Below are 56,153 nucleotides of genomic sequence, written 5' to 3' on the forward strand. Positions count from 1 at the left end.
TCCGGCGCGAGGCGCATCTGGTTGCGGTCAGTAATGATCCCCTCGCGAAAGGCGACGGAGGAGATATGCCCCTCGCCCACCGCGCGCATCGACATGAGGATGCGCAGGCTGCCCGGCGGCATGCCCGACTGGTCGAAATGCGGAACCGCGCTGGGATTCATCAGCGCCGCGGCGGCATAGCTGTACTCGTGGCAGAAATAGGCGCCGATCAGCTGTCGCTTCTCGTCGCCGATCGCCGCGCCGTCGAGCTGGAGCAGGTCCTCGATCTCGTCATAGCGCGTCATGAACACGCGGCGCGTCTGCCAGTGGCGTGCCTCGAAATCCTTGAGCACGATCTCCAGCTCTTCGCGCGCCTGGGCCGGCGTCATCGCCAGCACCTCCGACACCAGCCGCTCGGTGCGACTGGGCGGTGCGCCCGGACCGCCGAACGCGATATGGAAGGGACGCACCACCACGCGCGACGGATCGGCGTGCAAACGCAACTCGTGATTGAACAAATTCATGCTGGCCCCGGCCCCGCGCAATGGTCGTTCCGCCCGACGCGACAAATCACGCGACGGCGCGACCGCCTCCTGCCACGGACCCCATATCCTGCGAAAGCCCTGAAATGGTGCAGCTCGCCAGTTGGAGCGCGAGGATCGACTCCGCGCCCTGGTTGCGGTTGAGCCCGGTCGGCATCAATCCGTCGAAGCAACCGCCATCCTCGACGCTGGCAAGCGGCAGGCCCAGGTCGTTCAGCCCCATGAACCAGCCATAGGCCCGCTCAGCCTCCGCCACCCAGCGCGGGTCGCCGGTCGCGGCATGCGCCGCCTGGCAGGCCTCGACCGTCGCCTGCGCTTCCAGCGGCTGCTGGTCGAACTGGAGCGGATCGGCATAGGGACGATGGAAGCTTTCCGTACCCACCGCGCGGAACCGTCCCTCGGGCGAGGTCTGCTTGGAGACGATCCACTCGAGCGTCGACAGTCCGCATTGCACCAGATCGTCGCGGTCCAGCGCCATGCCGGCGCGGATCAGCGCCTCGGGCAGGCGGGCATTGTCATAGGCGAGCACGATCTCGAACCACTGCCATTCTGGCCGGCGCGTCTCAGCAAGCAGGTCGAGATGCACGTCGGGGAAGCGCTGCAGGATGGTGCGGGCCAGTTCATGGCCGGGCTTGGCCTCCAGCATCGCCGCCGCGCCGAGCATCGCGAAGGATTGCGCACGCAGCGAGCCCAGGTCGAGCGCCAAGCTGGCGGTCGAATCGAACATCACCGCCGCCCAGTCGCGATGCTTCTGCTCGGCCGCGTCGCGCGCGGTGACGCCCAGCGCCCAGAGCGTGCGGCCGTTCGAATCCTCCGAACCCTCTTCCTCGCACCAGGTGCGGTCGAAGCGCATGAAGTTGCGGAAGCGCCGCCGGTCGGGATTCCAGGCATATTGCAGGAAGGAGGCGTAGATCGTCATCCACTTGTCGCGCTGGACCGGATCGAGATCGGGGATGGCGCTGACCAGCATCAGCGCGCGCGCATTGTCGTCGATGCAATAGCCATGGCGGCGATCGGGAATCGAATAGATCGAATGCTGCAACATGCCGGTCGAGTCGCTCATCCGCTCGACCGCGGCGAAATCGGGCTTGAGGGGGCGGACGGCGAGCGGCTTAGCGAGTCGCCTAGGACGTGCCGCGATCGCGGCCTCGGTCGCCGCCAGCATCGCTTCCGCCAGGCGCGGCCAGATCATGGTGCGGCCACGCGAATAGGCGCGCTGCGAGAGGCGATGGCGATCGCGATCATTCGACAGCAGCCGGTCGATCTCGCGCGCGAAGGCGGCACTGTCGCGGAAATCGACCAGCACGCCGTGCCCGTCCGCCAGGATCTCGGTAGCATGGACATAGGGCGTGGAGATCACCGCCTTTCCGACACCCACCGCATAGGACAGCGTGCCCGAGGTGATCTGGGCCGGGTTGAGATAGGGCGTGGCGTAGATGTCCGCCGCCTGGAGATAATCGATCAGGGCGTCATGCTCGACAAAGCCATCGACCAAGGCGAGGTTGTCGCTGACCCCCTTTTCCGCCGCCAGCGCCTTCAGGCTGTCGCGATAGCGTTCGCCCTCATGCGCGACCAGGTTCGGATGGGTCGCGCCCAGCACGACGTAGAGCAGGTTCGGATGCCGTTCGACCACAGTAGGCAGCGCCTCGATGATCGTCTCGATCCCCTTATTGGGGGCGAGCAGGCCGAAGGTCAGCACCACCGGACGGTCCTTCCAGCCGAACCGCTCCTTGAGCGTCGCCGGATCGACCAGTTCCCGATCGGGCACGCCATGCGCGATCATCGCGATCTGGCGCGGATTGGCGGCATAGACGCGCTGCAGGATCTCGCGCCCGCGCTCCGCCATCACCACCACGCGCGCGGCGCGGCGCAGCAGGCCCTCGAGAACGCGGCGTTCGTCGGCGCTCGGCTTCTCCAGCACCGTATGAAGGGTCACCACCACCGGCAGCGTGGTACGGTCGAGCAGCGCGAGCAGATGCTCGCCCGCCGGGCCGCCAAAAATGCCATATTCATGCTGCACCCAGATCGCCTGCGCGCCGCTCGCCTCGATGGTGCGAGCGGTATCGACATAGGCGGACAGCTCGTTCTGCGGAATCGCGCCGGTCACCGCGTCCGGATAAGCATAGCGGCCGGGATGATCGTCCATCGCATAGACGTCCACGCGGATGTCCGGGAAACGGTCGCGCATCGCCTGGTGCACGTCGGTCGTAAAGGTGGCGATCCCGCACTGACGCGGCAGATAATTGCCGATCATCGCCAGGTGGTTGATCGTCATCTCGCTGGACTCTTGCACCATTATCGATCCTCGGGATTGCGTCCACACCACGGAGCGGTGCTATGCGCCATCAAATCAAACCGTTCATCCTTATGAAAGGTTCCATTTTTCCGGTTGCACCGCAACATGAAGCGGCCCGAGGATCAGCCGCGACCGCGATAGGAGGCCACGCCCTGGTCGGGCAGCCAAAGATCGGCGGGCGGCGCGCCCGACTGCCAGAACACGTCGATCGGGATACCGCCGCGCGGATACCAATAGCCGCCGATGCGCAGCCATACCGGCTTCATCTCCTCGACCAGACGCTCGCCGATGCCGACCGTGCAATCCTCGTGGAACGCCGCATGGTTGCGGAACGAGCCGAGGAACAGCTTGAGCGACTTGGATTCGACGATCGTCTCGCCCGGCACATAGTCGATCACCAGATGCGCGAAGTCCGGCTGACCGGTCACCGGGCAGAGCGAGGTGAATTCCGGCGCGGCGAAGCGTACCAGATAGGTGCGGCCGATCCGCGGATTCGGAACGTAATCGAGCACCGCCGCTTCGGGAGAGTCGGGAAGCGCAGCGGTCTGGCCAAGGAATTTCGGTGTCATGCCGCCCATGTAGGATGACGACGCGGCAATGAAAACGCTGATACCGGTGCTGGGCGACCAACTGTCCCTGTCATTGTCCGCCCTGCGCGACCAAGACCGGGACGCCTGTGTGGTGCTGATGATGGAGGTGGTCGAGGAAACGGGCTATGTCCGCCATCACCAGCAGAAGATCGCCTATATCCTGTCGGCGATGCGCCATCATGCCGACGCCTTGCGCGCCGCCGGCTGGACGGTGGACTATCAGCGGCTGGACGATGCCGACGCCGCCGACAGCTTCACCGGCGCGGTCGCCGCCGGGATCGGGCGCCATGCCCCCGACCGGATCGTCGTGACCGAGGCGGGCGAGTGGCGGGTCCGCGCGATGGTGGAAAGCTGGGAGACGCTGTTCGGCCTGCCCGTCGAGATTCGCGCCGACGACCGATTCGTCGCCGATCACCGCGATTTCGAGCAATGGGCCAAGGGGCGGCGCGAGCTGACCATGGAATATTTCTACCGCGACATGCGCCGCCGCACCGGCCTGTTGATGGACGGCGACAAGCCTGAGGGCGGCCGGTGGAATTTCGACAAGGAGAATCGCAAGCCCGCGGAGCGCGACCTGCTGATGCCGCGCCCCCTGGCCTTCGCGCCCGACGCGATCACCGACGAGGTGCTGGCGCTGGTGCGGCAGCGCTTCGCCAACCATCCCGGCCGGCTCGACGGCTTCGACTGGGCGGTGACCGCCGCCGATGCCGAGCGCCAGGCCGAGGCCTTCTTCGCCAACGCCCTGCCGCGCTTCGGCGATTACGAGGATGCGATGCTGACCGGCGAGCGGCATCTCTGGCACTCGATCCTCAGCCCCTATATCAATTCCGGGCTGCTCGACCCGCTCGACCTGTGCCGCCGGGCGGAGGCGGAATATCGCGCCGGCCGCGCCCCGCTCAACAGCGTCGAGGGCTATGTCCGCCAGATCATCGGCTGGCGCGAATATATGCGCGGCATCTACTGGCGCGAGGGGCCGGGCTATGTCGAGCGCAACCATCTCGACCATCACCGGCCGCTGCCCGGCTGGTACTGGACGGGCGAGACCGACCTGCACTGCCTGCGCGAAGCGATCGGCCAGACGCTCGACACCGCGCACGCGCATCATATCCAGCGACTGATGGTGACCGGCAATTTCGCCCTGCTGATCGGCGCGGACCCCGCCGCCGTGCACCGCTGGTATCTGGAGGTCTATGTCGACGCCTATGAATGGGTGGAGCTGCCCAACACGCTGGGGATGAGCCAGTTCGGCGATGGCGGGCTGGTCGGGTCCAAGCCCTATGTCTCCTCCGGCGCCTATATCGACCGGATGTCGGATTACTGCCGCCATTGCCGGTACGATGTGAAGCAGCGGATCGGGCCGGACGCCTGCCCGTTCAACGCGCTCTACTGGGACTTCATCGCCCGGCACGAGGACAAGCTCGCCGGCAACCACCGCATGGCGATGCCCTATCGCACCTGGGCCAAACAATCGGCGGAGGCTCGGGACGCGACGCGGGCGCAGGCGGCCGCCTTCCTCGACAGTCTCGACGGCGGCGGCGGCGCGGATTACTGAACCCCGGCTCGCCCCCGCCCGCGCTTGTCGACGGGCCGCCCGGCCCACGGGGAACGAGTAGAGGTCGCGACAGGCTGGCCCGACCGGAGGCCGTCTTGGACCCGCTCGTCACCACCGAATGGCTCGCCGCCGAACTGGGCGCGCGCGACCTGCGCATCGCCGACGCGACGCTGCTCGACCCCGCGCTGGGCCGCGACGCGCCCGCCGAGTTCGAGGCGGGCCATATCCCGGGCGCGGTGTTCCTCGACCTGGCCGAGCTGCGCGACACCGACTCCCCCCTGCCCAACATGCTGCCGCCCATCGCCAAGGTCGCCAGCCGGCTGGGGCGGCTGGGCCTGGGCGACGGCACCCGTATCGTCCTCTACGACGACAGCCCGTGGAAGAGCGCGGCGCGCGCCTGGTGGCTTATCCGCAACCACAATATCGGCGCGGTCGCGATCCTCGACGGCGGTCTCGCCAAATGGCGGGCCGAGGGCCGGCCGCTGGAGACGGGACAGGCCACGCCCCGCTCGCGCCATGCCACGCCGCGCTTCGAGCCGACGCACCTGCGCACGCTCCACCAGATGCGTGCCAATCTGGACAGCGGGGCCGAGCAGGTGATCGACGCCCGCTCGCCCGGCCGCTTCACCGGCGCGGAGGGCGATCCGCACGGCGCCGCCCCCGGTCATATCCCGGGCTCGCACAACCTCCATTATGCGCGCCTCTTCCACCCGGACGGCACCTATAAGCGGGGCGCGGCGCTGGCGGAGGCATTCGCCGGGGTCGACCTCGACCGGCCGATCGTCACCACCTGCGGATCGGGCGTCACCGCTGCGACGCTCGCCTTCGCGCTCCACCTGATGGGTCGCGACGCCGCCCTGTATGACGGCAGCTGGAGCGAATGGGGCGGCCGGGCCGACACCCCCAAGGCACTAGGAGCAACGGCATGAGCGGCGACATCACCGACAAGCGCGAGGGCACGCGCGTCGTCCAGGCCGGACGGCGGCCCGAATGGACGGCGGGCATCGTCAACCCGCCGGTCTGGCGCGCCTCGACCATCCTGTACGATTCGGTCGCGCATCTGCGCGAATCGGGCGGGCGCGACACGCATCACCGGCTGTTCTACGGCCGGCGCGGCACGCCGACGCAATGGTCGCTCGCCGATGCGCTGACCAGCCTGGAGCCGGGCGCGGAGGGCACCTTCCTCTATCCGTCCGGCGTCGCCGCCATCTCGACCGCGCTGCTCGCGATCCTGTCGCCGGGCGATGAGCTGCTGCTGGTCGACAGCGCCTATGACCCGACGCGCAACCTGGCGGGTGGCTTGCTCAAGCGGATGGGGATCACCACCCGCTTCTACGACCCGATGATCGGGGCGGGCATCGCCGATCTGATCGGCGAGCGCACCCGCGCCATCTTCATGGAGAGCCCCGGCAGCCTGACCTTCGAGGTGCAGGACGTGCCCGCGATCGTCGCGGCCGCGCGGGCCCGCGGCGTGACGACCCTCATCGACAATACCTGGGCGACGCCCCTGCTGTTCCCGGTGATCGAGCTGGGCGTCGACTATACCATCCTGGCTTGCACCAAGTATATCGTCGGCCATTCGGACGTGATGCTGGGATCGGTCACCGCCGGCCCGGGCCAGTTCGCGCGGCTGCGCGACGCCAGCCTGCAACTGGGCCAGGTGACCAGCCCCGACGATGCCTGGCTCGGCAGCCGGGGCCTGCGCACCATGGCGGTGCGGCTGCGCCATCACGAGGCCGCCGCGCTCCGCATCGCGCGCTGGCTGGCGGAGCGGCCGGAGGTGGCGGCGGTGCTCCACCCGGCCCTGCCCGGCTGCCCCGGCCACGACCTGTTCCTGCGCGACTTCAAGGGATCGAGCGGCCTGTTCGCCTTCACCCTGGCCGGCGGCAGCGATGCCGCCCGCGCCGCGCTGATCGACACGCTCGACCTGTTCGGCATCGGCTATAGCTGGGGCGGATATGAGAGCCTGGCGATCCCGATCGATCCGCAACGCCATCGCAGCGTCACCGCGCGCGACGATGCCGGGCCGATGGTCCGCCTCCAGATCGGCCTGGAGGACCCGGAGGACCTGATCGCCGACCTGGAACGCGGCCTGGCCGCCTGGCGCGCCACGGCGGCGTGAACCCGCTCCTCGCCTGGTGGCGGACGACCGGCTTCGCCACGCCGGGACGCGGCGACCTGGCGCAGGTCGGGGTGGCGGGCGGACTGGTGCTGCTCTGCTTGCTGGCGGGGGTGCTGGCCGGCCGCCGGCTCGGCCCGCCGGTCGGCCTGTGGTGGAAGCAGCACGCCTCCGGCCATGGCGAGGGGATATGGACGCGCACCACCGCAATCCTCCGGCATCTCAGCGCCGCCCTGCTGCTGGCGATCGTGCTGACCGTCTGGCCCTGGCCGCCGCTCGCCGCGCTGCCGCTGGGCTTCGCGGCCGGGCTGGCGACGGCACGCGCCGCGCATCAGGTGCTGCGCGGCCTGGGCCTGCCGCGCTGGTCGGCCTGGCTGGTCGCGATCGTGCTGTTCGTCGCCCTGTTCAGCCGCGCGGTCGGCGGGCCGGAGCCGATCACCCAGGTGCTGGAGCGGATCGGCTTTCCCTTCGGGCAGCGCCGCCTGTCGCTGCTGACGCTGATCAGCATGACCGTGACGCTGGTCGCGCTGTTCGCGGGCGTGCGGCTGGTCAACCGCGTCGCCGGCCATTCGATCGGCCATGCCAGCGGCCTGGACCCGACGCAGAAGCTGCTGGCGCAGAAGCTGGTCGGGGTCGGCGTGGTCATCCTCGCCTTCTTCTTCGGCATCGACCTGCTCGGGCTGGACCTGACCAGCTTCGCGATCTTCTCCGGCGCCTTCGGCCTGGCGGTCGGCTTCGGCCTGCAGAAGACGATCGGCAACCTGATCGCCGGGATCATCCTGTTGATGGACCGTTCGATCAAGCCCGGCGACGTGATCGTCGTCGGCGAGGAGGCCGGCCGGGTCAACAAGATCGGGGTGCGCGCCGTCTCCGTCATCACCCGCGACGGCAAGGAGCATCTGATCCCCAACGAGAATCTGATGACGCAGGAGGTGGAGAACTGGTCCTTCTCCGACCGCAACGTGCGGGTGCGAATCGCGGTGCGGGTGGGTTACGACTGCGATCTGAAGCTGGCGCAGGCGCTGATGCTGCGCGCGGCGGCGGAAAGCCCGCGCGTGCTGAAGAGCCCCAGGCCCAATGTCTGGCTGACCGCCTACGGCGAATATGCGGTCGAGCATGAGATCCTGGCCTGGATCAGCGATCCCGAGGGGGGCGTCGGCAATGTCCGCTCCGATGTGCTCAACCGCTTGTGGTGGTTGCTGAAAGAGCACGACATCCGCATCCCGGTGCCGCAGCGCGAGATCCGATTGCGGCCGTCGCGGGACGATTGATCGCGAACTTCGCCTGTGGCTTGGGCGCAACATGCTGATGTCCGGTGGCGATCGGGGGCACGAAAACATCTTGTGCGCTGCGGCACCGGCTGTCATGTCGCTGTCACCGACGGACGGACCGCACGGGGGCTTCGGCCCTGACAGAGGCAGTCCCCTTCGGGAATGCAGGCGGGGACATCGGCTTCATCCCTCAGGGAGACACCTGATGCGCTTCTCGCACTTCCTGGTCGCCGGGCTCTCGCTCGCGGCCGCTACCCCTGCCCTGGCGCAGGACACTGCGCCGCCCTCGCCCATCACGGTCAGTGGCAGCGCGTCGATTTTGACCGACTATCGTCTGCGCGGCATCTCGCAGACCAACAAGAACGCGGCCGTCCAGGCGGCGCTGACGATCGCGCATGAAAGCGGCTTCTATATCGGCACCTTCGCGTCCAACCTGGCGGGTTGGGGCACGTTCGGCGGCGCCAATATGGAGTTGGACGCGATCGGCGGCTACAAGCACAGCTTCGGCAGCGCGACGATCGACACCGGCGTCACCTGGTACACCTATCCGGGCGGCTTCTCCGAGTCCGACGTGGTCGAGTTCTTCGGCCGACTGTCCGGCGCGGCCGGTCCGGCGACGCTGACGGCGGGCGCCTATTATGCGCCCAAGCAGACCTCGCTCGGCAATTTCTCCAACACGCCGTACAGCCGCGGCCAGCGCCAGGACAATGTCTACCTGACCGGCGACGCGGCGGTCGCGGTGCCCAGCACGCCGATCACCGCCAAGGCGCATATCGGCTATTCGCACGGCAATCCGGGCCTGGGCCCCAACGGCACCAGCCTGGCGCCGACCGGCGAATATTGGGACTGGTCGCTGGGCGCCGACGTCGCGGCCTATAAGAACCTGGTGCTCAACGTGTCCTATATCGACACCGACATCAGCAAGTCCGAGTCCGCCTATCTCCAGCCCAATTTCTCCAAGGGCCAGGTGCCCGGCGGCGCGTCGATCGCCGGCGGTACGGTGGTGTTCTCGCTGACCGCGGCCTTCTGATTTCACCCACGACGGTAGGTGGCGGCTTCGGGGGAAGCCACCGCCCGCCCGAACGACGAAGGGCCGGCGCTCCACAGGGGGAGCGCCGGCCCTTTTCGTAACGGGTTGCAAAGCAAGGGCTGCTGCAAAGGCAGGCGCCAAGCGGAACAACGCCTTATGACCTGTGGGGCCCTGGGCTCCTGCGTTCGCAGGAGCACGAAGGGGGTGGGCCTAGGCCTGCCCGCCCCCTTCGACCCTCGCCGGTCAGTTCGCGGTGGCGCGCGCGTCCTGGCCGTCGCCGGCCGGGGCGGCGACGATGCTGCGGGTCGTCTCGCCCTTGTCGATCACATTGGTCTGCGGATCGCCGGCCGAGGAACGGATGCCGGGCGCGGCGGCGTCCGCCCCGGCCTGGTCCAGCGCCGCCCGCTCCGACGCGCTGCGCGGCGCGTTGCCGAACAGGGCCTCGACCGTGTCCTGCTGGCTGGAATTGTCCTGCGGCCGCGCGGTGCCCGGCTGCGGCGGGACCAGCGCGTAATCGGGCGGGATCACCAGCGGTGGCTGGCGCGCGACGGCGAATTCGTCGGGCCGCGCCCGATCGAGCGAACGGCCGGCGCCGCAACCGGCAAGGAGCGCCGCCGCTCCGACGATGGCCACGAAGTTACGCATGGGGACTCTCCACAGAAGGCGCGGCCTTGTCGCGCGACAGAAAGGCACGGAGCAGCAGCACCAGAACACCGATGGTAATCGCCGCATCGGCGACATTGAAGACCAAAAAGGGCCGCCAGTCACCGAAGTGCAGGTCGGCGAAATCGACCACATAGCCGAAGCGCACCCGGTCGAGGATGTTGCCGAGCGCGCCGCCCAGCACCAGCCCCAGCGCGACCTGGTCGGTCGGATGCTTCTCGCGCGTCATCCAGATCGCGACGCCGATCGCGATCGCCCCGGTCATCGCCACCAGCGCCCAGCGCGTGGCATTGCCATCGGCGGGCAACAGACCCAGCGACACGCCGACATTGGGCACGAAGCGGAGCGAGAAGATCGGCGCGACATAGCGTTCCGCGCCCAGATGATCGAGGCCGAGCGGCCCGACCACCGCCCATTTGACCAGCTGGTCGAGCGCGAACAGCACCAGCGCCGCGAGCAGGCCGCGCTTGGGCAGGGTCATGCCACCACCCCGTCGCAGCGGTCGCACAATGCGCCGTCCACCGTCACTTCGGGCAGGTGCCGCCAGCAACGGCCGCACTTATGCCGCTCGGTCCGGGCGACCGCCACATCCTCGCCCACGCGCACATCGGCGACGATGAACAGTTCGGCCAGCTCCGCCCCGGGCAAGGGGGCGCTCGGCACCGTCACTTCGGCTTCCAGGCTGGAGCGGATCGTCTTGGCGCGGCGCAGCGGCTCGATCGCCTCGGTCACCGTCTCGCGCAAGGCGCGCACGCCCTGCCAGCGGGTGCCGAGTGGCACATCGCCGTCCAGCGCCGGCAGTTCGGGCCATTCGAGCAGATGCACCGACCCGTCCTCGCTGGGGAAGCGCGCCTGCCACACTTCCTCGGCGGTGAAGCACAGGATCGGCGCGGCATAGCGGACCAGCGCGTGGAACAGGATGTCGAGCACGGTGCGATAGCTGCGCCGCTTCAGACTGTCGGTCGCGTCGCAATAGAGGCTGTCCTTGCGCACGTCGAAGAAGAAGGCGCTCAGATCCTCATTGGCGAAGTCGGTCAGCAGCCGGATATAGCGGTTGAACTCGTAGCCGGTCGCCGCCGTGCGCAGCTCGGTGTCGATCATGCCCAGCCGGTGGAGCACATAGCGCTCCAGCTCGGGCATCGCCTCGACCGCCACCGCCTCTTCGTCGGTGAAGCCGTCGAGCGCGCCGAGCAGGTAGCGGAAGGTGTTGCGCAGCTTGCGATAGGCGTCCGACGCGGTCGCCAGCACTTCCTTGCCGATCCGCACATCGTCGAAATAATCGGTCGAGGCGACCCACATGCGCAGGATGTCGGCCCCCGATTCGCCGATCACTTTGAGCGGATCGACGACATTGCCCAGCGACTTGGACATCTTGCGCCCCTTGTCGTCGAGCGCGAAGCCATGGGTCAGCACCGCGTCATAGGGTGCGCGGCCGCGCGTGCCGCAGCTTTCCAGCAGCGACGACTGGAACCAGCCGCGATGCTGGTCCGACCCCTCCAGATAGAGGTTGGCGCGCACGCCCGCGCCGTAGCGCGCCTCGACGGTGAAGACATGCGTGCAGCCCGAATCGAACCACACGTCGAGAATGTCGTTCTGCGGCTCCCAGTCGGCGAGCGTGTATCCCTCACCGAGCAGCGCCTGATGGTCGCCGGTGAACCACGCGTCCGCGCCGCCGTCGCGAAAGGCCTGGACGATGCGGGCATTGACCGCCGGGTCGTTCAGATACTCGCCGGTCGCGCGGTTGACGTAGAGCGCGATCGGCACGCCCCAGGCGCGCTGGCGGCTGATCACCCAGTCGGGCCGGCCCTGCACCATCGCGGTGATGCGGTTCTCGGCGCGCGGCGGCACCCATTGGGTCCGGGCGATCGAATCGAGCGCCAGTTCGCGCAGGGTCGCGCCATTGCCGTTGCCGCCGTCGACGTCCGCCACGCCGGCACGGTCCATCGGGATGAACCATTGCGGCGTCGCGCGGAAGATCACCTTGGCCTTGGAGCGCCAGCTATGCGGATAGCTGTGCTTGAAATCGTCCGACGCGGCGAGCAGCGCGCCGGCCGCGCGCAGGTCGGTGCAGATCGGGCCGTCGCTGGCCACGAACTTCTTGTTGATGACCGAGCCCTGCCCGCCCAGCCACGCCCAGTCGGCGCGGTACAGGCCGGCGGCATCGACCGCGAACACCGGATCGATACCGAACTGCTTGCAGAGCAGGAAATCGTCCTCGCCATGGTCCGGGGCCATATGGACCAGGCCGGTGCCGGCATCGGTGGTGACGAAATCGCCCGGCAGCATCGGCCGCGCCTTGGCGAAGAAGCCGCCCAGCGCATGCATCGGATGGCGCACGACCGCGCCGTCCAGCTGCGTGCCCTTGCCCGTCCAGCCGGTGCGGGTCGGCACGATGCCGGCGCGGGCCGCGAAGGATTCGACCAGCGCATCGGCGACCAGGAAGCGGCGACCCGCCTCGTCGGCGACCAGCACGTAATCCACGTCCGGGCCATAGGCGAGCGCCTGGTTGACCGGGATCGTCCAGGGCGTCGTCGTCCAGATCACCGCATGGGCGCCGACCAGATCGGGTGCGTTCGGGGCCTCGACGATCTCGAACGCCACGTCGATCTGGGTCGACACGACATCCTCATATTCGACCTCGGCCTCGGCCAGCGCGGTCTTCTCGACCGGCGACCACATCACCGGCTTGGCGCCGCGATAGAGCTGGCCGCTCTCGGCGAACTTCAGCAACTCGCCGACGATCGCCGCCTCGGCGTCGTAGTTCATCGTGAGATACGGGTCGGACCAGTCGCCCATCACGCCCAGCCGCTCGAACTCGGCGCGCTGCACATCGACCCATTTCGCCGCATAGGCGCGGCATTCGGCGCGGAACTGGTCGACGGGCACGTCGTCCTTGTTCAGCTTCTTGGCGCGATAGGCCTCCTCGACCTTCCACTCGATCGGCAGGCCATGGCAGTCCCAGCCGGGCACATAGGGCGCATCCTTGCCGAGCAGCGACTGGCTGCGGACGATCACGTCCTTCAGCACCTTGTTCATCGCATGGCCCATATGGATGTCGCCATTGGCATAGGGCGGGCCGTCGTGGAGCACGAACAATTCGCGGCCCGCACGCGCCGCGCGCAGCCGCTGATACAGGTCGATCCGCGCCCAGCGATCGAGGATCGCCGGCTCCTTGGCGGCCAGGCCCGCCTTCATCGGGAAGTCGGTCTTCGGCAGGAAGACGGTGTCGCGCCAGTCGCGCGCGGGCTCTTGGGTCGAAGATGCGTCGGTCATGAATGCGCGGCCCCTAGAACCTCCCGCGCCCGCAGACAATCGGCGTCCATCTGCGCGATCAGCGCGTCCAGTCCGTCGAACATCGCCTCGGGGCGGAGGTATTCGATCAGCTCGACCTCCAGCCGGCGGCCGTACAGGTCGCCGGTGAAATCGAAGAAATACGGCTCCAGCAGCTCCTTCAGCGGCGTGAACTGCGGCCGGATGCCCAGATTGGCGGCGCCGTTCAGCACCCGCCCGTCGTCCAGCCGCCCGCGCACCGCATAGATGCCATAGGCCGGGCGCAGATATTGGCCGAGCTGGAGATTGGCGGTCGGATAGCCGATCGTGCGGCCGACCTTGTCGCCATGCTCCACCATGCCGGCGATCGTGAACGGACGGGTCAGCAGCCGTGCCGCCTCACGCGTCTCGCCCAGGCGCAGATGCGCGCGGATGCGGCTGGAGGAGACCGGCTCGCCCGCCAGCGTGACCGGGGCGACGGCGGTGGCGCTGAAGCCATGGCGCGCGCCCAGCCGCGCCAGCACCTCCGCATCGCCCGACTTGCGCCGGCCGAAGGTGAAGTCCTGCCCGGTCACCACGCCCGCGACGCGCAGCCGGTCGAGCAGCCGCTCGGCCACGAACGCCTCGGCATCCAGGCCGGCAAGCGCCGCGTCGAAACCGAACACCAGCATCGCGTCCGCGCCGGCCTCGGCGAACAGCCGTTCGCGCTGGTCGAGCGTGGTCAGGCGGAAGGGCGGGGTGTCGGGCACGAAATGCCGCACCGGATGCGGATCGAAGGTCGCGACCAGCGCCGGTCGCCCCTCGCGCCGGGCGCGCGCGACCGCCTCCCCGACCACCGCCTGATGTCCGAGGTGAAAGCCGTCGAAATTGCCGAGCGCGACGATCCCGCCGGCAAGATGGGGCGGAATGGCCGAGCCGCCGTCGAGCCGCTGCATGGCCGCGCTGTAGCTTAGCCGCGCGGGCTTGGCGATAGGGTCGATTCGCCCGGCGGCAGCAGCGTGACGAAGCTGTAGGCGGGGCGACCGTCCGCCGCCGGATGATCCTCGCGCGCCACCTCGCGCCAGCCGGCGAAGTCCGGCACCCGCGTGTCGCCCGCCGCATCGACATGCACCTCGGTCAGCTCGATCCGGTCGGGCGTGAACAGCGCGAAGATTTCCGCGCCGCCGATCACCGCCGCATCGCCGCCCGCCAGCGCCAGTGCGGCGGCCGGGTCATGCGCGACCTCCGCCCCCGCCGCCGACCAGGCCCGGTCGCGGGTCAGCACGATATGCCGCCGGCCGGGCAGCGGCGCGGGGAAGCTGTCGAAGGTCTTGCGCCCCATGATCATCGGCCGGCCCAGCGTCTGCGCCTTGAACCGCTTCAGGTCGGCGGGCAGGTGCCAGGGCAATCGCCCGTCGACGCCGATCACGCCATTGTCGGCGCGCGCGAGATGGAAGGTGATCATGCCGCCCCCTGCCCCGCCCCGCCGGACACGGCAAGGCCGCGTCGCATCGGGCCTCAGATCTGGTCGAGGTAACGCAGCATGACGTCCTGGGCGTGCGGCGTCAGCTCGACATAGCGGACGCGTGCATCGCTCTTGCTCTGCCAGCACCGGGCCAGCCCCTCGCGCTCCAGCACCTTGATCCAGCGCAGCGCCGTGGTCTGGGGCACGCAGGACGCGCTCGACAGGTTGGAGATCGGCACGCGGTCGCCCCGCTCCTGCTGGATGAACAGATGGAGCAGCATGTCCCAGGCCGGTTCCTGGAACAGCCCGTCGGGATGGCCGAACAGGCGCTGGCGCAGGCGGCGCTGTTCATAGAGCGCCGCCGCCCGTTCCACATAGCTGGGCTGTTCGGGCGGGGTCGGCAGCTCGGCCGCGCCGTCGACGGGCACGGGCTCGGCCGGCTGGTCGGGAACGGCGGTCAGCACCGGTGCCTCGGTCCGGGGGCCGACCGCGACCTGCGCGGCGAGCAGCCAGTCCTGCCATTGGGCACGATCGGAGTCCGGCCAGCGGACCAGGCGGATGTGGTTCTTCACGGTCTGTCTCGATTGTTGGTCAGGCCGACCAGTCGGGGTCGGCGCCCGCCGCGTGGCGGCGATGCTGGTGGCGGATCGTGCCGACCAGCAGCAGGGCGAGCATCGCATAGGCGAGCTGGCCGACCGCGACGGCATAGATCCAGGGCAGCAGGAACGGTTGATAGGCCTTGGCGAAATGCACCGCGATCGCGATCAGGTGCATCGCCGCCAGCCAGAGCGGCCAGAACCGCGCCGCCCGCAGCGCCACCACGCCCAGCGCCGCGAGCAGCGCCACGTCGATCGCCAGGATCCGCCAATGGAGCTGGTCGAACCCGCGCGGCACGGTCGGCATCAGCAGCGTCCCCAACCCCGCCGCCATCAGCAGCAGCGCGACCACCCGCTCGGGCTGGCCGCCCCGCCACCAGGCATAGCCGCACACCAGGATCTGGACGATGTTGAAGATCAGGATGTGCGGGGCCATGGCGGGGTGGATCCGGTGAACCGGCCGTCAGCGTTGCGATCAGGCCGCGTCGCGGATGGACACGATGCTGGCGCTGCTGCGGCCGTAATTGTCGTCGCCCGGCTTCGGCTGCTCATCGCCATAGGCGACGACATAGCCAACCTGCTGGTTAATCTTGTCAAGCAGGCGATGGCTGGCGACGGCATGGCCGCGCGCCTCGCCCATCGCGGTCAGCGCCTGGCAGACGCGGTCGAACACGCCCTGCCCGACCACGGCGGACAGACGCGCCTCGGTCCGGGCAGCGGGGAGCAAGGTGGCGAGACGGCCGCCCAGCGCGAAGCTGTCGTCGATCGCCTGTTCGAAGGCGCGCAGCGTATTGGCCAGTTCCTCGGCGGCGGGCATCGCCACGGCTTCGGTCGGAATGGTGTGCAGCATCTGGGTCATCCATGCGTCCGCCCCCAAAGGGAGCGCCCCTGTCCGGACTATGTGGGTAGCTTCCAGACTCGTCCGAGTAGCCCGGTCAGCGTTTCGAGTGCGGTCACCAGCGTGCCGAACCCCACCACCGAGGCGAGGGCCAGAGCCGGTATCCACAGGAGTCGCTGGCCCATGCTCAGGTCATTGCCGACTTCCCCCTGTCGCCGGAGCGGCAGGCGGAACCCCGATACCGGCGCCGCCCCGGTCGGGGATGGCGCTGGAGCGACGGGGTCCGCCCTGTCCGGCGAGACCGGAAATGCGAGGGAAACCGGGGCTTCCACCACCCCGGCGGTTTCCACCCCCGGATTTTCAGGGGGTGGATTGCGGGACGGAACGGCCAGCATGTCGCCCTGGGGCAGGGCGGATTCATGCTCGGCCAGGGCATTGGCGGCGGCGGCGCGGCCGCGCACGCCGATGATCTCCGCCGCCTCGGTCAGATAGCCGTCAACGGTGCCCGGCGCGATGCCGAGCTCTGCCGCGATCTGCTTCGAGCTTTTAAGCTGGCGCACCAGTCGCAGACATTCGCGATGTCTCGGGGCAAGCCGCGCGAATCGATCAGCATCCATAACGGATCAATGCCGGCCAATGCCGGCCGAGTGCAATGGCGTGCGCGCGCTGACGCATCGGAAATGGTGGAAAAGCGGTTTACGTTACCGCTTTGTGGTGGTGATTGGCCGGCTTGGCGGCCAGGTCGGAGGAGCTCGGCAACCAAGCCGGACAGGCTGGTGCTCCTGCGAAGGCAGGAGCCTAGAGCCCAGCAAGGCAACGCCTTATGGACCCGGCGCAGGTCTTCGCCGTCGCGAGAGGCTGTCGCGACTTTCCGACGATCTGTTCGGCCAACGAAAAAGGGCCGCGACGTCGCCGTCGCAGCCCCTTGTCCGATGGGAAGCCTATATCCGGCGATCAGCCGTCGTAATCGGCGCCCAGATTCTGGTTGCGCGGCGGCGCGGCGGCGGTGAGGCGCAGCGCCTCCGCCGATGCGGCCAGGCTGCCGATCTCGTCCGCCTCGTCCTCGTCGTCGATCCGCACCTTCTGCAGGCTGTTGACCACCGACTCTTCGAGATTGTCGGGACGGACCGTTTCCTCGGCGATCTCGCGCAGCGCGACGACCGGGTTCTTGTCGCGATCGCGGTCGAGCGTCAGCTCCGCGCCGCCCGAAATCTGCCGCGCGCGCTGGGCGGCGAACAGCACCAGATCGAAACGGTTGGGAATCTTGTCGACGCAATCCTCGACGGTGACGCGTGCCATGCCGTGTCCTTCGGAAACCGGAATCAGGAGAAGCGTGAGCGGCTATCCGCCGGCCGCCGAAAAGTCAAGGTAAACCGCCACCCACGGCCGAGCGCCCGAAATCATGACGGTCCCGGATCGACCGGGGCGCTGATGCGTAGAACATCATCATGACGCTCGCCATCGCCCCTTTGGCCGATCGCCCGCGCGCCGCCGCTCGCATTCCGGTGACGCCACCCACGGCGCGGCCCGAACAACCGGTCTTCACCGTCGACGGCAACCGCCTGACCCTGCTCGACACCGGCCCGCGCCGGCTGGACGCGCTGGTCGAGCTGATCGACTCGGCGCGCCGCTCGCTGCGCGTCCTCTATTATATCTATGCCGATGACGGCGCGGGGCGGCGGGTGAACGACGCGCTGATCGCCGCCGCCCGGCGCGGGGTCTCGGTCGCCTTGCTGATCGACGGGTTCGGCAGCGACGACACGCCCGACGACTTCTTCGCGCCGCTCAGCGAGGCGGGGATCGACCTCTGCCGCTTCGCGCCGCGCTTCGGCCGGCGCTATCTGCTGCGCAACCACCAGAAGCTGGCGCTCGCCGATGCGGAGACACCCGAGCAGGCGCGGATCATCATCGGCGGCTTCAATGTCGAGGATGATTATTTCGGCACCGTCGCCGAACAGGCCTGGCGCGACCTGGGCCTGCTGGTCGAGGGGCCGGCGGCGGCGCGGATGGGCGACTATTTCGACGCGCTGCACCAGGCGACCAAACACCCCAAGCTGCGCGTCCGCCCGCTCAACAAGATCCTGGCCCGCTATAGCGAGACGCAGGGCGCGCTGCGCTGGCTGATCGGCGGGCCGACGCGCAAATTGTCCCCCTGGGCGCGGACGGTGCGCGACGACATGGCGCGGGGGCGGTGCATCGACATGATCGCCGGCTATTTCCTGCCCAGCCCGCTGCTCCTGCGCCGGATCGAGCGTGCCGGCCGCGACAGCCACCGCGTCCGCGTCGTCACAGCCGCCCGGTCCGACAACAACGCCACGATCGCGGCGGCACGCTTCTCCTATGCCGGTCTGCTCCGCCGCGGCGTGCAACTGTTCGAATATGCGCCGACCAAGCTGCACACCAAGCTCTATGTGATCGACGACGCCGTCCATATCGGCTCGGCCAATTTCGACATGCGCAGCCTGTTCATCAACCTGGAGCTGATGCTGCGGATCGAGGACCGCGCCTTTGCCGACCATGTCCGCACCTATGTCGATGGCGAGATCGCCGAGTCGAACGAGGTCACGCTGGACGGGTACAAGGCCGCGACCGGCTGGTGGCAGCGCGCCAAGCAGTTCGGCGCCTATCTGCTGCTCGCCGTCGTCGACCCCAGCGTCTCGCGGGGCCTGAATTTCGGGATCGACGAATGAGGGCGGACGGCGTCCTGCCAGGCGGATGACGGGGCCGATCTCTGCACGCGGAGGCGCGGGGCGACCGCCGGGACCGAGACAGCCTCTGCCTGCTCCGCGCCGCTACGCGAACCGGTCTTCCATCGCCCTTCCATCGACCGTGGCAACGCCATGCCCGGCGTGATCGCCCGCCGCGACCTGATGCTGCTCATCGGGATGGTCGCGGGCGGCTGGACCGTGGGGAAGCTGATCGCCCACCCGCCCGAGGAGGCGCGGCAAGCCGGCGACGATCCGGCGGTGCAGGCGATTCTGGACGACCGTGCCACCCCGTCCATCGGCCCGGTGAGCGCCGACCTGGTGATGCAGGTCTTCACCGACTATCGCTGCCCGGCCTGCCGGCGCGCCGATCCGGCGATGCACCGGGCGGTCGCGGCCGATGGCCGGGTCCGGCTGGTCTATCGCGACTGGCCGATCTTCGGCGACGTCTCACGCCGCGCGGCACGGGTCGCCTTGGCATCGGGGTCGCTCTATCCGGCCGTCCACCGCGCGCTGATGGCGGAGCCCCGCGCATTGACCGATGCCGTGTTGCGCGACGCCGTCACGGCCGCGGGGGGCGAGTGGAATCGGTTGCGCGACGACCTGGAGCGACAGCGCCTGTCGATCGACGCCCGGCTCGACACCAATGCCCGCGCCGCCGCGACGCTGGGGCTGCAAGGCACCCCCGCCTATCTGGTCGGCCCGCTGATCGTCACCGGCGCGATGGATGCGGATGGCTTCGCCCGCATCTTCGACCAGGCGCGATCGGCTCAGCAGCAGCGCCCGCCGCCGCTGCCGTAACGCGCCTGCTGCCGGTCGCGGAAGAAGGCGGCGCGGGTCATCGGCGGCCGATCGGGATGATGCGCGGCCATGTGCCGGCAATAGGCGTCGTAATCGGGCATCCCGACCATCAGCCGCGCCATCTGCGCCAGCCGGGCGAACACCCGCTTCATTCCGCCGCCGCCAGCGTCATCGCCGGCGGCACCTCGGTCGCGCTCGGCCGGGGCAGCGCGCGGGCGGCAAGGCAGGTCCGGACCGCGAAGACCAGGATCGCCGCCACCACCGCCAGGAACAGCGCGCACAGCCCGGCATCGATCCGGTCGTTCATCACGATCCGCTGCATGTCCTGGAGCGACTTGGCGGGCGCCAGCACCTCGCCCCGCGCCGCCGCCGCCGCGAAGCGCGCGGCATGGGCGAGGAAGCCGATCTTCGGATCGGGGTGGAACAGCTTCATCAGCCCGGCGGTGCCGGTGCACAGCAGCAGCCAGGCCGCCGGCACCATCGTCACCCAGGCGAACCGCTCGCGCTTCATGCGGAACAGCACGACCGTCGCCAGCATCAGCGCGACCGCCGCCAGCATCTGGTTGGAGATGCCGAACAGCGGCCAGAGCGTGTTCACCCCACCCAGCGGATCGGTGACGCCCTGATAGAGGAAGAAGCCCCAGGCCGCGACGCACAAGGCGGTCGCGACCAGCCCGGACGCGCCCTTCCCCTCCCGGAAGCGCGGGCTGGCCAGGCCGATCAGGTCCTGGAGCATGAAGCGGCCGGCGCGGGTGCCGGCATCGACCGCGGTCAGGATGAACAGCGCCTCGAACAGGATGGCGAAGTGATACCAGAAGGCCTTCATCGCCGCGCCGCCGACCGCGTGGCTGAAGATCTCCGCCATCGCCACCGCCAGCGTCGGCGCGCCGCCGGTGCGGCTGATGATCGTCGCCTCGCCCACGTCGCGCGCGGTCTGCGCCAGCGTGGCGGCGGAGACCGGATAGCCCATCGCGGTCACCGCCGCCGCCGCGCTGGCGGGATCGGTGCCGAGCAGCGCGGCCGGCGCGTTCATCGCGAAATAGACGCCGGGGTCGAGGATCGACGCCGCGACCAGCGCCATGATCGCCACCGCGCTTTCCATCAGCATCGCGCCATAGCCGATGAACGGCGCGTCCGCCTCGCTGGCGATCAGCTTGGGCGTGGTGCCGCTGGCGATCAGCGCGTGGAAGCCCGACACCGCGCCGCAGGCGATGGTGATGAACAGGAAGGGGAAAAGCGGCCCCGCCCAGACCGGCCCCGCGCCCGTCGTGGCGAAGGCGGTGAGCGCCGGCATGCGGAGCGGCGGCGCCATGATCACGATGCCGATCGCCAGCGCGGCGATCGCCCCGATCTTCAGGAAGGTCGACAGATAGTCGCGCGGGGCCAGCAGCAGCCAGACCGGCAGCACCGAGGCGACCGCGCCATAGACGATCAGGATGAAGCAGAGCTGGACCGGCGTGAAGGTGAACATCGGCGCGAGGACGGGATGCAGCGACACCCATTGCCCGGCGAAGATCGCACCGATCAGCCCGACAAAGCCGAGCAGCGACACCTCGCCGATCGCGCCGGGGCGGACCCAGCGGGTATAGGCGCCCATCAGCATCGCCAGCGGCACCGTCGCCGCCACCGTCACCATACCCCAAGGGCTTTCGGCCAGCGCGCGCACCACGATCAGCGCCAGCACCGCCAGGATGATGACCATGATCATGAACGCGCCGGTCAGCGCGATCGTGCCGGCCACCGCGCCCATCTCCATGCGGATCAGTTCGCCCAGCGACCGGCCGTCGCGGCGCATCGAGATGAACAGCACGGCGAAATCCTGCACTGCGCCGGCCAGCACCACGCCCGCCAGGATCCATAGGGTGCCGGGCAGATAACCCATCTGCGCCGCCAGCACCGGCCCGACCAGCGGCCCCGCCCCCGCGATCGCCGCGAAATGATGGCCGAACAGCACGCGCCGGTCGGTCGCGACATAATCCAGCCCGTCGGCGCGGCGCACCGCCGGGGTCGCGCGCGCCGGATTAATGCCGAACACGCGGCCGGCGATGAACTTGGCATAATAGCGATAGGCGATCAGATAGACCGACAGGGCCGCCGCAACGATCCACAAGGCGTTGATCTGCTCGCCCCGGGCGGATGCCACCACGGCCAGGCAGGCCGCACCGACCAGCCCCAGGATGATCCACGGCCAATGCTTGTTCATATGCCCCCTCATCGCTTGTCGCGCCCGGTCTAGCCGGCCATGACGGCCAAGGCGAGGCTTTGTAGAAGGCAGGGGCAGAGACGGGAATGGCGGGATGACGGAGCGCGTGACCCTGGTGCTGGGCGGCGCACGATCGGGCAAGAGCCGGCGCGCGCAGGCGCTGGCCGAGGCGGCGGAGGCCGGGCGGCGTGTCTTCATCGCCACCGCCCAGGCCTTCGACGCGGAGATGCGCGACCGGATCGACCGGCACCGCGCCGATCGCGACGGACGCTGGCAGACGGTGGAGGCGCCGCTCGATCTCGCCGCCGCGATCACCCGCGCCGATGCGCCGGACGCGCTGCTCTTGGTCGATTGCCTGACGCTCTGGACCTCCAACCTGCTGCTCGCCGACCGGCCGCTCGACCCGGCGCTGGACGCGCTGTGCACCGCGCTGGCCTCGGCCCATGGGCGCGTGGTGCTGGTGTCGAACGAGGTCGGCTGGGGCATCGTCCCCGACAATGCGCTGGCGCGCCGGTTCCGCGACCTGGCGGGCCTCGTCAACCAGCGCGTCGCCGCCGCCGCCGACCGGGTCGAACTGGTCGTCGCCGGCCTGCCGATGGTGTTGAAATGACCGACGACGCGCCGCTCCGCATCCGCCCGCTGCGGCCGCAGGATCACGCCGCGCTGCCCGCCATCCTGATGCCGGTGATCCGCGCGGGCGACACCTATGCGCTCGATCCGGGAATGAGCGAGGCGGCGGCGCTGGCCTATTGGTCGGGCCCGGACAAGACCGGCTTCGTCGCGGAGCGCGCGGGGCGTATCCTCGGCACCTATTATCTGCGCGCCAACCAGGCGGGCGGCGGCGCGCATGTCGCCAATGCCGGCTATATGACCGCCACCGATGCCGGCGGACAGGGCGTGGGCCGGGCGATGGCGGAGCATTCGCTGGTCCAGGCCCGAGCGATGGGATTCCGGGCGATGCAGTTCAACTTCGTGGTCAGCAGCAACACGCGCGCGGTGCGGCTGTGGCAGGCGCTCGGCTTCGCGACCGTCGGCACGGTGCCGGGCGCGTTCCGCCGGCCAGACGGCGTGGAGGTCGACGCGCTGGTGATGTTCCGCCCGCTATAGGGCGTCACGAAACTGTCCGATCCGCTGGGTAACGGCCGCGCCATGCCCCGCTTGCTCCGTCGCCTGCCGCTCCTGCTCGCCGCCCTCGCCGGCTTGTCGCCCCCCGTCATGGCCGCGCCCGTGCGCACCGGCCTGGTCCTCGACCGGGCGGTGGTGCTGATGCGCCACGGCGTCCGCGTGCCGCTCGACGGCGAGGTGCCCGCCGACACAAAAAGCGCTGCACCCTGGCCGCGCTGGCCGCTACCCGAGAGCCGGGTGACGCCGCATGGCGCGCAGGCGATGACGCTGCTCGGCGCGTTCGACCGCCGCCGCTGGGTCCAGGCCGGGCTGGTGCCCGCCACCGGCTGTCCGCGCGGCGGCATGGTGCGAATCCACAGCAACACCGCGATCCGCACCATCCAGAGCGGCGAGGCCTATGCCGCCGGCCTCGCGCCCGGTTGCCCGATCATGGTCGATCACCTGGCGGAGGATCAGGCGGACCCGCTGTTCGAGCCGCTGCGCGCCGGCGCCACCGCCTTCGACGCGCGCGCCGCCGTCGCCGCGATCGACCGCTATACCGGCGGCATGGCGGCGCTCGCCGATCGCCATCACCCCGATATCCGGCTGCTCGACCGGGTGCTGGATTGCGGCGATCCGCGGGGCTGCACCGGCGGCGGGGCGCCCGCGCTTCGCCCCTCGGCGGACGGGCGCGGCATCGACCTGTCGGGACCGATCCGCAGCACGTCGGGCATCGCGCAGGTGCTGCTGCTGCAATATGCCGAGGGGATGCCGGCGTCCCAGGTCGGCTGGGGCCGCGCCGACGCCGCGACGATCGCGCGGCTGGGCAGGCTGCACGCCGCCCTGTTCGACGTGTTCACCCGCTCCCCCTATATGGCCGCGCATCAGGCCTCGGCGCTGGGCGACCATATGCTCGGCGCGCTGACGCGGAAGGACGGGCCCGCGCTCGACCTGCTGGTCGGCCACGACACCAACGTCACCGCGCTGGGTGCGGCGCTCGGCGTCGATCTCGCCGCGCCCGGCTATGCGCTGAACGACGTCGCCCCCGGCGGCGCGATCCTGCTGGAGCGGTATCGCGACCCGCGATCGGGCGCGCTCTATGTCCGCGCCGCCTATCAGGCGCAGCCGCTGGACGCCCTGCGCACGCTGTCGCCCGAGGTGACGGTGACGCCGCTGACGGTGAAGGGCTGCGCCACGCTCTGCCCATTGCCGCGCTTCGAACGCCTGCTCCGCGCCCGCCTCGCGCCGCTGGTCGCGCGGCCGGCGCCGGGACGTTAAAGCCGCCCGACCGCGTCCCGCGCCGCCGCCAGCGCCGCGTCGCGCTGCATCGTCAAGGCGGCGGGCGACGTGGCGGCGAGATCGAAGCGGAGCTCGTGCATCGTCATGCCCGAGCGATAGCCCTGCGGCCACACCGCCGTCTCCTGGAACCCGCAGCGGCGGAAGAAGGGCGCGACCTGGGGCGAGGTATCGACGGTGACATAGCGGGTCGGCGGGTCGGCGCGGGTCGCGACGTGCCGCAACCGCTCGAACAGCAGCAGCCGGCCGAGGCCGCAACCATGATAGCGGCGCGCCGCCATGCCCCAATATAGCAGCGCCTTGTTATAATGGTCCCAGACCTCATAGCCGCCGAACGCCGCCGCGACGCCGCCCACCGTGACGACGAAGGCAGGGCCGTCCGGCTCGTCCAGCGTCTCCTCCAGCCAGGCGCGGTCGCCCGCCCCGAAATAATCGTCGGCATTGCCGTCGAAGATCGCCAGCACCGCAGCGCGATCGGTGTCGGCATAGGGGCGGACATCGAGGTCAGTCATGCGGCGCTCCAGCAGGCGAGGGTCTCGATCGCGTCGCCGGTGTCGCGCGTCCAGCAGTCGGAGCGCCCCTCGCAGTGCGCCGTGGCGCGGGTGGCATCGATCAGCCGCGTGTCGATCGCCTCCGGCGCGAGGCGGCGGGGGGTGCCGACCAGCTTGGCATGCGCCTCCTTGATCGTCCAGCGGCGCAGCCACGCGCGCGGTTGTCCGGCGGCGGGGATCCGGCGCAGGTCGTGCGCCTCCCGTTCCGTCAGCATGTCCCAGAGCGGCGGCGCATCGTCGACCAGTTCGCGATCGACCGCGATCGGCTGTCGCGCCGCGCCGATCAGGCCATGGTCGCCCCGCCCCGACAGGCCGATATGCCAGCCCGGCGGATGCGCGACATAGGGCGCACCCGCCGCATCGCGGGCGAGGTGGACGGCCGCCGCCGCCTCGCCCGTCAGCCGGGCGAGCAGCGCCGCGACCAGGGGCTGGCGTCGCCCCCGCCCCGGATCGGCGACCCGCCACGCGACCGGCGAGGCGCGGTCCCAGTCCAGTCCGTCGAGCGGGCCGTCATGCCAGATCGGTGTCATGCGCCCCCGGTGACGATCCGCGCCGGGCTGCCCTCCCAATTGGTGCCGTCGGGCAGCGACTCGCCCTTCATCACCACCGACAGGTCGCCGAGCTGCGCGTCGGCGCCGACTTCCGCGTCATAAAGGACGATGGCGAGCGAGCCGATCGTCGCGCGATCGCCGACCGTGATCGCGCCGACCTTCATCACCCGATCCTCGAACAGATGCGTCTGGAGGCCGGCATAGTCGTTGAGCGCGACATCGTCGCCGATCGTGACCAGGTCGTGCTCGGTCAGGTCGGTGGTGTCGATATAGCAGCGCTTGCCGATCTTCGCGCCCATCAGGCGGAGATAGAGGCCGATCCACGGCGTCCCCCGCAACGGTTCCAGCAGGTTGGCGACCGCCAGATTCTCATAGGTCGCGGTGACCAGCTCGGTCCGCCAGACGAAGGTGCTCCACAGGGGCGCGGTGGTCGCGGTGTAGCGGCCCACCACCAGCCATTTGAGCGCCAGCACGAACGCCCCGCAGGCGAGGCAGAACGCCATGTAGAGGAAGGGGAAGGTGGACACGATCACCAGCCCGCCCCGCTCCAGATCGTCCAGGTCACCGACGACCGAGAGCAACAGGCTGAAGAACACCAGGAAGGCGGTGAGCGACAGGGTGGTGCGGATCGCCTCGATCGACAGGCGGGTGGCGATCAGCCCGCGCGACGGATTGAAGCGCGCCCCCTCGTCGAACATCGTCGCGACCTGGCGCACCGGCAGCTTGAAGGCGGGCGAGCCGAACCAGGTGCTGCCCTGTTCCAGCGCCAGCGCCGGATCTTCCGGCGGCTTGGACAGGACGCCGATCAGCACCTCGTCGCCGATCTGCGCGCCGCTCGGCAACAGTGCCGAATTGCCGATGAAGCTGCGCCGGCCGATCTTGGTATGCGCCAGTTCGATCGTGCCGTGCCCGATCTTCGCCGCGCCGAAGATGACCGAATCGGCGATGAAGCTTTCCGGCCCGATCTCGACCAGGTCGGGGACGATCGCGCTGGCGGTCGAGATCTCCGCCCGCCGGCCGACCTTCACGCCCAGCGCCCGGTACCAGGGGATGACATAGAGGGTCGCAAAGATCGGGTGCAGCAAGCGCAGCGCCAGGTCGTTGATCTGCTTGACCATCCAGTAGCGGACGTAGAACCAGCTCTCCAGGCGGTAGACGCCCGGCGACACCCGCCCCAGGATCAGCCGCTTGGCCAGCACGGTCAGCACGCACATCATCACGACATAGGTGACGGCGAGCAGCGGCGAGACGAGGACATAGGCATAGCCGGTCGTCGCCCAGTCGAGCTCGATCAGCGCGATCAGCCCCGGCGCGATCGGCAGGATGGCGAGGATCGGCAGCAGCAGCGCCCCCAGCAACAGGCCGAGCGACGGCCCCAGCCCGCCGGTCTTGCCCGCCACCGCGCCCGGCTCGACCATCGCGGCGAAGCGGGCGGGCGATCCGGTCCAGCGCTGGCGCGCCGGCACCACCATCTCCGCCGGCAGGGCCGACATGTCGTCGAGGATCGCATCATCCTCCAGCCGTGCTTCGCGCCCGACCACCGCCTGCGACCCGACGAACACCCGGTCGCCGAGCGTCACCCGGCCCAGCTGCAGCAGCCCGCGCTCAACCGAACTGGTCGCCATCACCGCCTGGTCGCTGACGATCGAATCGTCGCCGCAGGCGAACAGGTCGGCGGTGTCGATCACCCCGGTGCCCAGATAGGCGCGCTTGCCGATCCTGGCCCCCAACATCCGGTAATAGCCCCGGATCATCGGCGTACCGGCGATATAGGGGGTGGCGGTCACCGCGATGATCCGGCGCACCAGCCACCAGCGGAAATAATAGCTGCCCCAAAGCGGGTAATCACCCGCCTTGAACCGCCCGACGATCAGCCATTTCGCCGCGATCGACAGGAACATGGACGCGACCGGCACGACGGTGAAGAACAGCGCGCTCAGGATCAGCGCATCGATGCGGCTCATCCGCGCGGCCAAATGCGTATAGGCGATATAGGGCGTGAACCATTGCAGGCCCGCCAGCGTGTAGATCGGGATCAGCGCCAGCGTCTGCGCCGCGACGCACAGCCAGCGCTTCCATTCCGGCACGCGGTGGAAGCTGTCCTCCGTCAGCAGCGCGATCGGCGCCGCGCCGCCGATCCGCTCCGCCAGCGCGCGGATGGAGGGCGCGGCATAGACATCCTCCAGCGACAGGCCCTCCAGCCCCGGCACCTTGCGCGCCGCCGAGACGAGCCGCGCCGCCTTGAGCGAATGGCCGCCCAGATCCTCGAACAGATCGTCCAGCACGGAGACGGGCTGCGGCGCGAACGCCTCGGCCCAGATGCGGTGGAGCGTCGCCTCCATCGGCGTCGCCGGCGGCTCGACCGGGCGGCCGGTGTCGATCGTGATCTCCGGCTTGACCAGCGCCTTGCGGTCAACCTTGCCCGAGGCGGGCAGCGTCGGCAGCGCGGCCATCATCTGATAGGCGGCCGGGCGCATATAGTTGGGCAGGCGTTCGGTGACCCGCGCCCTGACGTCCGCGACATCGACCGTCTCGCCGCCGCGCGCGACGATGAAGGCGGCCAGGAATTCCGCGCCGTCCGCATCGTTGAACAGATGCACGACCGCCTGCGCCACGCCCGGCGCCTCGCCGATCACCGCCTCGATCTCGGCGAGTTCGACGCGGAAGCCGCGGATCTTCACCTGCGTGTCGATCCGCCCGACGAAATCGATATCGCCCGCCGCGTCCAGCCGGACGAGGTCGCCCGATCGATAGATCCGCTCCGGCCCGCCCGACACGGTGTCGAACGGCGTCATCGTGAACTTCTCGGCGGTCAGGTCGGGCCGGTTGACATAGCCGACGCCGACGCCGGGGCCGCCGATCACTAGCTCGCCCTCCTGCCCCGCCTCGACCGGCTGCAACGCCGCGTCGACGATCCAGGCGGTATAGCCGGGCAGCGGCTTGCCGATGGTGATGCGCTGGCCCGGCTGCACCTCGGTCCAGGTCGCGGTCACCGAGGTCTCGGTCGGGCCATAGGTGTTGAGCAGCCGCAGGCCCGGACGCGCCAGCCGGCGCGGCAGGTCGGGCGGGCAGGCCTCGCCGCCCATGTTGATCAGGCGGAGCGTCGGCACCGGATGTTCGACCAGCGCGATCAGCGAGGGGACGACATGCCAGATCGTCGTCCGCTCCGCCGCCAGCGCGATCGCCACGTCCGGGCCGCTGCTCGCCAGCGATTCGGTCGCGACCAGCAACGTCGCGCCGACGAAGAAGGCGCTCCACATCGTCTCGACCGACATGTCGAACGCCAGGCTGAACCCGCCGAACACGATATCGGCCGGGTCCAGCGCCAGGATCGCGCTTTCGGAACGGACCAGGTGGCAGGCATTGGCATGGGTGATCATCACCCCCTTGGGCCGCCCGGTCGTGCCGGAGGTGTAGATGATATAGGCCAGGTCCTGCGGGTCGGCGCCCGTCACGTCGCGCGGCAGCGGCACGGGCGGCTCGGCGGCCAGGTCGCCCAGCTCCGCATCGATCGCCAGCGTCCGCCCGCCGATCTCGCCCGCGCGCGCGGCGACCGTGATGGTCAGCGCCGCACCGCTATCCTCGACGATGAAGGCGATCCGGTCCTGCGGATAGCCCCAGTCGACCGGCACATAGGCGGCCCCGGCGCGCAGCACGCCCAGGATCGCCATATACTGGTCCAGCCCGCGCGGCAGGCACAGCACCACCCGGTCGCCCTTGCCGATGCCCATGCCGCGCAACCGATGCGCCAGCGACAGGCTGCGCCGGGCCAGCATGTCATAGGTCCATTGCGTGGCCCGGCCATATTCCTCGTCCGCGCCGATCAGCTTCAACGCGACGGCCTGGGGATGGTCGCGCATGGTCGCGTCGAACAGCTCGTGCAGCAGTTCGTCGCGCGCATAGGGTGCCTCGGGCCGCAATTCGGGCGCGGGCGCGATCGGCGCGTGGATCGTGGGCGGAAGGTCGGTCGGGGGCGGCGTTTCCGCTGGCATCGGCTGGACGGTCCTGTGGATCGAGTATGACGGGTGACGGCGCGCCTAGCTGCGCCGGATCAGCGCCCGGGCGAGCCGCCGGTCCTCCAACGAGTAATAGAGCCAGATTAAGCAATCTTCGACAACCACCGACGCGGCGAACGCGATATCGGTCGCGCCGCGATCGTCGGCCGGCGGCGGCGTGACCAGCGGCTGGATGCCCCGCGCCACGACCCGCGTATAGTGTTCGTCGAACGCCACCCAGCCGATCCGCCAACGCGCATCGCGAGTCGCGCCATTGTAGAACATCACCGGCCGCGCCGGATCGTCGGTCAGAAGCGGCCCGGTGGAGAGATGCCAGTCGTCCCAACTGTCCGCGCGCGGCATGAAGGGCGTGGGCTGTTCGTCCCACGGCCCCGCCACGTCCGCGCCGATCGCCAGCCCGATGCGCGACGCATCATCGGCCGCATATTCGTAGAACAGCCGCCAGCGCCCGTCCGCGGTACGATCGACCGTCGCCTCCTTGGTATTGCCTTCCGACTTGGAGGAGGCAAGCGCGACGCCGCTCTTCACCAGCCGGTCGAGCGACGGGCCGGCGGCATAGGAGAGTTCGCCATGCGAATGGTCAGCCAGCACGCCAGAATAATAGACGATGTACCCGTCCGGCCCCCGCACCACGGTCGGGTCCTCGACGCCGCCGGCATCGTGATCGCCCGGCCCCGGCACGATCGAGGGGGCGTCCAGCATCGTGAAGTGGCGGCCATCGTCGCTCCACCCGGACCAGATCACGCCGGTATCGGTCATCGTCTCGCCCGGCTTCACCACCGCCCGGACCATCAGGCCCCAGCGGCCGTCCGGCTCGCGCCAGACATAGGGGCTCATCAGGTCGCGGGCCATCAGCGCGGGCGGGCCGTCCAGCGTCACCTCTTCGATCCGCTTGACGTTGAAGTCGAGGTCCGGCGGCGCGTCGACGACGGCATCCTTGCGATGCGGGTCGGCGATCGACTCCGTCGCGTTCGTCGGCATGCTCATGCGCCCAGCGCCTGCATCAGCGACAGGCCGCCATCGATGACGATCCGCGCCCCGGTGATGTAGCGCGCCTGGTCGGACGCCAGGAAGACGGCGAGATCCGCCACCTCCGGCGGTTGCCCGGCGCGGCCGAGCGGGATGTTCTGCTCCAGCGTGCGGCGATAGGCGTCGTCGCTTTCGGCGCGCGCGTTCATCGGGGTCAGGATCATGCCGGGTTCGATCGCATTGACGCGGATGCCGCGCGGAGCTTCCTCGATCGCCAGCGTCTCGACCAGGTTGGACAGGCCGCCCTTGGCCGCGCAATAGTCCGCGCCACCCGCGCGCACCGCATAGGCGTGGATCGAGGAGATGTGCAGGATCGCGGCATCGCCCTTCGCCGGCCCGCGCCCGGTCAGGAAACGGCGCGAGGTCAGAAACGCGCCGGTCAGGTCGGTGTCGAGCAGGCGCCGCCACTGCGCCAGCGTCATGTCGCGCACCGTCACCCCCGACATGTTGAGCCCGGCCGAATTGACCAGCACCGCCGCCGGTCCCCAGGCGGCCTCCACCGCCGCGAAGGCGCGGTCGACCGAGGCCTCGTCATCGACATGCGTCTGCACGGTCATCGCCGTGCCGCCCGCCTTGGTCACCGCCGCCGCCGTGGCGTCGGCCGCCGCCTGGTCCTGATAGAAGAGGATGGCCACCCGCGCGCCCGTCGCGCCGAATGCCTCCGCGCAGGCCGCGCCGATTCCCGACTCGGCCCCCGTCACGATCACGGTCCGCTCCACCACCCATCTCCTCCTTCAACCGTTGATCCCGCGCAACGAAGCCTGATCGACATTGGTTCACCGGAAATCCACCGATTGCGCGGATGTTGAACATTTCGTCATGATGTTCAGGCCCACAGACGAAGCCATCAAATCATGGCCGGCCATCATCTTGGCCCCGACAGGATTATCCTTCACTGCCGCAAGACGATCATCAGCATAGAGAGTTTTCCTGTCTCGCCCGTCATGTTCGATGGACCGTTCGACATGGGGGTTTTCCGTCAATTTGGTGACAAATTGCTCATCTTGCCTTCGCCGTCTTGCCAGCGATCGAGGATGCCGCAATGCACAAGCTATCTGATATAAAGTAACATCGAGAATAGCTGATGCGCGTTCCCCTGCTCCTTTCCCGCGTCGCCCTGCTCGCCCTTGCCACCGCCGCCTGGGGTCAGCCCGCGCTGGCGCAGACGCGTGGCCTGCCGAGCCAGGATCAGGATCGGACGGATGCGCAGGACCGGAAGGACGGCACGGCCGGCGCCAAGGACACGACCGGCCCGGCACCCGACATCGTCGTCACCGCGCGCCGGCTCGACACCGCGCGCGAGCATATCCAGCCCAGCCTGGGCGCGTCGAACTACGAGATCACCAGCGCCACGATCAAGGCGTTGCCCGGCGGCGAGAACCAGCAGTTCAACCAGATCCTGCTCCAGGCGCCCGGCATCGTGCAGGACGGTTTCGGCCAGTTCCACGTCCGCGACGACCATAACGGCCTGCAATATCGCATCAACGGCACCATCCTGCCCGAGGGGCTGGCGGTGTTCGGGCAGACGCTGTCGCCGCGCCTGGTCGAGAAGGTCAACATCCTGACCGGGGCGCTGCCGGCGCAATATGGCCTGCGCACCGCCGGCGTCATCGACGTGACGACCAAGAGCGGCCTGTTCCAGAATGGCGGCACCGCCTCGCTCTATGGCGGCAGCCACGACACGATCCAGCCCAGCCTGACCTATGGCGGCTCGTCGGGGAGCACCAACTACTTTGTCTCGGGCGATTACCGGCATAGCGGCCTGGGGATCGAGAGCGTCGATGGCCGTTCGACCCCGATCCATGACAAGACCGACCAGTATCAGGCCTTCACCTATGTCGACCATATCCTGGACGACCAGAACCGGGTGTCGTTCGTCGGCGGCTATTCCAACCAGTGGTTCCAGATCCCCAACCCCGTCGGCCAGCAGCCGGGCGCGGGCTGGAGCGTGAACGGCCAGACCGGCTTTCCCAGCGAGAATCTGAACGAGACGCAGTTGGAGAAGACCGGCTTCGGCCAGATCGCCTTCCTCCACGATGCCGAGCCGCTGACCGTGCAGGCCTCGCTGTTCGCGCGCTATTCGTCGCTGCGCTACCGGCCCGACATTCTGGGCGAGCTGCTTTATAACGGGCAGGCGCAACAGGCGTACAAGCAGGACTTCGCGATCGGCGGACAGGTCGATGCGGTCTATCATTTGGGCCAGGCGCACACGCTGCGCGGCGGCCTGCTGATCACGCGCGACCGGTCGACCAGCGACACCACCACCCGCGTCTTCCCGGTCGATGCCAGCGGCGCGCAGGCGGGCGATCCGATCGCGATCATCGATAATGGCGGCAAGACCGCGACCAGCGTCAGCGCCTATCTGCAGGACGAGTGGAAGCTGCTGCCGCGCCTGACGCTCAACTATGGCGCGCGCTACGACCTCTATGACGGTTACCGGCGCGAAGGGCAGCTGTCGCCGCGCGTCAACCTCGTCTGGCAACCGGGCGATATCTATACGCTCCATGCCGGCTATTCGCGCTACTTCGTGCCGCCGCCCTTCGAGCTGGTCGGCACGACCAGCATCGCGAAGTTCGTCGGCACCAGCGCCTATCCGGCGGTCACCGCCAATACCGTGCCCTATGCCGAGCGGCAGGATTACTTCGACGTCGGCTTCCAGGCGAAGCTCAGCCGCTATCTCACCTATGGCATCGACGCCTATTACCGCATCTCGAAGAATTTGATCGACGAGGGGCAGTTCGGCGCGCCGATCATCCTGACGCCGTTCAACTATCAACAGGGTCGAATCGGCGGGATCGAGGCGAATGTCAGCTATGCGCGCGGACCCTTGCTCGCCTATGCCAATTTCGCCGCCGCCAAGGCCAAGGGGCGCAACATCCTCTCCAGCCAGTTCAGCTTCGGCCAGGACGATCTCGACTATATCGCGCGCCGCTACATCTATCTCGACCATGACCAGACGTTCACCGGCTCGGCGGGGATTTCCTATGCCTTCGGGCAGGGCACGAAGCTTGGCGGCAGCATGATCTACGGCTCCGGCCTGCGCCGCGACGACGACGTCCACCAGGTGCCCAACGGGGCGAAGCTGCCGCCCTATGCGCAGTTCAACCTGACCGCGAGCCAGCATCTGGCGGGGCCGAACCTCGACATCCGCTTCGACGTCATCAACGCGCTCGATCATCGCTATGAAATCCGCGACGGGACCGGCGTGGGGGTCGGCGCGCCGCAATATGGCCCGCGGCGCGGATTCTTCGTCGGCGTGGCGAAGAACTTCTGACGCCCGGTCGCAAGGCTGAACGGAAGCTGCCAGCCCGGTTCAGCCTTGCCACAGCCGAATCGGCGTAATCGTTCGTCAACGCCCACAGGGAGACGATCGATGTTCAAGACTGTCACGCAAGTCCTCGCGGTTGCCGGTGTGGCGATCGCCGGTGTTTCCGCCACCCCCGCCATGGCGCAGGACTATTATGGCCGGGGCTATTACGACCGCGGCTATGACGCCCGTGGCTATGATCGCGGCTATGACGCCCGCGGATATGACCGGGGCTATGACGATCGCGGTTACCGCGACTATCGTGACGACGGCTATCGCCGCGACTGGCGGCGGACCAGCTATGACCGTCGCTGCCGCAGCGGCGGCACGACCGGCGGCGTGCTGGGCGCGGTGGTCGGCGGCCTGCTCGGCCGCGAGATCGGTCGCGGCGGCCGCTACAATGCCCCCAGCACCACCGGCCTGATCGTCGGCGCGGGTGTCGGCGCGCTGGCGGGCCGCGAGATCGAGCGCAGCCAGGGCTGCCGCTGAGCCCCCTAGACCGATCCGTGCGCCCGACCGCACGGATCGGTCGCGCGGCGATCGACCATCTCCACGTGATGGCAGCTGCCGTCGAACGCCCACTTTATTATTGATAACGACTATCAATCGCCGCTAGGAGGAGCGGGCGAGAACGGCAAGGGGAACGACATCATGTTCATGGAGCGCGGCCATCCCGCCCCATCCCCGTCGCCCGCGCGCCGCCATATCCGTCCGATCGTCTGGGCGATGGCCGCGCGATCGGTGACGGCGCTGGTCGGCGGCTATGCCGCCGCCGCCGTGCTCGCGACGCTCGCCGCCCGGCTGCTGCCGGTCGACCGGGTGGAGGCGACCGGCTGGGCAATGATCCTGTCCTTCCTGACCTATGCCGCGATCGGCCTGTGGTGCTTCCATGAGCCGCGACTGGCGCGGGTCGCCGGGTTCGTCTGGGGCGTGGCGCTGCTGGGCGGCGCGGCGCTGTGGTGGCTGGGCGTCCGGCCATGAGCGTGTCGCTGCGTCAGAGCATGGCCTGGATCCATGGCTGGCTCGGCCTGCTGGCCGGCTGGCTGCTGTTCGCCATGTTCCTGACCGGCACCGCCAGCTATTTCCGCCCCGAGATCACGCGCTGGATGCAGCCCGAGTCGCGCATCCCGGCCGTCTCCACCGAACGCGCCGCCGCCACCGCCATCGCCTATCTGCAGCGGACCGGTGCCGACGACCTGCAATGGTATGTCTTCCTGCCCGATGCGCGCCGGCCGACGACCGAAATCTTCCCGGTTCCCAAGCCCGATGCCGCCAAGGCCGCGTCCCGCCCCGACGAGATCGAACTCGATCCCGCCACCGGCCAGCCGGTGACCGCGCGCGAGACCAGGGGCGGCGAGCAATTCTACCGCTTCCACTTCCAGCTCCAATTGCCGCACCCCTGGGGACGCTGGCTGGCGGGGCTGTGCGCGATGTTCATGCTGGGCGCGATCCTGTCGGGCGTCATCACCCACAAGCGGATCTTCGCCGACTTCTTCACGCTGCGCTGGAACAAGGGGCAGCGCAGCTGGCTGGACGCGCACAATGTCTCGGCGGTGCTAGCGCTGCCCTATCATGCAATGATCACCTATACCGGGCTGATCACGCTGGTGACGATGTACATGCCCTGGCCGATCCTGGCCAATTACAAGCAGCCCGCCGAATTCGCGCAGGTTGCCTTCAGCCAGCCCGCCGACCGGGCGGCGACCGGCAAGCGCGTCGGCCTGACCCCGATCGCGCCGCTGATCGCCGATGCCGGCCACCGGCTGGGCGCGCCGGTGTCGCGGATCATCATCCACCATCCCAACGACCAGGCCGCGACCATCACCCTGGCGCAGGGCACCGGCACCACCATCAACGCGCGCGGCCCTTCCGTCACCTATGACGGCGCCACCGGGCGGTGGCTGGAGCAATCCGGCACCGGCAGCACCGCGCTCGCCACCGCGGGGGTCATGCTGGGGCTGCATCTGGCGCAATATGCCGGACCGGCGCTGCGCTGGGCCTATTTCGCGATGGGCCTGACCGGCGTGGCGATGGTCGGCACCGGCCTGCTGCTCTGGACCGCCAAGCGGCGGCGGCCAGGGGCCGCGCCCTTTTTCGGGCTACGGCTGGTCGAGCGGCTGAACATCGCGGTGATCGTCGGCCTGCCCATCGGCATGGCCTCCTATCTGCTCGCCAACCGGCTGATCCCGGCGATGCAGCCCGGTCGCGCCGATGCGGAGGTGGCGACGATGTTCTGGGCCTGGGGCCTGGTCGCGCTCGTGCAGCTCGTCCGCCCCGCGCGCCGGGCCTGGCGCGAGGGCTTCGCGCTCGCCGCCCTCGTTTTCGCCGCCATCCCGCTCGCCGACGCCGTGACTACGACGCGCGGCCTGCCGGGCTCGCTGCTCGGCGGCGACACGCTGTTCGCCGCCTTCGACGTGGCGATGCTGGCGATCGCCGCCCTGTTCGCCTTCGCCGCCTGGCGCACCGGCCGCGTGCCCGCCCCCAGACGCCGCCGCGCCGCCCCGAGCGCGCCCAGCCTTTCGGAGACCCTCCATGCTTGAGACCGTGCTGACCTGCCTGATCGGCTGGCTGCTGCTCGCCGCCGGCTCGTTCCGTATCCGCCGCGATCTGGGCCTGACCAAGGGCGATGCGCGCTGGCTGCGCGTGGCCGGCGTCGTGGTGCTGACCGCCGGCCTGTGGCGCTGCGGCGCGCCGATCACGGGCGAGCGCTGGGTCCGCTTCCTGGGCGCGGCGGGGATCGCCGGGGTGGCGACGGTGCTGATCCTGTCCGCCGCGCCCCTGCCCCGGCTGCGCCGACGGTGACCCGATCTGGTCCATTGTCGCCCCTGATTGCGCGCCTCTTCCCGCATCAATGCTAGGCTTCGTCGGCAAGTCGCTGTAAAGCTTATAACGGCCATCGGTATACGACCCCAAGCCCGGCGTCGAAACAAGACGGTTCCACGCGGGGAAGGAAGACGTCGATGCCACCGGTACAGGACCTCCCGCCGCCCCTCGCCGCCCTGGGCGTCGCCGGGCTGGACCAAGTGTTGCAGGGCGGCGTGACGCGCCAGCGCCTTTATCTGATCGAGGGCACGCCCGGCACCGGCAAGACGACATTGGGCCTGGGGTTTCTGCTGGCCGGCGCGGCGGCGGGCGAGACCGGCCTCTACATTACGCTTGCCGAGACCGAGGAGGAACTGCGCGCGGTCGGGGTCAGCCATGGCTGGTCGCTGGACGCGCTCACCCTGTTCGAGATGATCCCGGCCGAGGGACTGGACGAAGCGGAGGAGCAGACGCTGCTCCACCCCAGCGAGGTCGAGCTGGGCGAGACGGTGCGCGCGATCATGGCCAAGGTCGATGCCGTCCGCCCCGCCCGGCTGGTGATCGACAGCCTGTCCGAGCTGCGGCTGCTGGCGCAAAGCCCGATCCGCTATCGCCGCCAGATCCTGGCGCTGAAGCATTTCTTCTCCACCCGCCAGTGCACCGTGCTGATGCTCGACGACAAGAGCGGCACGACCGGCGACCTGCAACTGCACAGCATCGCGCACGGCGTCATCGCGCTGGAACAGACGCTGTCCGGCTTCGGCGCGGCACGGCGGCGGCTTCACATCGTGAAGATGCGGGGGCAGCGCTATAGCGGCGGCTATCATGATTTCGAGATCGAGCGCGGCGGCCTGGCGGTCTTCCCGCGGCTGGTCGCGGGCAGCATGGAAACCGCCTTCGATACCGCGCCCGTGTCGACCGGATCGGCGGCGTTCGACGCGTTGCTCGGCGGCGGTCTGACGCCCGGCACCGCGACCCTGTTGTCCGGCCCGGCCGGCGTCGGCAAGACCACCACCGCGACCGGTGCGCTGGTCGCGGCGCTGCGCCGGGGCGAGCGGACGGCCTATTTCCTGTTCGACGAACGGATGCCGACGCTGCTCCAGCGCTCGGCCGCGCTCGGCATGGACCTGCGCCCCTATATCGAAACCGGGCAGTTGCTGCTCCGCGCGATCGACCCGGCGGAACTGTCGCCCGGCGCGTTCGCCGCCGTCGTGCGCCATGCGATCGAGGCGGAGGGCGCGCGCGTCGTCGTGATCGACAGCCTCAACGCCTATCTGCAATCCATGCCCAACGAGCAGTATCTGATGCTCCAGATGCACGAGCTGCTCACCTATCTGGCGCTGAACGGCGTGGTGACGCTGCTAATCCTGGGGATGCACGGCGTGCTGGGCGAGAAGGGGTCGGACATCGACATCAGCTATCTCGCCGACAATGCGGTGCAGTTCCGCTTCTTCGAGGCGTTCGGCGCAGTGCGCCAGGCGATCTCGGTCATCAAGACGCGCACCGCCGCGCATGAGCGCACCATCCGCGAATTCCGCATCACCGATCAGGGGCTGGAATTCGGCGAGCCGCTGTCCGCCTTCCACGGCGTCCTGACCGGCATCCCGACCTTCTCGGGCGAGGCGACGACCCTGTTGTCCGACGCGGACGGGACGTCGCCCGGTGGATGATCCGGTCCTGATCCTGGCGCCGCACGGCCGCGACGCCGCAGTCGCCGCCAATCTGCTGACCCATCACGGCATCCGGGCGCAGGTGGTGCCGGACCTCGCATCGCTGGTCGCCGCCCTGGGCGCCGATGCACGCGACGGCGCGAGCGCGGTGCTGCTGACCGAGGAGGCGCTAGCCGGGCTGGACGACAGCCCGCTCGCCGCGACGCTGACCGCGCAACCCGGCTGGTCCGACCTGCCCTTCATCCTGCTCGCCAATGGCGGTCGCGCGCCCCGCTCGGCGGAGGCGGCGCGACGGGTGGAAGCGCTGGGCAATGTCGTGCTGCTCGAACGACCGCTCCATGCGGAGGCGATCCTGGGCGCGGTCCGCTCCGCGCTCAAGGCGCGCGGCCGGCAATATGAGCTGCGCGCCGCCACCCGGACGATGGAGCGCGCCGTCGCCGACCGGACGCGCGAGCTGGAGACGGCGAGTGCCAGCCTGGCCTTCGCGCTCGACGCCGCCGACATGGGCAGCTGGGACATGGACCTGGCCACCGGCCTGATCGAGCGCAGCCCGCGCCATGACGAGATCTTCGGCTATACCGAGCCGCTGCCGCTCTGGTCATTCGAGGCGACGCTGCGCCATGTCGACCCCCGCCAGCGCGCCAGCGTGGCGCAGGCGTTCGAGGATGCCCGGATCAGCGGCCATCTCGACGTCGAGATGGCGATCACCGGTGCGGACGGCACCGCGCGCTGGATCACCAAGAAGGGGCGCATCCGCCACGATACCCGCCGGCCGCCCGATCCGGATGACCGGCGTCATCACCGACATCACCGCGCGCAAGGAGGCGGACGCGCAGCTCGCCCAGGCGCAGAAGATGGACGCGATCGGCCAGCTGACCGGCGGCGTCGCGCACGACTTCAACAATTTGCTGACCCCGATCGTCGGCAGCCTCGACATGGTCCGTCGCCGCCATCGCGAGGACGAGCGGACGCAGCGGATGATCGGCAACGCGCTTCAGGCGGCGGAGCGGGCGGCGACGCTGACCCAGCGGCTGCTCGCCTTCGCGCGGCGCCAAGCGTTGCAGCCGCGCGCGGTCGATGTCGGCGCGCTGATCGACGGCATCGTCGACCTGATCCGCCGCTCGCTGGGGCCGACGATCCGCGTCGTGCTGGAGGTGCCGCGCCACCTGCCGCCCGCCTCGGTCGATCCCAACCAGCTCGAACTGGCGCTGCTCAACCTTGCGATCAACGCGCGCGACGCGATGCCCTCGGGCGGGCAGCTGACCATCACCGCCGCCGCCGCGACGGCGGGCGAGCGCAACCTGCTCGGCCTGACGCCCGGCGACTATGTCCGGCTGCTCGCCACCGATACCGGCACCGGCATGGACAAGGCGACGCTGGCGCGCGCGGCCGAACCCTTTTTCTCCACCAAGGGGGTGGGCAAGGGCACGGGCCTGGGCCTGTCGATGATCCACGGGCTGGCGGCGCAATCCGGCGGCACGCTGCGGCTGGACAGCGCGGTCGGCGTCGGCACGACGGTGGAGCTGTGGCTGCCCATCTCGCACCAGCCGGCCGAGCGGGCGGCGGAGCGGTCCGGCGACCCGACCGCCGCGCGCGAGGCGGCGCGCATCCTGCTGGTCGACGACGAGGAGATCGTGCGCACGGCCACCGCCGACATGCTCCGCGACATCGGCTATGACGTGGTCGAGGCGCGATCGGCCAGCCAGGCGCTGGCGATGCTGCGCGGCGGCGCGGAGGTCGACCTGCTGGTCACCGACTATCTGATGCCGGGCATGACCGGCGCGGCGCTGATCACCGAATGCCGCACCGGCGGGCCGGCGCTGCCCGCGCTGCTGATCACCGGCTATGCGGCGGCGGGCGAGGATGTGCCGGCCGACGTGCCGCGCCTCGCCAAGCCGTTCCGCCAGGTCGATCTCGCCGCGCGCGTCGACGACCTGCTCACCGCCGCGCCCACACCGGGGGGCGGGCGGCTGCGGCTGGTGCGGTGAAGACGGAAGACGGTTCCACGCAGGGGGCGTGTACGCCCGCCTCGTTTGCTTCCGCAGAGGCCGGGCCCCGATCGGAGTCCGTCACCCGAACCGTTGCGTAACGCGACCCCAGCCGCCGGCGGGGGAATAAGTACGGGACGCGGCGGCTTTCGAAGCCCCCCTCAGAACAGCTTTCCCCCGTCCGGCACCCGCTGGTCGGGCGCGACCAGCACCACCGCGCCGTCCGCATCGGGGAAGCCGAGGCACAGCACCTCGGACATCATCGGCCCGATCTGGCGCGGGGGGAAGTTGACCACCGCCGCCACCTGCCGCCCGACCAGCGTCTCGGGCGCGTAATGCGTGGTGACCTGCGCGGAGGAGCGCTTGCGGCCGATCTCCGGCCCGAAGTCGATCACCAGCCGGATCGCGGGCTTGCGCGCCTCCGGAAAGGGTTCGGCGGCGACGATCGTGCCGACGCGGACATCCACCTTAAGGAAATCCTCCAGCGCGATCGTCGTCATCGTTCAGAAGTCCAGATTGTCATAATGAGCGGGCGGCGCGACCAGCTCCATCCGCTCGGCGAGCAGCGGGCGGAAGGAGGGCCGGCTCTTCAGCCCCTGATACCAGCGCGCCGTCTGGTCATGCCCCTTCCAGTCGATGCCGCCCAGATAATCGGCGATCGAGATCTGCGACGCCGCCGCCAGATCGGCGAGGCTCAGCGTCGCGCCGCCCAGCCATTGCCGATGGTCGAGCAGATAGTCGGTATAGTCGAGATGGCTGACCGCCGCCTTCATCGCCTCGCGCAGCGCCTTGCCGTCGGGCGCGACGCGGTGGGCCAGCCGCTTGACCATGCGTTCGTGGAGCAACGGCCCGGTGACGTCGTGGAAGAAATGCGTGTCGAACCACGTCACCAGCCGGCGGATCTCGGCGCGGTTGGCGGCGGTGCCATGGATCATCGCGGCCTTTTCGACCGTCTCCTCCAGATATTCGCAGATCGCCATCGAATCGATCAGCAGGATGCCGCGCGTGGCATCGACCATCACCGGCGTCTGCCCGGCCGGGTTCATGTCGAGGAATTCGTCCCGCCGCAGCCAGGGCGATTCGCGCACCAGTTCATAGCCGACGCCCTTCTCGCCGAGCAGCAGCCGGACTTTTCGGGAAAACGGACATAACGGAAACTGGAGAAGCTGCCACATACCGCCCTGTTACGCGTGCAAAGACGGCACTGTCACCCCCGGCATGGCCCTCGGGCGACGATAAAAAACGGGGCCGGCGACCCGGTCGCCAGCCCCCCTTCCCTTCGCTTATTCGGCCGCCTGCAACGCCTGGCTGTCGTCCAGCGGATGCGCGAGGCGGGTCAGCATCTCCTTGGGCACCACCTGCCAGAACTGCCCGGCGACCCGGTCCCAATCCTCCAGCAGCCCGCGCGACCATTTGCTGTCGGTCGCGGCGGCATGCGCCGCGATCCGGTCGCGCAGCACCTGTTCCCAATGCGCCGAGGACAAGCGCTGCCAGACGATGCTCTCCGGATTGGCGCGCCGCTCGAACAGGCCCTCCGCGTCATAGACGAAGGCCATGCCGCCGGTCATGCCCGCGCCGAAGTTCGCGCCGACCTGGCCCAGCACCACCGCCACGCCGCCGGTCATATATTCGCAGCCATTGGCGCCGCAGCCCTCGACCACCACGGTCGCGCCCGAATTGCGCACCGCGAAACGCTCGCCCGCCTGGCCCGCCGCATAGAGCGTGCCCGAGGTCGCGCCATAGAGCACGGTGTTGCCCGCGATCGTGTTCTCCTGGCTGGCGAGCGGCGAGGACACCGCCGGGCGCAGGACGATCGTGCCGCCGGACAGGCCCTTGCCGACATAGTCGTTGGCGTCGCCGAACACCTCCAGCGTCACGCCCTTGCACAGGAACGCGCCCAGCGACTGGCCGGCGCTGCCGCGCAGGCGGATGGTGACATGGCCGTCGGCCAGCTTGCTCATCCCGAATTTCCGGGTGATCTCGCTCGACAGGCGGGTGCCGACCGCGCGGTGCGTGTTGCGTACCGAATAGGTCAGCTGCATCTTCTCGCCGCGCGAGAAGACCGCCGCCGCATCCTTGATGATCTGCGCGTCCAGGCTGTCCGGCACCTCGTTGCGGAAGGTCGCCAGGCTGAACCGACGCTCGGCATCGGTCGCATCGACCTTGGCCAGGATCGGGTTGAGGTCGAGATCGTCGAGATGCTCGGCCCCGCGGCTGACCTGGCGGAGCAGCTCGGTGCGGCCGATCACCTCGTCCAGGCTCTTGCAGCCCAGCCGGGCCAGGATGTCGCGCACCTCCTCGGCGATGAAGGTCATCAGGTTGATGACCTTTTCCGGCGTGCCGGTGAACTTGGCGCGCAGCTTCTCGTCCTGCACGCAGACGCCGACCGGGCAGGTGTTCGAATGGCACTGGCGCACCATGATGCAGCCCATCGCGACCAGCGACAGCGTGCCGATGCCGAACTCCTCCGCGCCCAGGATCGCGGCGATGACGATGTCGCGCCCGGTCTTCAGCCCGCCGTCCGCGCGCAGGCGGATGCGCCCGCGCAGGCCGTTCAGCGTCAGCGTCTGGTTCACCTCCGACAGGCCCATCTCCCAGGGCGTGCCGGCATATTTGATCGAGGTCTGGGGCGAGGCGCCGGTGCCGCCGACATGGCCGGACACCAGGATGACATCGGCATGGGCCTTGGCCACGCCCGCCGCGACCGTGCCGATGCCGGCCGAGCTGACCAGCTTGACGCAGACGCGCGCGCGCGGGTTGATCTGCTTGCAGTCGTAGATGAGCTGCGCCAGATCCTCGATCGAATAGATGTCGTGGTGCGGCGGCGGCGAGATCAGCGTCACGCCCGGAGTCGCGTGGCGCAACTTCGCGATGAACTCGGTCACCTTGAAGCCAGGCAGCTGCCCGCCCTCGCCGGGCTTGGCGCCCTGCGCGACCTTGATCTCGATCTCCTCGCAGGCGTTCAGATATTCGGCGGTGACGCCGAACCGGCCGCTGGCGATCTGCTTGACGCCCGAATTGGCGTTGTCGCCATTGTCATAGGGCTGGAAGCGGATCACGTCCTCGCCGCCCTCGCCCGACACCGCCTTGGCGCCGATGCGGTTCATCGCGATCGCCAGCGTCTCGTGCGCCTCGGGGCTGAGCGCGCCCAGCGACATGCCCGGCGTCACGAACCGCTTGCGGATTTCGGTGATCGCCTCGACCTGGTCGACGGGTACGCCCTCGGCCGGGAAGTTGAACTGGAGCAGGTCGCGCAGATAGACCGGCGGCAGGTCCGACACGCCGCGCGAGAATTGCAGATAGCTGGAATAGCTGTCCGTCGCCACCGCCGTCTGGAGCAGGTGCATCAGCTGCGCCGAATAGGCATGGGTCTCGCCGCCGTTGCGCTGGCGATAGAAGCCGCCGATCGGCAGCGTCGCCACGCCCTGGTCCCAGGCCATGTCGTGCCGCATCATCGCGCTGAGGTGCAGCGAGGCATAGCCTTCGCCCGAGATCTTGGCGGGCATGCCGGGGAACAGGTCGTTGACCAGCGCGCGGCTGAGCCCGACCGCCTCGAAATTATAGCCGCCGCGATAGGAGGAGATGACGGCGATGCCCATCTTCGAGATGATCTTGAGCAGCCCCTCCTCCACCGCGACGCGGTGGCGGCGCAGGCATTCATCGAGCGCCAACTCGCCGAACAGGCCGCGCGCATGGCGGTCGGCGATCGCGGCTTCGGCCAGATAGGCATTCACCGTGGTCGCGCCGACGCCGATCAGCACCGCATAATAATGGGTGTCGAGGCATTCGGCGGAGCGGACGTTGATCGACGCGTAGGAGCGCAGGCCCCGGCGCACCAGATGCGTGTGCACCGCCGCCGCCGCCAGCACGCCGGCGATGGCGACGCGGCCCTCGCCCACGGCTTCGTCGGTCAGGAACAGCTCGCTGCGCCCCTCGCGCACCGCCTGTTCGGCCTGGTTGCGGATGCGCTGGATCGCGGCGCGCAGCCGGTCCGGTCCGCCGTCCGCCTCGAAAGTGCAGTCGATCTCCGCCGCCGACCGGCCGAAATGGTTCTTCAGCCGCTGCCAGTCCGCGCCGGTCAGCACCGGCGAGTCGAGCACCAGCACCCGCTCGCGCTGGTCGCGAACGTCCAGAATGTTGGCGAGATTGCCGAACCGCGTCTTGAGCGACATCACGTGCCGCTCGCGCAGCGGGTCGATCGGCGGGTTCGTCACCTGGCTGAAATTCTGGCGGAAGAACTGGCTGATCAGGCGCGGCTTGTCGGAGATGACGGCGAGCGGCGTGTCGTCGCCCATCGACCCGATCGCCTCCTTGCCGCTTTCGACCATCGGCGCGAGGATCAGCTCCATATCTTCCAGCGTCTGCCCGGCGGCGACCTGGCGGCGCGCGAGTTCGGCGCGCGGGTAGCGGACCGTCGCATCGTCGGCGACCTCGCCCAGGTCCGTCATCGTCAGGAACTCGCCGGTCATCGCGGCATAATCCTGCTCGCCCGCGATCCGGTCCTTGACCGCGCGGTCCTCCAGCACGACGCCTTCCTGCAGGTCGACGGCGATCATCTGGCCCGGCCCCAGCCGGCCCTTGGCGATGATGGTCGATTCGGGCACGATCACCATGCCGCTTTCCGACCCGACGATCAGCAGCCCGTCGGCGGTCCGGGTGTAGCGCAAGGGGCGCAGCGCGTTGCGGTCCATGCCCGCGACCGCCCAGCGGCCATCGGTCATCGCCAGCGCCGCCGGCCCGTCCCACGGCTCCATCACCGACGCCAGATAGCGATACATGGCGGCATGATTGTCGGGCACGTCGCCGCTGCGCTCGTCCAGCGCCTCGGGCACCAGCATCAGCTTGGCGGTCGGCGCGTCGCGGCCGGAGCGGCAGATCGCCTCGAACACCGCGTCGAGCGCGGCGGTATCGGACGCGCCGGCCGGGATCACCGGCTTGATATCCTCCGAATTGTCGCCGAACGCGATCGACGCCATCCGGATCTCGTGGCTGAGCATCCAGTTCTTGTTGCCGCGGATCGTGTTGACCTCGCCATTATGGGCCAGGCACCGGAACGGCTGCGCCAGCCACCATTGCGGGAAGGTGTTGGTCGAATAGCGCTGGTGGAAGATCGCGACCCGGCTCTCGAAGCGCGGATCGGTCAGGTCGGGATAGAAGACCGACAGGCTCTCCGCCAGGAACAGGCCCTTGTAGACGATCGAGCGCGCCGACAGCGAACAGACGTAGAAGCCCTGGATCTGCGCCGCGATCACCCGCTTCTCGATGCGGCGGCGGACCAGATAGAGATTCTTCTCGAACTCGGCGGCATCCTGCTCCTCGGGGAGCGGCCCGGCGATCATGATCTGCTCGATCTCGGGCCGCGTCGCCTGCGCCTTCAGGCCGATGACCGACACGTCGACCGGCACCTGCCGCCAGCCATAGATGGTGTAGCCCGCCTCGATGATCGCGCTCTCGACGATCGTGCGGCACGTCTCCTGCGCGCCCAGGTCGGTGCGCGGCAGGAAGACCATGCCGACCGCCAGATGGTTCGGCCGCACCTTGTGGCCCGAGGCGGCGATGGCGTCGTCGAAGAAGCGGTGCGGCAGGTCGATATGGATGCCGGCGCCGTCGCCCGTCTTGCCATCGGCATCGACCGCGCCGCGGTGCCAGACCGCCTTCAGCGCGTCGATCGCGGACTGGACGACGCGGCGCGACGGCTTGCCATCGGTCGCCGCGACCAGGCCGACGCCGCATGCGTCACCTTCGAAATCGGGGCGGTACATGCCATGTTCGGCGAGATAGGTGCGCTGGTCGGTCATCACTTCTTGTCCTGCTGGGTCGCGGCGATGTCCTTGGCCATCGTGGCGATGTCTTCCTGCGTGCTGGTCATGGCGGCGCTCATCAGCTTGCGCTGCCAGGCGGCGATGTCCGGATCGGACATGATCGAGAAGGACACGTTCATATAAGCGTGCCCGGTCGGGGTCGCGAAGAAGCGCTTCAACTCCTCCAGCTGCCGGGTATCGAAGCGTCGGGCATAGGCCCGCGACATCGCCTCGACCATGCCCGGCATCTCCTGCCGAAGCAAAGCGCCGGTCCGCTCTTCCTGCACCTTCAGGAAGCGATCGAAGATCGCGCGCGCCTGCGGGTCCTTGCTGATCGTCTGCTGGAAGGAGGGCGACTGTTCGAAGCCATGGCGGATATTGGCCTGCATCGGCGTCAGCATCGACTGCATCATGCTCGCGCGGGTCGCGGGCGGCATCATCTCGTCAAGCAGTTGACGCGCCAGGGCCAGACGTGCCGCATCCGGTTCGGCCGTCACGGCGGGGCTGGCAGGCGCCACCATTTGGGCCGTTGCCGCGCCGGGCGTCACCGACGCGGCGGCGAGTGCAACGAGAGCGGCTATCCGCATCACGCCGCCACCCGTTCGGCGCGTGCCTTCGCCTTCAGCCACTGGTGCATCGACGCCGCGACATCACGGCCGTCGCGGATCGCCCAGACCACCAGCGACGCGCCGCGCACGATGTCGCCGGCCGCGAACACGCCGTCGAGCGAGGTCATCAGCGTCTTGCCGTCGACCAGCACCGTGCCCCAGCGGCTGACGCCCAGTTCGGGCGCGCCCCACAGGGTCGGCAGATCCTCCGCGTCGAAGCCCAGCGCCTTGATGACCAGATCGGCATCCAGCGCCAGCTCGCCGCCCGGATCGACCTCGGGCGCGCGGCGGCCGCTGGCGTCGGGGGCGCCCAGCCGCATCCGGCTGGCGCGGACGCTGCGCACCGCGCCGCCCTCGCCCTCGAAGCCCAGCGGCGCGGAGAGCCAGACGAACTCCGCCCCCTCCTCCTCGGCATTGGCGACCTCGCGCTGGCTGCCGGGCATGTTGGCGCGGTCGCGGCGGTAGAGGCACTTGACCGACCGGGCCCCCTGGCGGATCGCGGTGCGGACGCAGTCCATCGCGGTGTCGCCGCCGCCGATCACGATCACGTCCTTGCCCGACGCATCCAGCGCACCGTTGTCGAATTCGGGCACCGCGTCGCCGAACCCCTTGCGGTTCGAGGCGGTGAGGAAGTCGAGCGCCGCGATCACGCCCGAGGCGTCGTTGCCCGCGACCTCGACCTGGCGCGCCTTGTAGACGCCGGTCGCGATCAGCACGCCGTCGTGACGGCTGCGCAGCTCCTCCAGCGTCGCATCCTCGCCGACCGAGAATCCTTCGTGGAAGACGATGCCGGCCTCCTTCAGCCGGTCGACGCGGCGCATCACCACCGGCTTCTCCAGCTTGAAGCCGGGGATGCCATAGGTCAGCAGCCCGCCGGCGCGGTCGTGCCGGTCATAGACATGCACCTCATAGCCATGGCCGCGCAGCAGCTCCGCCGCGGTCAGCCCGGCCGGGCCGGCACCGACCACCGCGACCGATTGCCCGCGCGCCGGGCCGACCGCGACCGGCTCCACCCAGCCCTCGGCCCAGGCGGTGTCGGTGATGAACTTCTCGACCGAGCCGATCGTCACCGCGCCATGGCCGGAGAATTCGATCACGCAATTGCCCTCGCACAGCCGGTCCTGCGGACAGATGCGGCCGCAGATCTCGGGCATGGTCGAGGTGGCGTTGGACAGTTCATAGGCTTCGCGCAGCCGCCCCTCGGCGGTCAGGCGCAGCCAGTCGGGGATATGGTTGTGCAGCGGGCAATGCACCGAGCAATAAGGCACACCGCATTGCGAGCAGCGCCCGGCCTGATCCTCGGCGGCGGGCGGCGCATAGCGTTCGGCGATCTCGCGAAAGTCGTGCGCGCGCTGTTCGGCTTCGCGCTTGGCGGGATAGTGCTGCTCACGCACCACGAATTTCAGCATCGGATTGTCAGCCACGTCGCGACCCCGTTCGAAAATGTCTCGAACGGGGCCTACAACGTAGCTTCATATAAACAAGACAGCATTACTGTCTTGATAGATGTTTGATGCCGAAGGCACGGGCAACCGGGTGATTTCCGCGTCAGTTTTTAGGTCCGGATCAAACCTTATCGCAGCGCGATGGCCAGCAGGGTCAATCCTCCTGCCGCGATTCGGTACCAGGCGAAGGGGGCGAATCCCCGCCGGCTGATGACGCCGACGAACCAGCGGATCACCGCGATCGCCACCAGGAACGACACGACGAAGCCGACCGCGATGCTGGTCAGATGCGCGCTGCCCAGTTCGTGCCGCGCCTTCCACAGGGCGAGCGTCGTCGCCCCGGCCATGGTCGGGATGGCGAGGAAGAAACTGAACTCCGCCGCCGTCTCGCGATCGACGCGCATGGTCAGCGCGCCCATGATCGTCGCGCCCGAGCGGCTGACGCCCGGAATCATCGCCACGCACTGGATCACGCCGATGCCCAGTGCCGTCTTCCAGCTCAGCCCCTCGACGCTCGACTTGGCGGCAGGCGGCACGGTGCGTTCGATGAACAGGATGGCGAGGCCGCCCAGGATCAGCGCGATGGCGATCACCACCACCGCCACCGACTGGTCCTGGATCAGCGCGCGGATCGCCGAGTAGGCGACCGCGCCGACCAGCATCGACGGGATGAAGCCCAGCAGCACGTTGCGCGTGAAGCGGATCGCTCCCGCGTCGCGCGCCAGCAGGCCGACGCCCACCTTCATGAAGCGTTGCCAATAGACGACGACGACCGCGAGGATCGCGCCGAGCTGGATGACGATATCGAAGGTCGGATCGCCCTCCGGCAGTCCCAGGAAATAGCCGCCCAGCACCAGATGGCCGGTGGACGAGACGGGCAGGAACTCCGTCACCCCCTCGATGATGCCGAGGAGGACGGCGATCAGCAGATCATGCATTTCAGGCGGCCTGCTCGCGCGAGCGACGGCCGAACCGGCCCTGCTTGCGGAAGCGGACCAGCCATTCCGGCGCGACCGCCGCCATCGGCGTCGCCGTCACGCCCAGCGCCGACAGGCCGTCCGCGCCCTGGCCGACGACATTGTCGCGGCCCAGCATCTGCCACTGGTCGGTGGTGATCGGCGTGCCCGGCAGCTTGGCGAGCAGCGCGCCCAGCGAATCGGGCAGATCGAGGAAATGCGGCGACCGGTCGATCTCGTTGGCGATCCAGCGCAGCAATTCCTTCATGCTCAGCACGTCGGGGCCGCCCAGTTCATAGCTATGGCCGCCGAACCGGCCCGGCTCCTGCACCGCCGCCAGCACCGCAGCGCCGACATCGCCCGCGAAGACCGGCTGGAAACGGGTGCCGCCGCGCAGCACCGGCACGACCGGCGCCTTCTCGATCATCCCGGCGAATCGGTTCACGAAGGCGTCCTCGCGCCCGAACACGATCGAGGGGCGGAGGATGGTGGCATTGGGGAACGCCGCGCGCACCGCCGCCTCGCCCTGCCCCTTGGACCGGCCATAGGCGGAGGCCGCATTCGCATCGGCCCCGATCGCCGAGACATGGACCAGCGCCTCGACGCCCGCGCGGGCGGCCGATTCGGCGACGGTGCGCGCGCCGTCGACATGGGCGCGCTGGAAATCGCCGTTCAGCACGCCGACCAGGTTCACCACCGCGTCGGCCCCCTGCACCGCGCGCAGGATCGTGTCGGGGCGGCCGACATCGGCGGCCACCAACTGCATCTGGCCGATCGCGGCCAGGGGTTTGAGATGCCAGGCCTGGCGGGGGTCGCGTTGCGCCACGCGAATGCGCGCGCCTGCGTGCAACAGGGCCTGGGCGGCGTAGCGGCCGACAAAGCCTCCGCCGCCGATCAGCGTCACCAGCTTGTTCTTCATGAGCATGTCGTCCGTTGTCGGATGGGATAAAATGCCTTTGCCCAGCGAAAGGGTTGTTGACAAGGCCGAGTCCCCGCCCCTAAAGGCGCCTCACTACCCCGTGCCCAGATGGCGGAATTGGTAGACGCACCAGCTTCAGGTGCTGGCGATCGCAAGGTCGTGGAGGTTCGAGTCCTCTTCTGGGCACCACTATCGGTCAAAGTCGGGCAAATGCCCACTTTGACCGCCAGTCTTGCGGCAGGGCCGCTCTTCCTCACATCGCTGGAACATCTTGGCGGATGCGCTCGTGCATTGCCGCAACATGTCCTGCCCGGCGCCGACATCATGACGCGGCCCATCCTCGTCGAACGATGATGGTCCTACCGCGCCTCAAGGCACCCGGCCGAATCGCATCCGTTCGGTCAGGTCGAGAATGACGATTCCGTCCCACAGTGACGCGTTGCCCAGCACGCCCTCGGTCCGCATCGGCCAGTCGGCGAAGGATTCGGGCGCATCCGGATTGGTGAAGACCGTGATCGGACCCAGTTCCCCCTCCCCCAGCATCACCGGCGCGGCGGCCGGTGCGCCTGCCAGCGTGAACGGCTGGCCCCACGCTAGCCCCGTGATCGCGGCCGGCGCGGCGTCGGTGGTCGCGCGGCCGGTCAGCCGTTTCCACACCGCCAGGTCGACATGCAGCGGTATTGCGCTGGAGCCGGTGTCGAAGACGATCGTGTCGCTGGCGAAGCCGCCGCTGCGGATCGGCACGAAGAATTTGCCCCCGCGCAGCATCGCGCGAACATAGGTGGCTCTGGCGAGTACGGGCGGCAGGTCGGCTTCGTCGAACAGGCAAAAGCGGCGCCCCGGATAGTCGATCACCGCGATCCGGCCGAAGAGCGCCGGCAGGCCGAGCGTGCCGCGCAGATCGGCGTCCGCCGCCATATCGGCATTCACATAGACCAGCGGCCGGTCGATCGGATGCCCCGCCACCGCGAAGCGGGTGGCGCGAAAGCTGTCGGCCCCCGCTTTCGCCCAGCCGGCGGTGACGGGATAGCCGCCATAGAGGCTGGTGACGTTCGCACCCGTATCGAGCTGCATCGGCAGCGTCCGGCCATTCACCGTTACCGGCACGCTGATCCCGCCGCGCTCCGATCCGCTGTCATTGGGCAACCAGCGGAAGGACACGCATTCGGACCGTCCCGCCAGGCTGGCCGAAGCCTGGGCGAGCGACGGCGGCGCGGCGGGCGCAGGGGCCGGTGCGATAGCGAGGGCGAAGTTGGCCAGAACCATGGTCAGGACGCGCATGGCGCATCCTAGACCGGTTTCCGATCGCGCCAAGTGGGTATGACGCGTTGCGAATCCACCGGATTGTCGGACCCGCGCCCGGCACCGCTCGTTCGGTCGGGCATGGACCTGCAACAGACGCTCGACGCCATCGCCGCCGAGATCACCCGCGACGCCACCGCCATCGAGGCCGCCGCCGACGCCAAGGACGACAGCCTGACGCCCGGCCCGTTCGGCATCGCCGTCGCCACCGCCGACCGGGTGGTGACGGCGGGCGCGGCGGATACGCCCTTCCCGATCCAGAGCATCTCCAAGGTGCTGGCGCTGGACCTGGCGCTGCGCTCGCGCGGCGACCAGGTGTTCGAACGCGTCGGTCGCGAGCCGTCGGGCGATCCGTTCAACTCGCTGATCGACCTGGAACGCACTTGCGGCCTGCCGCGCAATCCCTTCATCAATGCCGGTGCGCTGGTCGTGGTCGACATGCTGGTGACGGACCATGGCCGCTGCGATTCGGTCGTCGATCTGGTGGCCGAGACGCTGGGGACCGACAACGTGCCGCTCGATGACGCGGTGCTGACCGAGGGCGGCGACCTCAACCGCGCGATGCTGAGCTTCATGCGGCATCATGGCAATCTGGAGGCCGAGAACGACCGGGTGATGGAGGCCTATGCCCGGCAATGCGCGATCCGCGTCGATTGCGCGGGTCTGGCGCGCACCGGGCTGTTCCTGGCCCGCACCCGCATAGCTCCCGACGATGCCGCCGAGGCGGAACGGGCGCGACGGATGCGGACGGTGCTGGCGCTGATGATGACCTGCGGCCATTATGACGGTTCGGGCGATTTCGCGGTCCGGGTCGGCCTGCCCTCGAAGAGCGGGGTCGGCGGCGGCATCCTGGCGATCGCGCCGGAGCGGGCGGCGATCGCGGTCTGGTCGCCCAATCTCGACCAACATGGCAATTCGATCCTGGGCGTGCGCGCGCTGGAGATGCTGGCGGCGCGGACCGGTTGGTCGGTGTTCGGCCCGTCGTTTTAGGCGGGCCACCACCGGGCATAGGCCTGGCGGAAGGTCGCCAGGTCCATCGGATCGGTGAGCGTCTCGGCCACCCGCGCGGCATGGCGGCGGGCCCAGTGCGTGACCGCGGCCTGCGCGCCCGGCAGATTGGCATGGAGCGCCGCCAGCGTGCCGGTCAGCCGCACCGCCACCTCCACCTCCTGCCCGCCCTCGCGCAGGATCGGCCCGAAGGCATCGGTGAGCATGTCGTCCATCGCCGGCCGGCCGATATGCACGGCACACCGAACCTCGGCGTCATGATGCGCGCCGGCTGCGTCCGGCCGCAGCATCAGGAAGACGCGGAGCAGGGCGTTGAGCACCTCGATCCCCGTCCCCGGATCGTTGGTCGCCGGGGCCAGCGCGCGGCTGGCGATCTCGGAAAGGGCGATCAAGCCCAGTCGGGGGTCCTGGTCGAAGCTGCGATGCCGTTCGATGCTGAAGGTCGCGATCAGCGCCGCCGCCCGCTGGTCGTCGACCATGCCCTCGACCCGGAGGAGCGGCCGGGCCGGATGCACCATCGTCCCCGGCAGCACGACGACATGGACGGTCAGGCCGTGGCGCTCCGCCAGATGGCCGAGCGCCGCCATGTCGATATGGGTGACATAGCCGGTGCGCGTGCCGGTGACGGCCACGGCATGGGCCGGCACCGGCACCGCCGGCCTGCCGCCCTGATGCGGTCGGGCGGCATGGTCGCGCATCGCCCGCGTCGCCGCATCCTCCACCCGGTCGATCACGTCCGCCATCCGGCCGAAGGCGGTGATATGGCCGATCCAGCGCAGCAAAGTCGCGACCACCAGCAGGATGATCAGCACCGTCGCCGCGAACAGGATGATGCGTCCGTCATGGCCATAGGCGCTGGTGTTCAACCCGACGATGCCGACCATCGCGAACACGAACGCGCCGAGAAAGGTCGACAGCGCGTTCTGCGAGGTCGGGTCGCTGATCATCAGCTGAGTCGCGCGCGGGGTGGCGAGCTGGGTGGCGGAGGAATAGGCGCTGACCATCGCGGTCAGCGAAAAGGTCGTCACCGCCAACATGCTGGACGCCATGATCTGCAGGATGGTGCCGACCGACCGCTGCCCGATCTCCGCGTCGAAGCGATAGGGGAGATAGGGCGTGATCGCCCCGGCCAGGATGGCCAGCATCACGCTGAGCAGGCTGATCAGCCCGGCGCGAAACCAGATGCGACGGACGATCCGACGCAGGATCCAGCTCCATTGCGGCATCCAACCTGTCCCCTTTACCGATGTGGAGGGGACAACCCCCACCCCCGCCCCTGGTTGCCGCGCGGCTTGCGCCGACCGGTGCCGCAACGCCGCCGGATCATTGAACCCCAGGGCCGCCCGGTCGGTTGTGCGGAGAATGCAAGACGGACGACACACAGCCACGAAGACGATGACCACCGACGATCTGGAGATCGCCTATGCGGATCATGGCGATCCCGGCGCACCGGTCGTGCTGCTGCTGCATGGCTGGCCCGACGATGCCTCGACCTGGGACGAGGTGATCCCGGCGCTGACGGCGGCGGGGCTGCGCGCCATCGTGCCGAGCCTGCGCGGCTTCGGCGCGACTCGGTTCCGCAACCGCACCGCGCCGCGCACCGGCGACAGCGCGATCTTGGCGCTCGACGCGATCGCGCTGCTCGACCGGCTCGGCATCGGGCGATTCATGGTCGCCGGCCATGACTGGGGATCGAACATCGCCGAGGCGCTGGCGGTCGGCTGGCCCGAGCGGGTGCAGCGCATGGCGATGCTCAGCACGCCGCCGCGCCTGGGCGGCATGGCGACGCCGCCCTTCGAACAGGCGCAGCGGCAATGGTATCACTGGTTCATGGCGACCGCGCGCGGCGCACGGGCGGTGCGCGACGACCCCAAGGGGTTCGCGCATATCCACTGGACCAACTGGTCGCCGCCCGGCTGGTTCGACGAAGCGTTGTTCGAGCGGGTGTCGCGCGCCTTCGACAATCCGGACTGGGTGGCGGTGACGCTGCACAGCTATCGTGCGCGCTGGGACGAGGCCGATCCCGACCCGCGCGGCCGCTGGCTGGCGGAGGCGGTGAAGGCGACCGCGACGCTGGCGCTGCCGACGCTCTATATCCAGGGCGACCGCGACGGGGTGAATCCGCCCTCCGCGTCGAAGGATGTCCGGGCGAAGTTCCGTGGCCCCTTCGCCAAGGTGCATCTGGCGGGCGTCGGCCATTTCCCGCAGCGCGAGGACCCGGCCGCGGTCGCGCGGCATCTGGTGCGGCTGTTCACTGGCGATCCCGCCACCCTGTCGCCGCTGCCATCGCCCGTGGCCCCTGCCGAGCCGGCCATGCCGTCCCGGCCCGCGGTGCTGGCGACCACCGCCCTGGTCGCCGCCGCCGCGATCGGCGTCGCGGTCTATCGCGACAGGCGCAATTGAACCGGACCCGCCCGGCCTTGAGTCATCAGGGCCGGCGGGGACGGGCGAAATTGCTCAGGAGCACGCCGGACAGCAACAGCACCGCCGCGCCGACTTCATACCACATGGCGCCCAGCGCATCGAACATGTCGATTGATCCTCATGCGGCCTTGTGCCGCACCGCAGCATACACGGGCTTGGTTACCAAACAATGGCGGTCCCGCAGCCGGGCCGATTTGGCTCACCGATCGTCGCGCGGCAGCTCCGCGAGCCGGCGTTCGACCAGGGGCGCGAGCCGATCGGCGATCCGCTCCACCCCTTGTGCATTGGGGTGGACGCCGTCGGGCAGCATCAGCGCCCGATTGCCGATCACGCCCTGGAGGATGAAGGGATCGAGCAGCGCGTCATGCCGGCGGGCGAGATCGGGGAAGATCGCGTTGAACCGCCCGGCGAAATCCGGCCCCAGATTGGGCGGGGCGAGCATCCCCGTCAGCACCACCGGGATATGGCGGCGATCGAGGTCGGCCAGCATCGCCTCCAGATTGGCGCGCGTCTCCGCCGGGGATACCTGGCGCAGCACGTCGTTGCCGCCCAGACCCAGCAGCACCAGGTCGGGCCGACGCTCCAGCCGGTCGAGCGTATAGGCCAGCCGCCGCCGCCCGCCGGCCGTGGTGTCGCCCGACACGCCGGCATTGACGATGGTCGCATCGACCCCCGCCCCGCGCAGTCGCGTCTGGAGCGCATCGGGCAGGCTCTGCCCGCGCGCCAGGCCATAGCCGGCATAGAGGCTGTCGCCGAACGCCAGCACCAGCCGCTTAGGCCCGGTGACCGGGACCGACTTGACGGGAGTCGCGGCGGGTATCGGCGACGTGGCGGCGCTGGCCGTGTTCGCCTGGACCGCCGGATCGCCCTGACCATTTTGACCATTGCACGCCGCCAGCAGCGCCATGGCTTGGATCGGGACCACCGCCCGCCCATAATGCCGGTATGATTTTGTCATTCTTGCCTTTGGCGTCCTGATGTCGGCTCCGGATATGGTGATCCGCGCCCGCGATGTAAGGCTGGTGCTGGGCGGTGCGGAGCCGGTCGAGATCCTGCGCGGCATCGACCTGGAGGTGCGCGCGGGCGAGAGCGTCGCGCTGCTCGGTGCGTCGGGATCGGGCAAGTCGTCGCTGATGGCGGTGCTGTCCGGGCTGGAGCGCGCGACCGGCGGGCAGGTGCTGGTGAACGGGCAGGATTTCGGCACGCTGGACGAGGACCGGCTGGCGGTGGCGCGGCGCGGCCGGATCGGCATCGTCCTGCAGGCCTTCCACCTGCTGCCGACGATGACCGCGCACGAGAATGTCGCCGTGCCGATGGAGCTGGCGGGCCTTCCCGACGCGCAGGCGCGGGCCGAGGCGGAACTGGCGGCGGTCGGCCTGGCGCACCGGCTGGACCATTATCCGTCGCAACTGTCCGGCGGCGAGCAGCAGCGCGTGGCGATCGCCCGTGCCCTGGCCCCTGCCCCCAGCATCGTCTT

At 69.3% G+C, this 56,153-nt stretch carries 52 protein-coding genes and 1 tRNA gene (2 of these 53 only partly in view); 21 read left to right on the forward strand and 32 right to left on the reverse strand.

What is annotated here, in order from left to right:
• From QE452_RS15190 to queF, 3 genes are all read right to left on the reverse strand, one after another.
• Positions 1-503, reverse strand: partial view of a glycoside hydrolase family 130 protein gene (locus QE452_RS15190; protein WP_309659407.1) — the 5' end (the start) only. It extends 778 nt beyond the left edge of the window; 503 of the gene's 1,281 nt are visible here — the first part of the coding sequence; the start codon lies at positions 501-503; its stop codon lies off the left edge, out of view.
• A gap of 46 nt (positions 504-549) precedes the next feature.
• Positions 550-2,817, reverse strand: a complete 2,268-nt coding sequence (locus tag QE452_RS15195; protein WP_125994857.1) for a glycosyltransferase family 4 protein — start codon at positions 2,815-2,817, stop codon at positions 550-552.
• 122 nt (positions 2,818-2,939) lie between these two features.
• Positions 2,940-3,386, reverse strand: a complete 447-nt coding sequence (gene queF / locus QE452_RS15200; RefSeq protein WP_125994856.1) for a preQ(1) synthase — start codon at positions 3,384-3,386, stop codon at positions 2,940-2,942.
• Positions 3,387-3,414: 28 nt separating this feature from the next.
• On the opposite strand from queF, the gene QE452_RS15205 reads away from it, so the two are divergent.
• The 5 genes from QE452_RS15205 (at position 3,415) to QE452_RS15225 (ending at position 9,379) form a co-directional block, all read left to right on the forward strand.
• The gene (locus QE452_RS15205; RefSeq protein WP_309659406.1) at positions 3,415-4,959 is read left to right on the forward strand and encodes a cryptochrome/photolyase family protein; all 1,545 of its coding nucleotides are present in this window, start codon (positions 3,415-3,417) and stop codon (positions 4,957-4,959) included.
• 95 nt (positions 4,960-5,054) lie between these two features.
• The gene (locus QE452_RS15210; protein WP_309659405.1) at positions 5,055-5,888 is read left to right on the forward strand and encodes a sulfurtransferase; all 834 of its coding nucleotides are present in this window, start codon (positions 5,055-5,057) and stop codon (positions 5,886-5,888) included.
• Positions 5,885-7,081: a cystathionine beta-lyase gene (gene metC / locus QE452_RS15215; protein ID WP_309659404.1), complete on the forward strand. Its 1,197-nt coding sequence runs from the start codon at positions 5,885-5,887 to the stop codon at positions 7,079-7,081. Before QE452_RS15210 ends, metC begins: the two co-directional genes overlap by 4 nt.
• The gene (locus tag QE452_RS15220; protein WP_309659403.1) at positions 7,078-8,349 is read left to right on the forward strand and encodes a mechanosensitive ion channel domain-containing protein; all 1,272 of its coding nucleotides are present in this window, start codon (positions 7,078-7,080) and stop codon (positions 8,347-8,349) included. Before metC ends, QE452_RS15220 begins: the two co-directional genes overlap by 4 nt.
• Positions 8,350-8,554: 205 nt before the next feature.
• Positions 8,555-9,379 carry a TorF family putative porin gene (locus QE452_RS15225; RefSeq protein WP_309659402.1) on the forward strand — a complete coding sequence of 275 codons (825 nt, stop codon included), beginning with the start codon at positions 8,555-8,557 and terminating at the stop codon, positions 9,377-9,379.
• A 243-nt stretch (positions 9,380-9,622) separates the two neighbouring features.
• On the opposite strand, the gene QE452_RS15230 is transcribed toward QE452_RS15225, so the two are convergent.
• The 10 genes from QE452_RS15230 to rpoZ form a co-directional block, all read right to left on the reverse strand.
• A complete protein-coding gene (locus tag QE452_RS15230; protein ID WP_309659401.1) occupies positions 9,623-10,024 on the reverse strand; it encodes a DUF3035 domain-containing protein in 402 nt (133 codons plus the stop codon).
• Positions 10,017-10,523 (reverse strand): signal peptidase II, encoded by a 507-nt coding sequence (lspA, locus tag QE452_RS15235; protein WP_309659400.1) that lies wholly within the window; start codon positions 10,521-10,523, stop codon positions 10,017-10,019. Before lspA ends, QE452_RS15230 begins: the two co-directional genes overlap by 8 nt.
• On the reverse strand, positions 10,520-13,315 hold the full coding sequence (gene ileS / locus QE452_RS15240; RefSeq protein ID WP_309659399.1) for an isoleucine--tRNA ligase: 2,796 nt from the start codon (positions 13,313-13,315) through the stop codon (positions 10,520-10,522). Before ileS ends, lspA begins: the two co-directional genes overlap by 4 nt.
• Positions 13,312-14,247 carry a bifunctional riboflavin kinase/FAD synthetase gene (locus QE452_RS15245; protein WP_309659398.1) on the reverse strand — a complete coding sequence of 312 codons (936 nt, stop codon included), beginning with the start codon at positions 14,245-14,247 and terminating at the stop codon, positions 13,312-13,314. Before QE452_RS15245 ends, ileS begins: the two co-directional genes overlap by 4 nt.
• A gap of 14 nt (positions 14,248-14,261) precedes the next feature.
• On the reverse strand, positions 14,262-14,756 hold the full coding sequence (locus tag QE452_RS15250; protein WP_309659397.1) for a dihydrofolate reductase: 495 nt from the start codon (positions 14,754-14,756) through the stop codon (positions 14,262-14,264).
• Positions 14,757-14,809: 53 nt separating this feature from the next.
• Positions 14,810-15,328 (reverse strand): MarR family winged helix-turn-helix transcriptional regulator, encoded by a 519-nt coding sequence (locus tag QE452_RS15255; RefSeq protein WP_309659396.1) that lies wholly within the window; start codon positions 15,326-15,328, stop codon positions 14,810-14,812.
• Positions 15,329-15,347: 19 nt separating this feature from the next.
• Positions 15,348-15,788 (reverse strand): hypothetical protein, encoded by a 441-nt coding sequence (locus QE452_RS15260; RefSeq protein ID WP_309659395.1) that lies wholly within the window; start codon positions 15,786-15,788, stop codon positions 15,348-15,350.
• Between the two features lie 39 nt (positions 15,789-15,827).
• Positions 15,828-16,211, reverse strand: coding sequence for a hypothetical protein (locus QE452_RS15265; RefSeq protein ID WP_241214903.1), 384 nt, complete (start codon positions 16,209-16,211; stop codon positions 15,828-15,830).
• Positions 16,212-16,249: 38 nt separating this feature from the next.
• Positions 16,250-16,807, reverse strand: a complete 558-nt coding sequence (locus tag QE452_RS15270; RefSeq protein ID WP_309659393.1) for a helix-turn-helix transcriptional regulator — start codon at positions 16,805-16,807, stop codon at positions 16,250-16,252.
• 337 nt (positions 16,808-17,144) lie between these two features.
• Positions 17,145-17,489, reverse strand: a complete 345-nt coding sequence (gene rpoZ / locus QE452_RS15275; protein ID WP_184116931.1) for a DNA-directed RNA polymerase subunit omega — start codon at positions 17,487-17,489, stop codon at positions 17,145-17,147.
• Between the two features lie 149 nt (positions 17,490-17,638).
• Between rpoZ and QE452_RS15280 the strand changes: the two genes are divergently transcribed.
• Positions 17,639-18,880 carry a phosphatidylserine/phosphatidylglycerophosphate/cardiolipin synthase family protein gene (locus tag QE452_RS15280; RefSeq protein WP_309659392.1) on the forward strand — a complete coding sequence of 414 codons (1,242 nt, stop codon included), beginning with the start codon at positions 17,639-17,641 and terminating at the stop codon, positions 18,878-18,880.
• A gap of 150 nt (positions 18,881-19,030) precedes the next feature.
• The gene (locus QE452_RS15285; protein WP_309659391.1) at positions 19,031-19,696 is read left to right on the forward strand and encodes a DsbA family protein; all 666 of its coding nucleotides are present in this window, start codon (positions 19,031-19,033) and stop codon (positions 19,694-19,696) included.
• Here QE452_RS15285 and QE452_RS15290 read toward each other — a convergent pair.
• Positions 19,666-19,848 (reverse strand): YbdD/YjiX family protein, encoded by a 183-nt coding sequence (locus QE452_RS15290; RefSeq protein ID WP_125994840.1) that lies wholly within the window; start codon positions 19,846-19,848, stop codon positions 19,666-19,668. The two genes, QE452_RS15285 and QE452_RS15290, sit on opposite strands and share 31 nt — an antisense overlap.
• Positions 19,845-21,899, reverse strand: coding sequence for a carbon starvation CstA family protein (locus QE452_RS15295; RefSeq protein ID WP_309659390.1), 2,055 nt, complete (start codon positions 21,897-21,899; stop codon positions 19,845-19,847). The genes QE452_RS15290 and QE452_RS15295 overlap by 4 nt, the downstream gene beginning before the upstream one ends.
• Before the next feature lie 94 nt (positions 21,900-21,993).
• On the opposite strand from QE452_RS15295, the gene cobU reads away from it, so the two are divergent.
• From cobU to QE452_RS15310, 3 genes are read left to right on the forward strand one after another with little or no spacing between them, the layout of a single operon-like run.
• Positions 21,994-22,509, forward strand: coding sequence for a bifunctional adenosylcobinamide kinase/adenosylcobinamide-phosphate guanylyltransferase (cobU, locus tag QE452_RS15300; protein ID WP_309659389.1), 516 nt, complete (start codon positions 21,994-21,996; stop codon positions 22,507-22,509).
• A complete protein-coding gene (locus QE452_RS15305) occupies positions 22,506-23,006 on the forward strand; it encodes a GNAT family N-acetyltransferase (protein WP_309659388.1) in 501 nt (166 codons plus the stop codon). The genes cobU and QE452_RS15305 overlap by 4 nt, the downstream gene beginning before the upstream one ends.
• A 42-nt stretch (positions 23,007-23,048) precedes the next feature.
• Positions 23,049-24,281, forward strand: a complete 1,233-nt coding sequence (locus tag QE452_RS15310) for a histidine-type phosphatase (protein ID WP_309659387.1) — start codon at positions 23,049-23,051, stop codon at positions 24,279-24,281.
• Here QE452_RS15310 and QE452_RS15315 read toward each other — a convergent pair.
• Genes QE452_RS15315 through QE452_RS15335 form a run of 5 tightly spaced genes read right to left on the reverse strand, consistent with a single transcriptional unit; the run spans position 24,278 to position 31,168 of the window.
• Positions 24,278-24,811 carry a GNAT family N-acetyltransferase gene (locus QE452_RS15315; protein WP_309659386.1) on the reverse strand — a complete coding sequence of 178 codons (534 nt, stop codon included), beginning with the start codon at positions 24,809-24,811 and terminating at the stop codon, positions 24,278-24,280. The two genes, QE452_RS15310 and QE452_RS15315, sit on opposite strands and share 4 nt — an antisense overlap.
• Positions 24,808-25,380, reverse strand: a complete 573-nt coding sequence (locus QE452_RS15320; RefSeq protein ID WP_309659385.1) for a 4'-phosphopantetheinyl transferase superfamily protein — start codon at positions 25,378-25,380, stop codon at positions 24,808-24,810. Before QE452_RS15320 ends, QE452_RS15315 begins: the two co-directional genes overlap by 4 nt.
• The gene (locus QE452_RS15325; RefSeq protein WP_309730340.1) at positions 25,377-29,393 is read right to left on the reverse strand and encodes a Pls/PosA family non-ribosomal peptide synthetase; all 4,017 of its coding nucleotides are present in this window, start codon (positions 29,391-29,393) and stop codon (positions 25,377-25,379) included. The genes QE452_RS15320 and QE452_RS15325 overlap by 4 nt, the downstream gene beginning before the upstream one ends.
• A gap of 45 nt (positions 29,394-29,438) precedes the next feature.
• On the reverse strand, positions 29,439-30,404 hold the full coding sequence (locus QE452_RS15330; protein WP_405052772.1) for a glycosidase: 966 nt from the start codon (positions 30,402-30,404) through the stop codon (positions 29,439-29,441).
• A complete protein-coding gene (locus QE452_RS15335) occupies positions 30,401-31,168 on the reverse strand; it encodes an SDR family oxidoreductase (RefSeq protein ID WP_309659383.1) in 768 nt (255 codons plus the stop codon). The genes QE452_RS15330 and QE452_RS15335 overlap by 4 nt, the downstream gene beginning before the upstream one ends.
• 362 nt (positions 31,169-31,530) lie before the next feature.
• Here QE452_RS15335 and QE452_RS15340 point away from each other — a divergent pair, with 362 nt between their 5' ends.
• The 6 genes from QE452_RS15340 to QE452_RS15365 all read left to right on the forward strand — a co-directional run bounded on the left by QE452_RS15340 (position 31,531) and on the right by QE452_RS15365 (position 38,225).
• A complete protein-coding gene (locus QE452_RS15340; RefSeq protein ID WP_309659382.1) occupies positions 31,531-33,720 on the forward strand; it encodes a TonB-dependent receptor domain-containing protein in 2,190 nt (729 codons plus the stop codon).
• A gap of 99 nt (positions 33,721-33,819) precedes the next feature.
• Positions 33,820-34,242, forward strand: coding sequence for a glycine zipper 2TM domain-containing protein (locus QE452_RS15345; protein ID WP_309659381.1), 423 nt, complete (start codon positions 33,820-33,822; stop codon positions 34,240-34,242).
• 162 nt (positions 34,243-34,404) lie between these two features.
• A complete protein-coding gene (locus QE452_RS15350; protein ID WP_309659380.1) occupies positions 34,405-34,734 on the forward strand; it encodes a hypothetical protein in 330 nt (109 codons plus the stop codon).
• On the forward strand, positions 34,731-36,293 hold the full coding sequence (locus QE452_RS15355; RefSeq protein WP_309659379.1) for a PepSY-associated TM helix domain-containing protein: 1,563 nt from the start codon (positions 34,731-34,733) through the stop codon (positions 36,291-36,293). Before QE452_RS15350 ends, QE452_RS15355 begins: the two co-directional genes overlap by 4 nt.
• Positions 36,286-36,555 (forward strand): hypothetical protein, encoded by a 270-nt coding sequence (locus QE452_RS15360; protein ID WP_309659378.1) that lies wholly within the window; start codon positions 36,286-36,288, stop codon positions 36,553-36,555. The genes QE452_RS15355 and QE452_RS15360 overlap by 8 nt, the downstream gene beginning before the upstream one ends.
• 158 nt (positions 36,556-36,713) lie before the next feature.
• Positions 36,714-38,225: an ATPase domain-containing protein gene (locus QE452_RS15365; RefSeq protein WP_309659377.1), complete on the forward strand. Its 1,512-nt coding sequence runs from the start codon at positions 36,714-36,716 to the stop codon at positions 38,223-38,225.
• A gap of 169 nt (positions 38,226-38,394) precedes the next feature.
• Here QE452_RS15365 and QE452_RS15370 read toward each other — a convergent pair whose 3' ends face one another.
• A complete protein-coding gene (locus QE452_RS15370; protein ID WP_309730343.1) occupies positions 38,395-38,784 on the reverse strand; it encodes a hypothetical protein in 390 nt (129 codons plus the stop codon).
• 39 nt (positions 38,785-38,823) lie between these two features.
• On the reverse strand, positions 38,824-39,024 hold the full coding sequence (locus QE452_RS15375) for a hypothetical protein (protein ID WP_309730346.1): 201 nt from the start codon (positions 39,022-39,024) through the stop codon (positions 38,824-38,826).
• On the opposite strand from QE452_RS15375, the gene QE452_RS15380 reads away from it, so the two are divergent.
• The gene (locus tag QE452_RS15380; RefSeq protein WP_309730349.1) at positions 39,011-40,213 is read left to right on the forward strand and encodes an ATP-binding protein; all 1,203 of its coding nucleotides are present in this window, start codon (positions 39,011-39,013) and stop codon (positions 40,211-40,213) included. The genes QE452_RS15375 and QE452_RS15380 overlap by 14 nt on opposite strands.
• 161 nt (positions 40,214-40,374) lie before the next feature.
• Here the strand turns inward: QE452_RS15380 and QE452_RS15385 are convergent, their stop codons facing one another.
• From QE452_RS15385 to QE452_RS15415, 7 genes are all read right to left on the reverse strand, one after another.
• Positions 40,375-40,713, reverse strand: a complete 339-nt coding sequence (locus QE452_RS15385; protein WP_309659375.1) for a tRNA-binding protein — start codon at positions 40,711-40,713, stop codon at positions 40,375-40,377.
• A gap of 3 nt (positions 40,714-40,716) precedes the next feature.
• Positions 40,717-41,388 carry a glutathione S-transferase family protein gene (locus tag QE452_RS15390; protein ID WP_125994823.1) on the reverse strand — a complete coding sequence of 224 codons (672 nt, stop codon included), beginning with the start codon at positions 41,386-41,388 and terminating at the stop codon, positions 40,717-40,719.
• Between the two features lie 108 nt (positions 41,389-41,496).
• The gene (gltB, locus tag QE452_RS15395) at positions 41,497-46,011 is read right to left on the reverse strand and encodes a glutamate synthase large subunit (protein ID WP_309659374.1); all 4,515 of its coding nucleotides are present in this window, start codon (positions 46,009-46,011) and stop codon (positions 41,497-41,499) included.
• On the reverse strand, positions 46,011-46,601 hold the full coding sequence (locus QE452_RS15400) for a DUF2059 domain-containing protein (protein WP_309659373.1): 591 nt from the start codon (positions 46,599-46,601) through the stop codon (positions 46,011-46,013). Before QE452_RS15400 ends, gltB begins: the two co-directional genes overlap by 1 nt.
• Positions 46,601-48,046 carry an NAD(P)-dependent oxidoreductase gene (locus tag QE452_RS15405; protein ID WP_309659372.1) on the reverse strand — a complete coding sequence of 482 codons (1,446 nt, stop codon included), beginning with the start codon at positions 48,044-48,046 and terminating at the stop codon, positions 46,601-46,603. The genes QE452_RS15400 and QE452_RS15405 overlap by 1 nt, the downstream gene beginning before the upstream one ends.
• 149 nt (positions 48,047-48,195) lie before the next feature.
• Positions 48,196-49,005 carry an undecaprenyl-diphosphate phosphatase gene (locus tag QE452_RS15410; protein WP_309659371.1) on the reverse strand — a complete coding sequence of 270 codons (810 nt, stop codon included), beginning with the start codon at positions 49,003-49,005 and terminating at the stop codon, positions 48,196-48,198.
• A gap of 1 nt (position 49,006) precedes the next feature.
• The gene (locus tag QE452_RS15415; RefSeq protein WP_309659370.1) at positions 49,007-49,942 is read right to left on the reverse strand and encodes a complex I NDUFA9 subunit family protein; all 936 of its coding nucleotides are present in this window, start codon (positions 49,940-49,942) and stop codon (positions 49,007-49,009) included.
• Between the two features lie 102 nt (positions 49,943-50,044).
• Between QE452_RS15415 and QE452_RS15420 the strand changes: the two genes are divergently transcribed.
• A tRNA-Leu gene (locus QE452_RS15420) sits at positions 50,045-50,131 on the forward strand.
• Between the two features lie 180 nt (positions 50,132-50,311).
• Here QE452_RS15420 and QE452_RS15425 read toward each other — a convergent pair.
• A complete protein-coding gene (locus QE452_RS15425) occupies positions 50,312-51,223 on the reverse strand; it encodes a hypothetical protein (RefSeq protein ID WP_309659369.1) in 912 nt (303 codons plus the stop codon).
• A gap of 102 nt (positions 51,224-51,325) precedes the next feature.
• Between QE452_RS15425 and glsA the strand changes: the two genes are divergently transcribed.
• A complete protein-coding gene (gene glsA / locus QE452_RS15430) occupies positions 51,326-52,234 on the forward strand; it encodes a glutaminase A (protein WP_309659368.1) in 909 nt (302 codons plus the stop codon).
• Here glsA and QE452_RS15435 read toward each other — a convergent pair.
• Complete coding sequence (locus tag QE452_RS15435) at positions 52,231-53,478, reverse strand: DUF2254 domain-containing protein (RefSeq protein ID WP_309659367.1); 1,248 nt, start codon at positions 53,476-53,478, stop codon at positions 52,231-52,233. The two genes, glsA and QE452_RS15435, sit on opposite strands and share 4 nt — an antisense overlap.
• A gap of 169 nt (positions 53,479-53,647) precedes the next feature.
• Between QE452_RS15435 and QE452_RS15440 the strand changes: the two genes are divergently transcribed.
• A complete protein-coding gene (locus QE452_RS15440) occupies positions 53,648-54,655 on the forward strand; it encodes an alpha/beta hydrolase (RefSeq protein ID WP_309659366.1) in 1,008 nt (335 codons plus the stop codon).
• A 220-nt stretch (positions 54,656-54,875) separates the two neighbouring features.
• Here the strand turns inward: QE452_RS15440 and QE452_RS15445 are convergent, their stop codons facing one another.
• A complete protein-coding gene (locus QE452_RS15445) occupies positions 54,876-55,601 on the reverse strand; it encodes an arylesterase (RefSeq protein ID WP_309659365.1) in 726 nt (241 codons plus the stop codon).
• 52 nt (positions 55,602-55,653) lie between these two features.
• Between QE452_RS15445 and QE452_RS15450 the strand changes: the two genes are divergently transcribed.
• Positions 55,654-56,153, forward strand: the 5' portion of a protein-coding gene (locus QE452_RS15450; protein WP_125994812.1) for an ABC transporter ATP-binding protein. It continues 175 nt past the right edge of the window; the window shows 500 of its 675 coding nt (coding positions 1-500); it begins with the start codon at positions 55,654-55,656; its stop codon lies off the right edge, out of view.

It is taken from the genome of Sphingomonas sp. SORGH_AS_0438, from assembly GCF_031453475.1.
In the GTDB taxonomy this organism is placed as follows: domain Bacteria; phylum Pseudomonadota; class Alphaproteobacteria; order Sphingomonadales; family Sphingomonadaceae; genus Sphingomonas.

Bases quoted from the DNA above. Each gene is read 5' to 3' on its own strand.
- metC (WP_309659404.1), top strand. From the start codon at position 5,885: ATGAGCGGCGACATCACCGACAAGCGCGAGGGCACGCGCGTCGTCCAG.
- QE452_RS15425 (WP_309659369.1), bottom strand. From the start codon at position 51,223: ATGCGCGTCCTGACCATGGTTCTGGCCAACTTCGCCCTCGCTATCGCA.
- QE452_RS15315 (WP_309659386.1), bottom strand. From the start codon at position 24,811: ATGACTGACCTCGATGTCCGCCCCTATGCCGACACCGATCGCGCTGCG.
- QE452_RS15295 (WP_309659390.1), bottom strand. From the start codon at position 21,899: ATGAACAAGCATTGGCCGTGGATCATCCTGGGGCTGGTCGGTGCGGCC.
- lspA (WP_309659400.1), bottom strand. From the start codon at position 10,523: ATGACCCTGCCCAAGCGCGGCCTGCTCGCGGCGCTGGTGCTGTTCGCG.
- QE452_RS15365 (WP_309659377.1), top strand. From the start codon at position 36,714: ATGCCACCGGTACAGGACCTCCCGCCGCCCCTCGCCGCCCTGGGCGTC.
- QE452_RS15410 (WP_309659371.1), bottom strand. From the start codon at position 49,005: ATGCATGATCTGCTGATCGCCGTCCTCCTCGGCATCATCGAGGGGGTG.
- ileS (WP_309659399.1), bottom strand. From the start codon at position 13,315: ATGACCGACGCATCTTCGACCCAAGAGCCCGCGCGCGACTGGCGCGAC.
- QE452_RS15265 (WP_241214903.1), bottom strand. From the start codon at position 16,211: ATGACCCAGATGCTGCACACCATTCCGACCGAAGCCGTGGCGATGCCC.
- QE452_RS15360 (WP_309659378.1), top strand. From the start codon at position 36,286: ATGCTTGAGACCGTGCTGACCTGCCTGATCGGCTGGCTGCTGCTCGCC.
- rpoZ (WP_184116931.1), bottom strand. From the start codon at position 17,489: ATGGCACGCGTCACCGTCGAGGATTGCGTCGACAAGATTCCCAACCGT.
- QE452_RS15340 (WP_309659382.1), top strand. From the start codon at position 31,531: ATGCGCGTTCCCCTGCTCCTTTCCCGCGTCGCCCTGCTCGCCCTTGCC.
- QE452_RS15285 (WP_309659391.1), top strand. From the start codon at position 19,031: ATGCCCGGCGTGATCGCCCGCCGCGACCTGATGCTGCTCATCGGGATG.
- QE452_RS15270 (WP_309659393.1), bottom strand. From the start codon at position 16,807: ATGGATGCTGATCGATTCGCGCGGCTTGCCCCGAGACATCGCGAATGT.
- QE452_RS15385 (WP_309659375.1), bottom strand. From the start codon at position 40,713: ATGACGACGATCGCGCTGGAGGATTTCCTTAAGGTGGATGTCCGCGTC.
- QE452_RS15380 (WP_309730349.1), top strand. From the start codon at position 39,011: ATGACCGGCGTCATCACCGACATCACCGCGCGCAAGGAGGCGGACGCG.
- QE452_RS15305 (WP_309659388.1), top strand. From the start codon at position 22,506: ATGACCGACGACGCGCCGCTCCGCATCCGCCCGCTGCGGCCGCAGGAT.
- QE452_RS15345 (WP_309659381.1), top strand. From the start codon at position 33,820: ATGTTCAAGACTGTCACGCAAGTCCTCGCGGTTGCCGGTGTGGCGATC.
- QE452_RS15370 (WP_309730343.1), bottom strand. From the start codon at position 38,784: ATGGCGCGGGCTGCGCTCGATCAGGCCGGTGGCCAGGTCCATGTCCCA.
- QE452_RS15435 (WP_309659367.1), bottom strand. From the start codon at position 53,478: ATGCCGCAATGGAGCTGGATCCTGCGTCGGATCGTCCGTCGCATCTGG.
- glsA (WP_309659368.1), top strand. From the start codon at position 51,326: ATGGACCTGCAACAGACGCTCGACGCCATCGCCGCCGAGATCACCCGC.
- QE452_RS15245 (WP_309659398.1), bottom strand. From the start codon at position 14,247: ATGCAGCGGCTCGACGGCGGCTCGGCCATTCCGCCCCATCTTGCCGGC.
- QE452_RS15440 (WP_309659366.1), top strand. From the start codon at position 53,648: ATGACCACCGACGATCTGGAGATCGCCTATGCGGATCATGGCGATCCC.
- QE452_RS15225 (WP_309659402.1), top strand. From the start codon at position 8,555: ATGCGCTTCTCGCACTTCCTGGTCGCCGGGCTCTCGCTCGCGGCCGCT.
- QE452_RS15230 (WP_309659401.1), bottom strand. From the start codon at position 10,024: ATGCGTAACTTCGTGGCCATCGTCGGAGCGGCGGCGCTCCTTGCCGGT.
- QE452_RS15290 (WP_125994840.1), bottom strand. From the start codon at position 19,848: ATGAAGCGGGTGTTCGCCCGGCTGGCGCAGATGGCGCGGCTGATGGTC.
- cobU (WP_309659389.1), top strand. From the start codon at position 21,994: ATGACGGAGCGCGTGACCCTGGTGCTGGGCGGCGCACGATCGGGCAAG.
- QE452_RS15375 (WP_309730346.1), bottom strand. From the start codon at position 39,024: ATGACGCCGGTCATCCGGATCGGGCGGCCGGCGGGTATCGTGGCGGAT.
- QE452_RS15400 (WP_309659373.1), bottom strand. From the start codon at position 46,601: ATGCGGATAGCCGCTCTCGTTGCACTCGCCGCCGCGTCGGTGACGCCC.
- QE452_RS15310 (WP_309659387.1), top strand. From the start codon at position 23,049: ATGCCCCGCTTGCTCCGTCGCCTGCCGCTCCTGCTCGCCGCCCTCGCC.
- queF (WP_125994856.1), bottom strand. From the start codon at position 3,386: ATGACACCGAAATTCCTTGGCCAGACCGCTGCGCTTCCCGACTCTCCC.
- QE452_RS15205 (WP_309659406.1), top strand. From the start codon at position 3,415: ATGAAAACGCTGATACCGGTGCTGGGCGACCAACTGTCCCTGTCATTG.
- QE452_RS15260 (WP_309659395.1), bottom strand. From the start codon at position 15,788: ATGGCCCCGCACATCCTGATCTTCAACATCGTCCAGATCCTGGTGTGC.
- QE452_RS15415 (WP_309659370.1), bottom strand. From the start codon at position 49,942: ATGAAGAACAAGCTGGTGACGCTGATCGGCGGCGGAGGCTTTGTCGGC.
- QE452_RS15390 (WP_125994823.1), bottom strand. From the start codon at position 41,388: ATGTGGCAGCTTCTCCAGTTTCCGTTATGTCCGTTTTCCCGAAAAGTC.
- QE452_RS15250 (WP_309659397.1), bottom strand. From the start codon at position 14,756: ATGATCACCTTCCATCTCGCGCGCGCCGACAATGGCGTGATCGGCGTC.
- QE452_RS15325 (WP_309730340.1), bottom strand. From the start codon at position 29,393: ATGCCAGCGGAAACGCCGCCCCCGACCGACCTTCCGCCCACGATCCAC.
- gltB (WP_309659374.1), bottom strand. From the start codon at position 46,011: ATGACCGACCAGCGCACCTATCTCGCCGAACATGGCATGTACCGCCCC.
- QE452_RS15195 (WP_125994857.1), bottom strand. From the start codon at position 2,817: ATGGTGCAAGAGTCCAGCGAGATGACGATCAACCACCTGGCGATGATC.
- QE452_RS15330 (WP_405052772.1), bottom strand. From the start codon at position 30,404: ATGAGCATGCCGACGAACGCGACGGAGTCGATCGCCGACCCGCATCGC.
- QE452_RS15280 (WP_309659392.1), top strand. From the start codon at position 17,639: ATGACGCTCGCCATCGCCCCTTTGGCCGATCGCCCGCGCGCCGCCGCT.
- QE452_RS15350 (WP_309659380.1), top strand. From the start codon at position 34,405: ATGTTCATGGAGCGCGGCCATCCCGCCCCATCCCCGTCGCCCGCGCGC.
- QE452_RS15320 (WP_309659385.1), bottom strand. From the start codon at position 25,380: ATGACACCGATCTGGCATGACGGCCCGCTCGACGGACTGGACTGGGAC.
- QE452_RS15355 (WP_309659379.1), top strand. From the start codon at position 34,731: ATGAGCGTGTCGCTGCGTCAGAGCATGGCCTGGATCCATGGCTGGCTC.